Raw genomic sequence first — 57,671 nt, forward strand, 5'->3', positions numbered from 1 at the left:
ACGAACAGGCCGTGCATGGCATGCAGACCTGGGTGGCGCTGCCCAGGAGCCACGAGGAAACCGACCCGGCCTTCTTCCACTTCGCCGCCGACCAGCTCCCGCAGCAGCGCCGTGACGGCGCCCTGCTGCGTGTCATCGCCGGGCGCGCCTACGGCGAGGAATCGCCGGTGAAGGTGTTCACCGACACCTTGAACGTCGCCATCGACCTGCAGCCCGGCGCCGAGGTGGACCTGGACACCTCGCACGTGCAGCGCGCGCTCTATATCCTGGAAGGCGACGCCCAGTTGGACGGCACCGACATCCCCGCCCGGCACCTGGTCATCCCCGAGGCCAACGCGCGTGGCCGGCTGCGCGCCAAGACCCCGGTCAAGGCCATGCTGATGGGCGGCGAGCCGCTCGACGGCCCGCGCCACCTGTGGTGGAACTTCGTCTCCAGCTCCAAGGAACGCATCGAGCAGGCCAAGGACGACTGGAGCAATGGCCGCTTCGGCACCATCCCCGGCGACGACAAGGAGTTCATCCCGCTGCCGGCCCACTAGGCCGGATTAACGAATTCGATACGCAGCAACCAAATTACTTCCGTTATTTTCTGTACGCCCGTTACGGGTCTATCTTGGGAAACATCATGAGCATGGGTAAACGACTGGCAGCCGAATTCCTCGGCACCTTCTGGCTGGTCCTGGGCGGCTGCGGCAGCGCCGTGCTGGCCGCCAATTTCGGCGGTGACGGCAATCCGCTGGGGATCGGCTTCGTCGGCGTCGCACTGGCCTTCGGCCTCACCGTATTGACCGGCGCCTATGCGTTCGGCCATGTTTCCGGCGCGCACTTCAACCCGGCGGTGAGCATCGGCCTGTGGGCCGGCGGGCGCTTCTCCGGCAAGGACCTGCTGCCCTACATCGTGGCCCAGGTGCTCGGCGGCATCGTCGCGGCCTTCATCCTGCTGCAGATCGCCCAGGGCAACCCGAGCTTCGTGATCGATGGCAGCCAGGCCGGCGCGTTCGCCAGCAATGGCTACGGCGCGCTGTCGCCGGGCGGCTACACCGTCGCGGCCGCCTTCCTGTGCGAAGTGGTGCTGACCGCGGTGTTCCTGGTGGTGATCATGGGCGCCACCCATGGCCGTGCACCGGCGGGCTTCGCCCCGATCGCCATTGGCCTGGCCCTGACCCTGATCCACCTGATCAGCATCCCGGTCACCAACACCTCGGTGAACCCGGCCCGCTCCACCGCGGTGGCGGTGTTTGCCGGCTCCGGCGCGCTGAGCCAGCTGTGGCTGTTCTGGGTCGCCCCGATCCTGGGCGCCCTGATCGGCGGCCTGGCCTACAAGTGGATCGGCAGCGACAAGTAAGCCGCCCTTCCCGCACCACCCGACAAACGGCCCCTCATGGGGCCGTTTCTTTTGTAACCATCCATCCTTTGCAAGCGGTGGCACTTCTGTAATACCGTCGGTACCAGCCGCCGAACATGAAGGGAACATGAAGGGCGAAGGGGATCAACGCCCACGGCCGGCAACGCTTTCAACTCTGTCCAAACAACCATCGTCGGCGCCGTCCGGCCGATGTTTCATGGGGAATGTGAAGTGAAGACCGCCTGTTTCGTTTCCGCAGCACTGCTGCTCGCCGCCAGCGCCACCGCCGTCGCGCAAAGCACCGCGCAATGCCCTTCCCTGCCCTCGGACAGTGGCCTGCACTGGGAACAGCAGGCGCAGACCGACTTCATCGTCTGCAAGGCCACCACCGAAGACGGCCGTCCGGTGCTCAACATGATGCTGACCCCGCGTGATCCGGACATGCTGCTCAACCGCTCGTTGCGCGCGGAGAAGGGCAGCTTCGCCGGCGAGAGCCTGCATTGGTACAAGCTGGACATGGGCGGCCGCGACCTGCCGGGGCTGGAGTCGCGCCGCATCACCGTGGTCAAGCTGGACAAGAACCGCTACGCGCAGATCTGGATCGATGCGGCCGATACCGGCGAACTGGGCAACCTGCAGGCACTCACGCAGACGTTGAACCTCAACCCGTCGACACTGGCCGGCGGCGACCACTGAGGCCGCCTCCCGGCGATGACCGCGGGCACCGGCAAGGCCGGCGTCCGCGGCGCTGTCCGCTTCAGAACTTGCCGTCCTGGTAATCGGCGAAGGCCTGCATCAGCTCCTCGCGGGTGTTCATCACGAACGGGCCATACCGGGCCACCGGCTCGCGCAGTGGCTTGCCCGCCACCAGGATCAGGCGCGCGCCCTGGCTGCCACCTTCGACGCTGAGCTGGCGGCCGCCGCCCAGCACCGCCAGGGTCTGCGTGGCAACCGGCTGGCGCTGCGCGCCGTCGCCGAACAACGCCTGCCCTTCGAACACGTAGGCGAACACATTGTGTCCCTCCGGCAACGGGACGGACCAGCGCGCTCCGGCAGCCAGCTCGATGTCCAGGTACAGCGGCTCGGTGGCCGGCTGTCGGATCGGCCCGATCACCTCGCCCACCTGCCCGGCGATGACCTTCAGGGTGACGCCTTCGGCCGGCGTGGCCTGCGGAATGCGATCCGGGGCGAACTCCTGGTAGGCCGGGGCCACCATCTTCTCGCGCGCCGGAAGGTTCACCCACAACTGGAAGCCACGCATCCGCCCCGATTCCTGCTCGGGCATCTCCGAGTGCACGACACCGCGGCCGGCGGTCATCCACTGCACGCTGCCGGAGGTCAGCAGGCCTTCGTTGCCATGGTTGTCGCGGTGGCGCATGCGGCCATCCAGCATGTAGGTGACCGTCTCGAAGCCACGGTGCGGATGGGAGGGAAAGCCGGCCAGATAGTCTTCCGCGCGGTCCGTGCCGAACTCGTCGAGCATCAGGAACGGGTCCAGGTCCGGCAGGTCCTGCGTGCCGATCACCCGGGTCAGGCGCACGCCCGCACCGTCGGAGGTGGGCATGCCCCGCAGGGTGCGCAATACACGGGCATTGTCATCGCTCATGGGAAACCTCCTCGCAGAAGATCCGACAATGGCGGCCAGGCCCGCAGCCGCCAACAGCCAGCACTGCAACCGATTGTTCCAGATCGGCGGCGGCAGCAGGCAAGCGACCCGCGCAGTCAGTTTCGGGCCGGACATTTCCCTAAGACCAAAGTCGAATCCGCTTCACCTGCCGTACACATTGACCCCCGGCGTGCATGGGTAGACCCTTGGATCCATTACCCCTGCGAGGCGACTCGATGAAAGGTTTCTCCAAAGCCGGATGGGCAGTGCTGTCCCTGATCGGTGCTTTCTGTCTGGGCGTCGTGGCGCTACGCCGCGGCGAACACATCAATGCCCTGTGGATCGTGGTCGCGGCGGTCTCGCTGTATCTGGTCGCCTTTCGCTACTACGGCCTTTTCATCGCCAACAAGGTGCTGGGGGTTGATCCCACCCGCGCCACGCCCGCCATCCTCAACAACGATGGCCTGGACTACGTGCCCACCAACAAGCACGTGCTGTTCGGCCACCACTTCGCCGCCATCGCCGGCGCCGGCCCGCTGGTCGGCCCGGTGCTGGCCGCGCAGATGGGCTACCTGCCCGGCACGCTGTGGCTGATCGCCGGCGTGGTGCTGGCCGGCGCGGTGCAGGACTTCATGATCCTGTTCATCTCCAGCCGCCGGAACGGCCGCTCGCTGGGCGACCTGGTGCGCGAGGAAATGGGCCAGGTGCCCGGCACCATCGCGCTGTTCGGCGTCTTCATGATCATGATCATCATCCTGGCGGTGCTGGCGATGATCGTGGTGAAGGCATTGGAGGGCAGCCCATGGGGCATGTTCACCGTCATCGCGACGATGCCCATCGCCATCCTGATGGGCGTGTACATGCGCTACATCCGCCCCGGCAAGATCGGCGAGATCTCGGTGGTCGGCCTGGTGCTGCTGCTGGCCGCGATCTGGTACGGCGGCAAGGTCGCCGCCGACCCGGTGATGGGCCCGATGTTCACCTTCACCGGCGTGCAGATCACCTGGATGCTGATCGGCTACGGCTTCGTCGCCGCGGTGCTGCCGGTGTGGCTGCTGCTGGCCCCGCGCGACTACCTGTCCACCTTCCTCAAGATCGGCACCATCGTCGGCCTGGCGATCGGCATCCTGATCGTCATGCCGGAGCTGAAGATGCCGGCGCTGACCCAGTTCACCGACGGCACCGGTCCGGTGTGGAAGGGCAGCATGTTCCCGTTCCTGTTCATCACCATCGCCTGCGGTGCGGTGTCCGGCTTCCATGCGCTGATCAGCTCGGGCACCACGCCCAAGCTGCTGGCCAATGAAGGCCACGCCGCGTACATCGGTTACGGCGGCATGCTGATGGAATCGTTCGTGGCCATCATGGCCATGGTCGCCGCCTCGATCATCGAGCCGGGCATCTACTTCGCGATGAACAGCCCGGCCGCCATCATCGGCACCGACGTCGTGCACGCCGCGCAGGTGGTGTCCAACTGGGGCTTCACCATCACCCCGGAGCAGCTGACCAGCACCGCCGCGGAAATTGGCGAGCACTCCATCCTGTCGCGCGCCGGCGGCGCACCGACGCTGGCCGTGGGCATCGCGCAGATCCTGCACGCAGTCTTGCCGGGCGACGGCATGATGGCGTTCTGGTACCACTTCGCCATCCTGTTCGAAGCGCTGTTCATCCTGACCGCGGTCGATGCCGGTACCCGTTCGGGCCGCTTCATGCTGCAGGACCTGCTGGGCAACTTCGTGCCGGCCCTGCGCCGCACCGACTCGTGGGTGGCCAGCTTCATCGCCACCGGTGGCTGCGTGGCACTGTGGGGCTACTTCCTGTACCAGGGCGTGACCGATCCGCTGGGCGGCATCAACATGCTGTGGCCGCTGTTCGGCATCGCCAACCAGATGCTGGCCGGCGTGGCGCTGCTGCTGTGCACCGTGGTGCTGTTCAAGATGAAGAAGGGCAAGTACGCCTGGGTGCCGCTGCTGCCGGCCATCTGGCTGCTGATCTGCACCGTGGCTGCCGGCTTCATCAAGATCTTCTCCAACGAGCCGGCGGTGGGCTTCATGGCCCAGGCACACAAGTACCGTGATGCCATCGCCGCCGGCAACCTGCTGCCGCCGTCGAAGAATTTCGACCAGATGCAGCAGGTGATGGTGAACAACTACATCAATGCCGGCCTGACCGCGCTGTTCCTGTTCGTGGTGTTCGCGGTGCTGGTGTACTCGATCAAGACCATCCGCCAGGCCCGTCGTTCGCCGGTGCGCACCGACCACGAAACGCCGTACGTGGCACTGAAGCCGCACGAGGTGGACCTGTAATGGGCACCGAGCTGGTCCCCGTCGGCCAGTACCAGACGTTCCGCCGCACCTGGCGGCGTCTGGTACAGACTGCACGCCTATGCTGCGGGGTACCGGATTACGACAACTACGTCCGACACATGCAGGAGAAGCATCCCGACCGCGAGGTCATGGATTACAAGACTTTCTTCCGCGAGCGCCAGGAGGCCCGGTTCGGCGGCAAGCGGGGTTTCCGCTGCTGCTGACCGGATGGTGTTGGAGCAATAAAAAAAGGCGGAGCCCATGGGCTCCGCCTTTTTCGTGGGAGCGGCCTTGGCCGCGAAGCCGCTGGACGGTCAGATTGCCGCTGTTCCGGCCGCTGCGAGATTCCCTGCTTCGCGACCGAGGTCGTTCCTACCGCTCGACCTCTTGCCGGTGGCGCCGAATCCTGGCCCCGCTCCAGCGCCTGATCAGGCGCCGGCCATCCACTTGAGCATCAGGCCGGTCATATAGGCGATGACCGTGCCGGTCGCGTAGCCCACGGTGCCCAGCAGCACGCCCACCGGTGCCAGGGTCGGGTGGAAAGCCGCAGCGACCACCGGCGCCGATGCCGCCGCACCGATGTTGCCCTGCGAGCCAATGGCGAAGAAGAACAACGGCGTGCGCAGCAGGCGGCCGACCAGGTACAGCAGGCCGATGTGCACGCCCATCCAGATCACGCCCAGCAGGAACAACCACGGGCGGTCGACCAGCGACAACAGGTCCATCTGCATGCCGATGCAGGCGATCAGGAAGTACAGGAACAGGGTGCCGATCTTCGAGGCGCCCGCCGCTTCCAGGTTGCGGGCCCGGGTGAAACTCAGGCCCAGGCCGATCAAGGTCGACAGCATCACCACCCAGACGAAGGCCGAGTTCAACGAGGCCTTGCTGGCCCAGCTGACGTTCTCCCCGAACCACGTGGCCAGCGGCGTAGCCAGGGCATGCGCCAGACCGACCACGCCCAGGCCGACACCGACGATCACCATCAGGTCGGTCAGGCTCGGATTGCGCGCGCTCCTGGCTTCGTACTCGGCGATGCGCCGCTTCATGTCATCGATGGCCGAGGTATCGGCACCGGTACGCGCATCGATGGCCTGCGAGCGGCCGGCCAGCCACAACAGGATCGCCATCCACAGGCTGGCGCAGGCCACATCGACCACGGCGAACTGGCCGAAGGTGGTGGCATCGACGTTGAAGGTCTCGCGCATGGCGGCCATGTTGGCGCCACCGCCGATCCAGCTGCCGGCCAGTGCGGCCATGCCGGCCCAGGTGTCACCGGCCACGGTTTCCGGGTGGATCAGCTTCATGAGCTGGAACGACACCGCCGCACCGAGCACGATGCCCACGGTGCCGGTGACGAACATGACCAACAGCTTCGGACCGAGGCGGATGATGCCCTTCAGGTCGATGGACAGGGTCAGCAACACCAGCGCGGCCGGCAGCAGCACGTCACGGGCAATGGGGTTGTAGAGCTTGGTGCCATGGCCGTCGATCAGGCCAACGGTGTTGTAGATGGCCGGGATGAAGTAGCACAGCAGCAGTGCCGGCACCCAGGTGAATACCTTCCGCCAGAAGGCAGTGGGTCCGCTGGCCAACCAGAAGATCAATGCCAGCGTGGCGGCGATCAGGCCAAGGCCGACGATGTCATTGGTGATGATGGCGGTGGAGCTTTCGGTCGGCATATGTCCGGTTCCTGTCGATCGAATGAGAATAAAAACGCCACGTTGGGAACGTGGCGTGGGAGCGTGGAGCCTAGCATGGGGCAACGGCTGAATGCGCACTCCGCAGGAGTGCCCCACGCCGCGAAGCAGCCGTTATCCCGGCTATCGCATGAGTGATATCGGGGAGTCCATCTGCTTCGCGGGCGAGCCCGCTCCTATGAATTTGGTCAGCCTGCGCCGGCCATGGCGCGCAGGGCGATGCCCACCGCATAGGCGGCACCGGTGCCGACCGCATAGCCCAGCGTGCCGAGCAGCACGCCCACCGGCGCCAGCGCCGGGTGGAACGCCGAGGCCAGCACCGGCGCCGAGGCCGGGCCACCGATGTTGCTCTGCGAGGCGATCGCGAAATAGAAGAACGGCACGCGCAGCAGCTTGCCCACCCCCCACAGCAGCACGATGTGCACCCCGATCCAGATCACGCCCAGCGCGAACAGCCAGGGCTTCTCCAGCAGCGCCAGCAGGTCCATCTGCATGCCGATGCAGGCGATCAGGAAGTACAGGAACATCGACCCCCATTTGGACGCGCCCACGCCTTCCAGCTCGCGGGCACGGGTGAAGCTCAAGCCCAGGCCGATGAACGTGGCCAGCAGCACCACCCAGACGAACGGCTTGTCCAGGCTCACCGATGCCGACCATGCAAAGGTGGCACCGAACCAACCCGACAGCGGGCCGGCCAAGGCATGTGCGATGGCCACCGTGCCGAAGGCCACGCCCGCCATCACCATCAGGTCACCCAGGGCCGGGATGCGCGCGTGCTGGGCCTGGTAGTTGGCCACGCGGTCACGCAGGTCATCCAGGGCGGTCGTATCGGCCCCACTGTGCTTGTCCAGCGCCGGGGCCCGTGCGGCGAAGAAGATCAGCACCGCCATCCACACGTACCCCACGCCGACGTCCACCACCGCGAACTGGCCGAAGGTGGTCGCATCGACCTCGAAGATCTCCTTCATCGCCAGCATGTTGGCGCCACCACCGATCCAGCTGCCGGCCAACGCCGCCATGCCGCCCCAGGTGCCACCGGCAACGGTGTCCGGATGCACCCAGGACATCACCTGGAACGCCACCAGCGCGCCGAGCATGATGCTCAGCACCGCCGCCACGTACATGGCCAGCATCTTCCAGCCCAGGCCGAGGATGCCTTTCAGGTCGATGGACAGGGTCAGCAGCACCAGCGCCGCCGGCAGGAACACATCGCGGGCGATGGGGTTATAGAGCTTGGTGGTTTCGCCGTCGATCAGCCCGAAGGTGTTGTAGACCCCGGGAATGAAGTAGCACAGCAACAGCGCGGGCACGAAACTGTAGAACTTCCTGAGCAGGCGGTTGCTGCTGCCGGACGTCCAGAAAATCACCCCCAGCGTGGCGGCGATCAGGCCGAACACGATGATGTCGTTGCTGATGAGCGCACCGGTTGCGGCTGCCGTCATCGTCTATCCCCTTTGTCGCATGAGCGCGGGCAAGCCCCCTGCCCGAATGAGAAAACCTGCAGCGGGACCGCTCCGGTCAGGAAGACAGGGATTGCGCAGGACCAACCACCACGGCGACTCCCTCGCCCCTGCCCAACCCATCCGGGCGGGCAGGACACTACTTCCGCTTCACCGCCAGGCTGGCGGCATTCCCCCCACACGCTCCACCGCGCGGCTAGACGCCCTGCACGATGGTCGCACGCTGGCGCGCATGCTCGGCCTCGCTGATCAGGCCTTCGGCCTTGAGCGCGTCGAGTTGCCGCAGGCGCTCGGCCACCGATGGCAACGCTGCCGCAGGTGTTGCGGCGCCCCTTGCCGAGCGGGTCACCCACCAGATCAGCACGCCGAGCAGGCCGACGCCACCTCCCAGGAACACCAACAGGACCAACAGATGCCAGATGCTGAAAGAACCCACGTTTCGCCTTTCCCTGGGAACCCGATGACAAGCGACCGGAAGGCTAGCGCAATGCGGCACATGACATCAAAACGAAAGGGCGCGCCAACGGCGCGCCCTTTCCTGCAACGGATTACTGGCCGATGTGCTGCTTGAGCCAGTCATTGACGGTGTCGTGCCACTTGACGCTGTTGTGCGGCTTGAGCACCCAGTGGTTCTCGTCCGGGAAGTACAGGAACTTGGACTCGATTCCCTGACGCTGCAACGCGGTGAACGTGGCCAGGCCCTGCTCGACCGGGATGCGGTAGTCCAGCTGGCCCTGCACCACCAGCATCGGCTTTTTCCAGTTGGCGACGTGGTTGACCGGGTTGAACTTCTCGTAGTTCTGCGGGACGTCGTACGGCGTGCCGCCCTGCTCCCACTCGGTGAACCACAGTTCTTCGGTGGCATAGCCCATGGCACGCTGGTCGAACACGCCGTCGTGGTTGACCAGGCACTTCCACGGCTCGTTCCAGTTGCCGGCGATCCAGTTGACCATGAAGCCGCCGTAGCTGGCGCCCAGTGCGCAGGCCTTGTCGCCGTTGAGGAAGCTGTACTGCTGCTGCGCGGCGGCCCAGCCCTTCTGCAGATCTTCCAGCGGGCGGTCGCCCCAGTGCTGGCTGATCGCATCGGTGAAGGCCTGGCCGTAGCCGGTGGAGCCGTGGAAGTCGATCATCACCACCGCGTAGCCCTGGCCGGCGTAGGTCTGCGGGTTCCAGCGGTTGCTCCAGCCATTGCCGAAGCTGCCCTGCGGGCCACCGTGGATCAGGAACGCCACCGGGTACTTCTTGCCTTCCTGGTAGTCGTGCGGCTTGACCACGTAGCCGTGCACGGTTTCGTTGTTCCAGCCCTTGAACGAGAACTGCTCGAAGTCACCGAAGTTCACGTCCGGCAGCATCTCACCGGCGCTCTGGGTGATCGCACGCTGCGGCGCGCCGGCAGCGGTGGTGCTGGTGAACACCTGGTCGCCGCTCTTGAGCGAGTTGCGGCTGAAGGCCAGCGTGTCGCCGGCGATGTCGAAGGCCGAGATGCTGCCCTCGCCCACTACCTTGCTGACCGCGCCATCGGCCACCTTCACCGCGAACAGCGGGTGTTCGCCCATGTCCTGCGCGGTGGTGTAGACGGTGCTGCCATCGGCCGACAGGGTGATGCCATCAGCCGAACGGTCCCACTGCGGGGCAATCTCGCGGGCCTTGCCACTGGCCAGGTCCAGCGCCATCAGGCCGAAGCGGTCTGCTTCGAAGCCCGGGCGCTTCATGGCGCGGTAGAACAGGGTCTTGCCGTCGGCGCTGAACACCGGGCCGGCATCCCACGCCGGGTTGGCGGCGGTCAGGTTGACCGGGGCGGCCTTGCCGGTGGCATCGAGCTTGTACAGGTCGAAGTTGGTCGACCACGGCTCCTGGTTGCCCTGCACGCGGATGCTGGCCACCACCGAGGTGCCATCCGGCGACCAGACGAAATCGTCGTTGCCACCGAACGGCTTGGACGGCGCATCGCCGGCCAGGGTCGCGCTGATCGCCGAGGCGCCCTTCACCGCGGCAGCACCAGCGGCCGGCAGCGGCGCGACGAACAGCGTGTTGCGACGGCCATCGGCCCAGGTGTCCCAGTGGCGCACGAACATGCTGTCGTAGATCTGCGCGCTGCTCTTGTCAGCCTTGGCGGCATCAAGCCGCTTGCTGGTGCAGGCCAGGTCCGAACCGCAGTCCTGGAACACGCCGGCGCTGAACAGCACGCGGTCGTCCTGCGGCGAGATGCGGTAGCTGTCCACGTCCAGCGCGAAGTCGGTCAGCTGGCGCGGCGTGCCCCCGGCCAGCGGCATCACGTACAACTGCTGGCTGCCGTTCCTGGCACTCAGGAAGTACACGCTCTGGCCGTCGGCGGAGATGGATGCCGAGTTCACGTTCCAGCCTTCCGGCGACAGGCGCTTGGGCGGGGCCAGGTCACGGGTGCGCAGGTCGCGGATCCACAGGCTGCTGCTGCCCTTCAGGTCAGCGTCGACCACGCGCTTGGCGAACACCACCTGGGCCCCGTTGCCGGCAAGCAGCGGCGCCGATACGCGGTCCAGCTTGACCATGTCGCGGACTTCAAAACCGCGCGCACTGGCCAGCGAAGGCAGGGCGGCGAGCAGGCACAGGGGCAGCAAGGCGTGACGAAGCTTCATGGGCATCTCCCGGGAAACGGCAAAACACGGATGGTAGGCGGCGCACGGACCCCGATGCAAAGGCATGAAGTCATGCCCGTGAAACAGCCGCAAACGGCAAAGCCGCCCTTGGGCGGCTTTGCGTTGGCTTGGTCCCGCCAGGCGTCTGCTTGAGCCCCGCTACCGCGTGAGCCCTGGCCTCTGCGTGAGCCCCTCTCCTGCGAAGCGGGAGAGGGGTTGGGGTGAGGGCGCCTTGGCTTTGCGCCAGGAGCTACGGCCAGATCAACCCCCAAGCGCCCCCATCCGCCCTTCGGGCACCTCCCCCCGCAAGCGGGGGAAGGGACAAAGTCACAGCAGGGTTGGTCTGCCTCAGGCCTTCGCCGCCTGCTCACCCTTCTTGCCAACCCGGTACAGCAGCAGGCCGACCAGGAACAGCACCACCAGGCCCGCCCAGGCCGAAGCCGAGGCCCAGGTATCGGCGAAGCTGCCCAGGTTCACCGCCAGCACGTCGCCACGGCCGCTGACCACGATTGGGATGGCGATGGCGATGCCCATCAGCGCCTCACCGGTGATCAGGCCGGCGGCGAACAGCACGCCCGGGCGATGCACACGGTCACGGCCTTCCTCGTCGTCCGGCTTGATCTTGTGGAAGCGTTCGACCAGGTAGGCCAGCAGGCCGCCCAGGAAGATCGGCACCATCAGCTCCAGCGGCAGGTAGATGCCGATGGCGGCGGCCAGCACCGGCACGCGGAAGCGCTTGCCGGTCTTCTTCAGCCACTCGTCGATGGCGATGATCACCGCACCGACGCCGGCGCCCAGCGCGATCATCATCCACGGCAGCTCGCCGCCGAACAGGCCACGCGCCACCGAGGCCATCAGGTTGGCCTGCGGAGCAGCCAGCGAGTTTGGATGTTCGGCAGTCGGGGCGCCGATGCCATAGGCGTGGGCCAGCAGGTTCAGCACCGGGGCCATGATCAGGGCACAGGAGAACGCACCGATGCCCAGCATCAGCTGCTGCTTCCACGGGGTGGCGCCGACCAGGTAGCCGGCCTTGAGGTCCTGCAGGTTGTCACCGCCGACCGCGGCCGCGCAGCACACCACCGCGCCGATCATGATCGCCGCCACCGGGCCCAGCGCCGAGTCACGGCCCATCAGCAGCACCAGCACCGCCGAAGCGAACAGGATGGTGGAGATGGTGATGCCCGAGACCGGGTTGTTGGACGAACCGATCAGGCCGGCCAGGTAGGCCGACACCGACACGAACAGGAAGCCGGCCACGATCATGATCAGGGTCATCGGGATCGAGACATGCCACTGGCCGACGATGGCCTGGTACAGGCCCAGCAGCGGCAGGGTGAAGGCAACCAGCGCGATCAGCATCCACTTCATCGGCAGGTCGCGCTCGGTCTCGGCCACCTGCACCGCACCGGCACTCTTGCGGGCCGCGGCGAAACCGCTCTTGATGCCCTTGACCAGCGACTTGCGCAGCGAGAACAGGGTCCACACGCCGCCGATCAGCATCGCGCCGACGCCGAGGTAACGGATCTTGGCGCCCCAGATGGCGAACGCGGCATCGGCCGAGGAGGCCGTGGCGATCTGCCCCGCCAGGCCCGGGTCGGTGTTCATGAAGAACGCCTGGTACAGCGGGATGGCGATGTGCCAGGACAGGATCGAGCCGGACACCACCACGATGCCGACGTTCAGGCCGACGATGTAGCCCACGCCCAGCAGCGCCGGCGACAGGTTGGTGCCGATGAAGGCGGTGATCTTGGAGCTGCCGACGTAGGCCGACTGCGCCCAGGCGTCCGGGAAGATGCGCAGGCCCGAGGCGGCGGCCAGCTTGACCAGGCCACCGATGGCGGCCGACAGGCCCAGGATCTTCATGCCCGGGCCGGGGTTCTCACCGGCCTTGAGCACTTCGGCCGCGGCCTTGCCCTCCGGGAACGGCAGCGGGTCCTCGACGATCATCGAACGGCGCAGCGGCACCGAGAACAGCACGCCCAGCAGGCCGCCCAGGCCGGCGATACCCAGCACCCACCAGTACTTGAAGTCCGGCCAGTAGCCCATGATGACCAGCGCCGGGATGGTGAAGATCACGCCGGCGGCGATCGACGAGCCGGCCGAGGCGCCGGTCTGGACGATGTTGTTTTCAAGGATGGTGCCGCCACCGAGCAGCCGCAGCACGCCCATCGAGACGACGGCGGCGGGGATGGCGGTGGCGATGGTCAGGCCTGCGAACAGACCCAGGTAGGCATTGGCGGCGGACAGGATCACCGCCAGCACGACGGCGAGCAGCACCGCGCGGAAGGTGAGCTGCCGAGGCGCAGCGTTATTCATGGAAAGCCCTTGGATGGCAAAAAACCGCTGCCACGCTAACGCCCGCTTAACGTCAAGTCCAGACGCAACGCGCCATCCGGTGGCAATGGGCAAAGCCTGTCCCCGGATCCGGCCTGCCCGGCCGCCGCATCCGGCAAGGTCCCGGGACAGGCCGGCAACGGCCGCCAAAGCGCGCCTATACTCGCCGGCTTCCTCCTTCCAGCACCGCCAATGTCCACCCGCCCATCCCTGTCCCGGGCCGGCAGCGACGACTTCCTGGGCCACCCCAAGGGCGTCTATGTCTGCTTCTTCACCGAAATGTGGGAGCGCTTTTCCTTCTATGGCATGAAGGCGCTGCTGTTGCTGTACCTGACCAAGTACCACCTGTTCGGCGACAAGGCCGGCCTGGACCTGCTGGGCGCCTACGGCGGGCTGGTCTACTGCATCCCGGTGTTCGGCGGGCTGCTGGCCGACCGCTGGCTGGGCATGCGCAAGGCGGTGGTGTTCGGCGGCATCCTGCTGGTGCTGGGCCATGCCGGCATGGCCTTCGAGGGCCAGCAGGCCCACCACGTCGGCGGCCAGGTGGTGCGCGACGAGGCCGCGCTGGGGGTGACCTACCTGTCGCTGGCGCTGATCATCATGGGGGTGGGCTTCCTGAAGCCGAACATCTCCACCATCGTCGGCAAGCTGTACCCGGACAACGACCCACGCCGTGATTCGGGCTTCTCGCTGTTCTATGCCGGCATCAACCTGGGGGCACTGTTCGCCTCGCTGGTGTGCGGCTTCCTGGGCGAGGCCTACGGCTGGAAGTACGGTTTCGGTGCGGCCGGCATCGGCATGCTGGTGGGCCTGGCCATGTTCCTGTGGGGCCAGAAGTACCTGCACGGCCACGCCGAACCGCCGCAGCCGGCGACCCTGCGCGAGCGCGTGCTCGGCATCCGTCGCGAGTGGCTGATCTACGTGCTGGCGGTGCTGGCGGTGGTGCCGGTGGCGGCGCTGATGTGGGCCGCGGCCAACGGTGCGTTCGCGCTTGGTGGCGAAATCAGCCTGGCGCTGATGCTGATGATCGTGGTGCTCGGCGGCGTGCTGCTGTGGTTTGCCTGGTTCACCGGCACCCAATGCACGCCGGTGCAACGCCAGCAGATGATCGCGCTGATGGTGCTGATCTTCATGGCGCTGGTGTTCTTCACCCTGTATGAGCAGACCTACGGCTCATGGGTCACCTTCACCGACCGTCTGCTCACCAAGGACCTGGTGCCGGCACTGGTGATCCGCGAAGGCATGCCGCTGCCATGGTCGATCGTGTCGCTGCTGCTGGCGCCGCTGGGCTTCGTGGTGGCTGCACGACTGTCCGACCGCGACCCGGATTCCAATGCGCCACGCATGCTGTTCGCGCTGATCGTCGCCGCGATGCTGGTGATGCTGGTGCGCGACTGCCTGGTGCTGCCACAGACGGCCGGTTCACTAACCTACCTGGGCGCGTTGTTCCTGGTGCTGCTGGCGCCGCTGTTCGCGGCGTTGTGGGCATGGCTGGACAAGCACCGGCTGGACCCCTCCAAGCCGGTGAAGTCCTCGTTCGGGCTGGTGTTCGGCGCGTTGTCGTTCGTGCCGCTGGCGCTGGCCGCGCAGCAGGTGGGCGCAACCGGGCAGATGGCCAGCGTGTGGTGGCTGGTGCTGGCCTACTTCGTGCTGGAAGTTGGCGAGATGTGCCTGTCGCCGGTGGGCCTGTCGGCGGTCACCCAGTTGGCGATGCCACGGGTGATGAGCCTGATGATGGGGACCTGGTTCCTGGCCACGGCGTTCTCCGAGACGCTGGCGGCCTTGTTCGGCAAGCTGGCGGCCATCGACGTGCCCGAAGGCGAGGTGATGAACATCGCCGAGGCTGCCGCGCGCTACGAACATCTGTTCTGGCTGCTGATGTGGATTGGCCTGGGCTGTGCGGTCGTCGCCCTGCTGGCCTCGCCACTGCTCAAGCGGATGATGCACGGCGTACGCTGAGCTACGCAGGAGCGGATTCGACTACGAAGCCGCTGCCACTCCGGGCAAAGCCAACGGCCCCCCTCCCCAACCCTCCCCTTGCCTACGGCAAAGGGAGGGAGCGGTCCGTGGCACCTGACACGGCAGGCGTGGCCTCGGCCGCAAAGCCGATACCGCTTCGGGTAAAGCCACCTGCCTGCGAAGGAAGCACATGGCGCCTGCAACCGTCATCAGAACGACGTCTGCACCTTGATGCCCGCCACGAACGCGCCGTCCACTTCCGTCACACCACCGGGGTGGCGCACGTACTGCAGGTTCGGGCGAATCGTCAGCCACGGCGCGACATGCACGCCGTAATACACCTCGGCGTTGTATTCGGTGTCCTGCAGCGGCTGATACAGCGGATCCAGGTAATCCTCGGCACCGTTCACTGCGTTCAACAACATCTGCCGGCGACGCACCTCTGCATTGACATGGATCCGTGCCACGCCGATGCCCAGGTCATCCTGCGGACGGGCGTCGAAGGGGCCGGCATAGACCAGGCCGACCTGCTGGTAGTTGTCCACCACATTGGTCGCCTTGTCATGCGCGGTGTAGGTGGCGAACACCTTCAGCCCACGCGTGGCATCGCCGCCTCGGGCCGTGAGCTGCTGCTGCACCTCCACCCACGCGCCGTGCTTGCGGCCATGCGACTGGAACGGATTTCCCGTCACCGCCTGGGGCAACCCGTCCACGTCCTTGAAGACGTCTTCGGCCCGCGCGGTGCTGTAGTAGTAGCCCAGCCGGTACTCGCCCGGCAGCGCTGCGGTCCCCAGCCGGGGGTGCCAGACCAGCTCGATGGGGACCAGCGTTCCGGCGCGCCCCTCCGTGCTGAAGGTGAAACCGCGTCGGCGGTCGAGGACCGAGGGATTCTGTTCATAGGCGCCCACCTGCACGAGCCAATCCGGCGCGAAGCTGAAACGGACGCGTGCCGCCCATTGGCTGACCGGCCAGTTGTACCAGATGCTCCCCGCCCAGTTGCCGACCTGCGAGCCGCAGAAGGCCAGGTTCTGGAAGTCGCAGGGAAAGCTGTTGAAGTCCTCGCCCGGGCCAAAGCGCCCGAGCTTCACATCCAGGGCACCATCAACGTAGGCCTGCTGGTACCAGAGCTGGGTAAGCCGCCAGGTCTGCCCTCGCCCCCAGATCTCCTGCACCGAACTGAGCTGTCCGGCACGCGGGTCGGCGATGCGCGTACTGGACAGATTCTTGCCGCTCCGCTCGGTGACGGTCACCTGCAACTGCGCCGCCTTCCAGCCGAATACCTTTTCCAGATCCAGGTGCATGCCCAGCGCGAACTGGTCGCTGTAGCGCCCCACCTGGTCGTCGTTGTAGCCACCGTCAAGGTTGGTCGCCACCTCGCCGACATAGTCGAGGTTGAAGTCGATGCCGCGCGCCTGGAGCCCCGTGCGCTTGCCGCCCCAATCACCCAGCATCCACTTCGAATCAGACGCGAAGGCATCGGCCGCATGCGCCGAGCCGCACAAGGCCATCGAACACAACAAAAACGCGCAGCCCGCTGCAAGCGTTGGCGAACGGAGAGTGGGGACTTTGATCACGTGGCGACCTCCTCGGGTGGTTCTTGCCTCCGCGCATGGCGCGGCCCTCTCCAAGCCCCGCCCTACGGGCATAAGGATGCATGGAGACATGCATTGCTCTGTGAAATACGGCAAGGCAGCGACCCGCGCCGTACCGGCCGCGGCGTTACGCCCGGGGGCGAATCCGCGAAACCCGCGCACCAGGAACCCTTCCGTCCCGGCGGCACGGGTTGGCCGCGCAGCGATGTTAGGTTCGTGCCCATCGCGCACACGCGCGCCCTTCCAGGACGCATCGTTACGCTGGCCAATCCACCACTCGCGACATGCGGCACACACGCGCATGCGCCTCACTTTCCTGCAGAAACACCGTCGCCAAGCCTCGTTGAATCAATGGCATGCGAAACCAGATGCGGACATTCAGTGTCTGCCGGACAGTGGAAATGATCACCGCGCCCTGTTTAGGACATGCAGCGTTTCACCCTGTTCATTGCGCTGACATATCCGCGGCACACAGCACGCACCACCCACGACCTACAAGGCGGGAGGGCAGGAAGAACGATGCAACGCGCATGGAATCCGGGAACACCGACCTACCACCGCTTGGATGGCAGCGATCACCTGCCCGACCCTCGACTCGCCTTGTGCCCCAGAAGCTACGGACAGTGAGCGATGACAGATGTTGGAGCCGCAGGCGGCGATCGACACTGCATCATTCCGTCAATCGATCTGCGCCTACCTATGCCGCTTCAGGCAAGCGGACGAGCACCCTTCAAACCGAGCATGGAGAGAACATCAGCAAGCGGCGTTTGAACACGTGACGATCGATTGCACTTGATGCCCGTCAATCCCGCCGTTACTACCGGGAGGACCAGAACGACTGCCTGCAATGGCAACAGCATGGCAACTGATCAGCGAGAGTGATCAAACGATGTGCTTTTCAGGCATCCATTGCACAGCGGCGTCAGTGAACACATCGCAATGCATTGCGACAAGAACGAAGTCCGAAAGCATCAAGGCCCGCATCGTTGCGGATGCGGGCCTTGATGGAATCATGCTTGCGAGTTACCGCTAAAAATTAGAACGGAATATCGTCGTCGGCAAAATCGTCCATCGGCGGCGCCGACTGCTGGGCCGGTGCCGGGCGCTGCTGCTGGCGCTGGCCGCCGCCGTAACCGCCGCCACCCTGGTCCTGGTTGCCGTAGCCGCCACCGCCCTGCTGCTGGCGCGGGGCCGACTGGCGCTGCGGGCGATCGCCACCGAAGTTGCCACCGCCACCGCCGCCGCCTTCACCACGGCCGCCGAGCATCTGCATCTCGTTGGCGACGATGTCGGTGGAGTACTTCTCCACGCCATCCTGGCCGGTGTACTTGTCGTAGCGCAGCTCGCCTTCGACATAGACCTGCGAACCCTTGCGCAGGTATTCACCGGCGATCTCGCCGAGCTTGCCGAAGAACACCACGCGGTGCCATTCGGTGCGCTCCTGGTTGTTGCCATCGCGGTCCTTGCGGACGCTGGTGGTGGCAAGGCTCACGCGGGTGATGGCCATGCCGGCCTGGGTGTACTTGGTGTCCGGGTCGTTGCCGAGGTTGCCGACCAGGATGACTTTATTGATGCCGCGGGCCATAGGATTGTTTCTTCCGTTGGGAGCCAGGATCCGCGCCGACGGTGTTGCGGCCGGCGCAAAGGGGTCCTGACAAGGGGACTGGGGGATGCGTAACGCGGGATGTTAACACCGCGGCCCGCGTTCACCCGCGCTCGCGATCAATCCTCGGCCTCGGCCGACATGCTGCCGAGGTAATCGCGCAGGTCCTGCGGCCATGGAGCGATGGAGCGGGCAAAACCTGCCTCGTCGCCGGCGAACAGCAGGCGGCTGGCCTCCTCGAAGCCCGGCAGGTCACCGGCCAGGGTGGACATGGCCTTGTAACGGGCCTCCGATGAGGCCAGGAGACCCTGCTCCTGCTCGCGCCGGCGGGCTTCATCCACCAGCCGGCGCAACGCCTGCGAGGCCCCGCCGCGTTGGCTGGCCAGCCATTCCCAATGCCGCGGCAGCAGGGTCACCTCGCGGGCCACCACGCCCAGCCGGGGACGACCGCGTTCACGTGGAGCGGCAGCCTCCTGCGGCGCGGCCGGCGCAGGTGCCAAGCGGGCCTGCAGGCGCTCCAGCACCCGTGCCAACCCGCCACGCAGGCCCAGGTCAACTGTTTCCCCGGAGCCATCGTTGAGCAGCAGCAGCGGCCGACCATCGGCCCCCACGCCACCGCGCGCCACGGCCTCGGCCACCACCTGCTGCAGCGGCCCCCTGGCCAGCAGCTGGTGCCCCTCGAACAAGGCGTGCGGCGCGTTCAGCGGATCGTTCATAGCACCTCTATTTTAATCCGGGTAATATCTGTGACTGAATTACACCCGGGCAATATTGCCACATCTTCGAGAATCCCTCATGGACAAACAAACCCGCCGTCAGCAAAGCGCCGACTACAAGTGGCAGGAAGTACAAAGCGGCATCTACCAGATCCACTGCACCGCCACCGATGCGCGCTGGGCAGGCATCGCCCTGAACCTGTCCGCGATCCGCAACCGGCTGTGGTTCGGCCTACGCCAGGGCAGCCATCCGCACCGGCAACTGCAGCAGGCCTGGGCAGCGCACGGTGCCGACGCATTCCAGTGGGAGCCGATCCTTGCGTTGGAAGAAGACCCGGAGCGGCCGGATTTCGAGCGCGACCGATTGCTGCGCGATGCGCTCGAACAGCACTGCCTGCAGAGCGGCGCAACGCCATTGCGTTAAGCGCCCGCATGGCCGGTGGCGGCAACGCATTTGCATGGCATGATGCCCGGCGGCACCTCCCCTCGGCGCACGATGACCATCAAAGGCAAAGCCACCTCCCTGGATATCGCACACATGGCCGGCGTCTCGCAGCCGACCGTGTCGCGTGCCCTGCGTGGCAGCCCGATGGTGAACGCCGAGACGCGCAAGCGCATCCTGGAGATCGCGCGCCAGCTGAACTACAAGGTCGACAAGAACGCTTCCAGCCTGCGCTGCCAGCAATCCGGCACCCTGGCGCTGCTGTTCTTCGAGGACCCCACCCCGGACGATTCGCTGATCAACCCGTTCTTCCACTCGATGCTGGGTTCGATCACCCGTGCCTGCGCGCTGCATGGGCATGACCTGCTGGTGTCCTTCCAGCAGCTGTCCAGCGACTGGCATGCCGACTTCGAGGACAGCAACAAGGCCGACGGCATCATCCTGCTCGGCTACGGTGATTACCACGAGTCGGTGGAACGGCTGGAGCGGCTGGTCGAACAGGGCACGCACTTCGTCCGCTGGGGCGCGGCGCTGCCGGGCCAGCCCGGGGTATCGGTGGGCAGCGACAACTTCCAGGGCGGGTTCGACATCACCGCCCACCTGCTCGACCAGGGCTGCCGGCGCATTGCCTTCTTGGGCCATGCCGACAGCCATTACCCGGAGTTCGCCGAGCGTTACCGCGGCCATGCCGAAGCCCTGCGCGCGCGCGGGCTGACGCCGGAGGCCGCGCTGCAGCACGATGCCATCACCACCGAGGATTCCGGCCATAACGCCTGCCTGGCCCTGCTGGACCGCGGCGAGCGTTTCGACGCGGTCTGCGCCGCCAGCGACCTGATCGCCATCGGCGCGCTGCGTGCGCTGCGCGAGCGCGGCCTGCGCGTGCCGGACGACGTGGCGGTGACCGGGTTCGACGATATTCCGCTGGCCGGTTCGGTATCGCCGGCGTTGACCACGGTGCAACAGGACACCAAGCAGGCCGGCCAGTTGCTGGTGGAAAAACTGCTGGGGCTGATCGCGCGCGAGCCGGTGGAGGGCATCAACATCCCGGTGAAGCTGGTGGTGCGGGAATCGTCGCGCCGACAAGCCTTGTAGCAGCGGCTTCAGTGGCGATGCCGAGAGCGAAGAAGCCAGTACGCTGGCTGTAGTTGCAGTTTTCCCTTGGGGCTGACGACGTGGTCGGCTTCGCGGCCGAAGCCGCGCCTACCCAGGCACGTTGGTCAACTGAAGTCCTTGAGGATCTCCTGCAGGCCCGCCGGCGAGATCTCGAAACCCAGCGAAGTACCCGGATTGACCACCACGCCATAACCGCCCGGTACGCGGCGCAGTACTTCGAACATCAACATGCGGATGTTGTGCGGCGCCTGCTGGGTGTGGAAACCGACGCGCGACATGTCGGTGAATACCGCCACATGCAGGACGCCCTGCTTGTCGAACAGCAACGGGTCGAAGCCACTGCCGTCCGGCGTGACCAGGCTGCCGGTGAGCAGCACTACCTCCGAGGCGATAAACGCCTGCATGAAGGCCTTGATCGGCAGCTTGCCGTCCATCGCGGTCTGCAGCAGCGTTTCGATGGGGGTCTGCGGGGAAAGCTCGTTCATGGGTACTGCGTGGGGATGCGGGGATGTGGATTGTAGCGGGTGGCTGTTTGCAGCGGCCCTCTCCCCAACCCCTCTCCCGCTTGCGGGAGAGGGGCTTCGGTTATCCGGGGGCTTGGGGGCTGCGAGCGCCCGCTTTTGCCCCCGCCCTTTTCGTCGGCTGGGGAGGGGTTGGCTGTTTGCCGAATCGCTGAATGACGCCCTCCCCCCATCTCCCGCTTGCGGGAGAGGGGCTTTGGTTGGTCAGCGCTTCAGGTGTTGGTTGCGGGCCTGCTGGTCGGCCATTGCGGCATCCAGCTGTGCTTTCAACTCGGCCTGCTCTACCTCGCCCTCCAGCACGAACACCTTGATGCCATGGGCCGGCACGTCGGTCTTCAAGGTGCGCCGCACGGCCAACGTGCCGCCGTCCAACGCGTCGCGCCATTGTCCGGCCTGCAGGTAGCGGCTCACCTCGAACGCCTGCGCCGTGTTCCCCTTGTTGAGCAGCACCAGCGCGGTCTGCGCGGTGTCGCCCTGTTGCAGCACGCGGAAGAACACCGCCTGGTCACCCTGCAGGCGCTCGTTGACCTGCAGGCCGCGCTGCAGCGCTGGGGTGGCCTGGCGCAGCCGCGCGATGCGCTGCAGGGGGCCGAAGATCGGGCTCTGCGGCGCATGGGCAATGCGCTCCTGGCCGAAGTAGGCGCGGTTGCCGGCGTGCTCGGCGCGGCCACGCATGAAGCCGGTCTCCGAGCCGTAGTACAGCACCGGGATGCCGCGTGCGGTGAACAGCCAGTTGTGCGCGTCGATGAACCCGGCATCGGTCGCGTCCAGGCGCGCCATGTCGTGGTTGTCGTAGAAGCTCATCAGCTCGTACGGATTGGCGTACGGCCCACCGGTCAGGTGCAACGGTTCGGACAGGGCCTCGAAGCCCTTCTGCTCCTTGCCGAATACCGCCGACATCGCGCCGCGTAGCGGGAAATCCAGCACGCTGACATTGGCGTTGCCTGGCCAGGTGTGCTCGGCGATCTTGCTGGCGTCGTAGTCGAAGGCTTCGCCGAACATGAACATGCCCGGGTGTTGCGCGCGGATGCGCTGCACGAACGCATGCCACCACGGGTGCGGCAGCCAGCCGATGGTGTCGATGCGCAGCGCGTCCACGCCCTGCCCCGTCCATTGCAGGTAGGCGCCGACCAGGTAGTCCATCACCGCCGGGTTGTGCTCGTTGAAGTCGGACAGCTCGGCCAGGTTGCCATCGAAGATCGAGCCCTTGCTGCCATCGACCGGGCCGATGTTGTTGTAGAACGCATGCAGCCGGTTGTGCGTAGGGTCGAGCTTGTCCGGCGGCAGGTTCTGGTGGTCGGCGATCAACCGGCCATCCTTGTCGAAGATCTGGCCGAACTGCGGCTGGGCGGTCGGCATGGTCCAGGCCGGCGAGCCATGGTTGCCGACGATGTCCAGCACCACCTTCAGCCCGGCACCGTGCAGGCCCTGGGTCAGGCCGGCGAAGTCCAGGCCGGCGCTGGGCAGGTGCTCGTCCAGCTTGTAGAAATTCACGCCCCAGTAGCCGTGGTAACCGGTCTTGCCCCGGTCGGTCAGCGTGCTGGTGCAGCTGATCGGCTTGCTGCCGGTGAAGGCCTGGTCCGGGTTGTCGACGATCGGGGTGATCCACACCGCACCGAAGCCGAGCCCGCGGATGTAGTCGGCATTGTCGAGCAGGCCCTTGAAGTCACCACCGAGGTAGCCGATGTTGCCGTCGATCTTGTCCGGGCACGGCACCGGGATGTCGAAGGTGCGGTGTGCGCCGCCCTGGTCACGGTGGTCGTTGGCGGTGTCGCCGTTGACGAAGCGGTCGGTGACCACGAAGTACACCGCATCGCTGGCGAACGGCTCGGACGTACCCACGTAGTCCGGCCGCGCGGCCAGGACGGGAGCGGCGGCCAGCGCCAACGAGACTGCCACCGACAAACGCATGCGCATCACACCACCTCCGGTTGCGACGGAACCCGCAGCACGCACAGGCCGGCGACGAACAGGCTGCAGCCGCCCAGCACCAGCACATGCATCGGCACGCCGCCCAGCCAGCTGCGCAGGGCAAAGCCCAGCGCACTGGCCGCGACCAGCTGCGGGATCACGATGAAGAAATTGAAGATGCCCATGTACACGCCCATCTTGGTGGACGGCACGCTGTCGGACAGCAGGGCGTACGGCAGCGACAGGATCGAGGCCCATGCAAAGCCGACGCCGACCATCGACAGCAGCAGCCACGCCGGGTCGCTGATGAACATCAGCGAGACCAGGCCCAGCCCTCCCAGCCACAGGTTGACCAGGTGGCTCCAGCGCAGGCCCATCACCCGCACCATCAGCGGGATCACCAGCGCGGCCAGCGCGGCGAAGCCGTTGTAGGCACCGAACAGCACGCCCACCCAGTTGGCCCCTTCGTTGTAGGCCGCCGATTGCGGGTCGGTGGAGCCGAAATGGGTACCGGCGACCGCGGCGGTGGTGTAGATCCACATCGCGAACAGGGCGAACCACGAGAAGAACTGCACCCATGCCAGCCGACGCATGGTGGTGGGCATGGTGCGCAGGTCGCCGACGATGGTCGCCAGCATGTGCGTGCCCGGCAGCATCCGGGCCACGCCCAGCAGCAGGCCGTAGGCCGCGCACAGACCGGCCAGCACGTACAACATGCGGTCGCCCTGCCGCCAGGCGATCAATGCCGCCAGCAACACGCCCAGCCCCAGCCAGCCGAGGATGTGGCTCGCGCGTGGCGGGCCGATCACCGGCGCGGCCGCATGCAGCGGCGAGGGTTCGGCATCGTCGAAACCGGCCAGTTCGGCCGGCGAGTACTCACGGGTGCTGACCACCGTCCAGATGATCGCGGCCAGCAGCACGGCGGCACCGAAGTAGAACGCATAGCGCACGGTGTCCGGCACCTGCCCCGGCGCGGCGGTGTTGGCCACGCCGAAGTGGGCCAGCAGGTACGGCAGGAAGCTGGCGACGATGGCACCCACGCCGATGAAGAAACTCTGCATCGCGTAGCCGCTGGGACGCTGCCGCGGCGAAAGCTGGTCACCGACGAAGGCGCGGAACGGTTCCATCGACACGTTGATCGAGGCATCCAGCACCCACAGCGTGCCGGCCGCGATCCACAGCGTCGGTGAATTGGGCATCACCAGCAGGGCCAGCGTGGTCAGCACCGCGCCGATCATGAAGAACGGGCGGCGGCGTCCCCAGCGCGTCCAGGTGCGGTCAGACAGGTAGCCGATCACCGGCTGTACCAGCAAGCCGGTCAGCGGCGCGGCGATCCAGAGCCCCGGCACTGCCTCCATCGAGGCCCCCAGGGTCTCGAAGATGCGGCTGGCATTGGCGTTCTGCAGTGCAAAGCCGAACTGGATGCCCAGGAAGCCGAAGCACATGTTCCAGATCTGCCAGAACGACAATTGCGGTTTGCTTTTCATCAAGCGGTTCCCCCCTCCGGGAATCACGGATGCGATGTACGGGCGCCGTTGCGCCGGGCCATGGTAGAGGCGTGGTGGCGGATGCGCACCGCCGGTGCATACGTATTCAGTGCCCCTGCCGGCCATGACGCCCTGCACCAACTGGAATAGTGGTGGCACCTGCTTCCCGTTCCTGCACCCCGGAGTTGATACCCGACATGGCACCGCCACGCCCGTCCTCCCGCCTGTTCCGCCTGAAACTCGCCTTCACCCTGCTGCTGGCCGGCCTGCCCGCCGCACACGCGGCCGAACTGGCCCGCGTCAGCTCGCCCGGCGACGTACTGACCGTCACCCTCGAATCGCAGCATGAAGGGCGCCTGGCCTACCGGGTGGAGCGCAACGGCGAGGCGGTGATCGCGTCCTCGCGGCTGGGCTTCCTGCTCGACAGCGGCCGGCTGGAGCGCAACCTGGCACTGACCGGGCAAGCGCGCCGCAGCGTCGACGAAACCTGGGAGCAACCCTGGGGCGAACGCCGCCTCACCCGCAACCACTACAACGAACTGCGCGCCAGCTTCACCGAGAAGGCCCCCTCGGGCGTCGCGCACGGGCGCCGCTTCGACGTGGTGTTCCGCGTCTACGACGATGGTGTGGGCTTCCGCTACGAGTTCCCGCAGCAACCGGCGATGCAGCAGGCACGGATCAACGCCGAGCTGACCGAATTCGCCCCGGCGCGACCGGCCACGGCCTGGTGGATCCCCGCCTTCGAGTGGAACCGCGAGGAGTACCTGTACCACCGCACCCCGCTCAACCAGATCGGTACCGCGCAGACCCCGCTCACCCTGCGCAGCGACAACGGCCTGCACCTGTCCATCCACGAAGCGGCGCTGGTCGACTACGCCGGCATGAACCTGGCCCGTGGCGATGGCGACGTGCTGCGCGCTGCGCTGACCCCGTCCAGCAACGGCGCGCCGGTGGTCCGCGCACTGCCGTTCAACACCCCGTGGCGCACGCTCCAGGTCGGCGAGAAGGCTGGTGACCTGGTCGAATCCAGCCTGATCCTCAACCTCAACGAACCCAATGCCATCGGCGACGTGAGCTGGTTCACGCCGGCCAAGTACGTCGGTGTCTGGTGGTCGCTGCACCTGGAAACCGAAACCTGGGCGACCGGCCCGAAGCACGGCGCCACCACCGCCAACACCCGTCGTTACATCGATTTCGCCGCCGCCAATGGCTTCCGTGGCGTGCTGGTCGAAGGCTGGAACCCGGGCTGGGACGGGGACTGGTTCGCCAACGGTTGGGGCTTCGACTTCACCCGCCCCACCGCCGACTTCGACCTGCCGGGCCTGGCGCGCTACGGCGCGGACAAGGGCGTGCACCTGATCGGCCACCACGAAACCGCCTGCGCGGTCAGCCACTACGAGCGCCAACTGCCGGCCGCGCTGGACCTGTATGCGCGCAATGGCGTGGACGTGGTCAAGACCGGTTACGTCTGCGACGCCGGCGACATCCAGCGCCAGGACACGGCCGGTGGCCCGGTGGTGCGCGAGTGGCACGAAGGCCAGTGGATGAGCAACCACAACCTGCGCGTGCTCAAGCAGGCCGCCGACAGGCACATCGCGATCAACTCGCACGAGCCGATCAAGGACACCGGCCTGCGCCGTACCTGGCCCAACTGGGTCTCGCGCGAGGGCGCGCGCGGCATGGAATTCAATGCCTGGGGCAACCCGCCGAACCCGCCCGGCCACGAGGCCACGCTGGTGTTCACCCGCATGCTCGGCGGGCCGATGGACTACACCCCCGGCATCGTCAGCCTGAAGGGCCGCAACGGCCTGCCGCTGCGCAGCACCCTGGCCAAGCAGCTGGCGCTGTACGTGGTGCTGTACAGCCCGATCCAGATGGTGGCCGACCTGCCCGAGCATTACGCCCAACACCCGGACGCCTTCCAGTTCATCAAGGACGTGGCGGTCGACTGGGAACAGAGCCATGTGCTCAACGGCGAGGTGGGCCAGTACGTGACGCTGGCGCGCAAGGCACGCGGCTCGGAGGAGTGGTTCATCGGCAGCGTCGGTGACGAGCAGCCGCGTTCCCTGCAGGCCTCGCTGTCGTTCCTGGACCCCAAGCGCCGCTACCGCGCCGAGATCTACCGCGACGGCGACGGTGCCAACTGGGAGACCCGGCCATTTGCCTTCGTCCGCGAGACCCGCGAAGTGCGCAGCAGTGACAGCCTGGCCCTGCCGCTGGGTGCCGGCGGTGGCGCGGCGGTGCGGCTGGTGCCGCTGGACTGACCCGCGCGCCCTGCAGGAACGCCCCCGGCCGCGTGGCTGGCCAGACCGATCTGCAAGGACGGAGCACAACTTCAGATGCCCGGTGGCCGCGTTGGCAATGGCTTCGCGGCCGGGGCCGCGGCTGCGGGCATCGCTCGCCTGCCGGAAGCGTTTTCACCGCCATTCCACCACCGCAAAACCCATTGAATACGTATGCAGGGCGATTCCGCGACGTTGCCCGCTGATTACCATGCGAGACATGTCGCAGGCAGCCCCATCGCACCGCCGACACGTGCACGGAGACCACTCCGGCATGCAGAAAAAACAATCCGACGACATTACCTGGGAGGGGAGAATGTTGAACACCAAGCGCAACCTGTTGAGCGCGGCGCTCGCGTCCGCCATCGCACTGACCGCCACCGGCGTCCAGGCGCAAACCGCCGACGAAACCGCCAAGAAGGCCGACGCCACCGACCTGGACACGGTCACCGTCACCGGCATCCGCCGCGGCATCGAGAGCGCCATCTCGGTCAAGCGTGATTCCACCTCGATCGTGGAAGCCATCTCGGCCGAGGACATCGGCAAGCTGCCGGACGTGAGCATCGCCGAGTCGATCGCCCGCCTGCCCGGCCTGGCCGCCCAGCGCGTCGCCGGCCGCGCCCAGGTCATCAGCGTGCGTGGTCTGTCGCCCGACTTCGCCACCACGCTGCTCAACGGGCGCGAGATGGTCAGCACCGGCGACAACCGCAGCGTCGAGTTCGACCAGTACCCGTCGGAACTGATCAGCGGTGTCACCGTCTACAAGACCCCGGACTCGGGCCTGGTCGGCCAGGGCCTGTCCGGCACGCTGGACATGCAGACCGTGCGCCCGCTCAGCTACGGTGACCGCGTGATCGCCATCAGCGGCCGCTACCAGAAGAACTCGCTGGGCGAAGCCGCCGGCGAAGACCCGTATGGCAACCGCATCAATGCCAGCTTCGTCGACAAGTTCGCCGACGACACCATCGGCCTGGCGATCGGTTACTCCCACTCGGAGATGTCCAAGCAGGAGAACCAGGTCGGCCTGTACGAGCCGTGGCAGGCCCTGGGGGGCGATGACTGGCGCCCGGGCGTCACCGCCGGCACCTACTATTCCGACGGCATCAAGGCACTGCGCCGCACCGGCCACTCCAAGCGCGACGGCGTGATGGCCACCCTGCAGTTCCGTCCCAACAACACCTGGACGAGCACGCTGGACGCCTTCTACACCAAGGCCAAGGAGTACGACACCGCCAACCAGATGGAGATCCACCTGGGCGACTACAACGGCGGCTACGGCCGGCTGGATGTCACCGACGTGGTGGTCAACGACAACGGCAGCTTCGTCAGCGGCACCGCGCACAACGTCTACCCGCTGGTGCGCGGCATGTACAACCACCGCGAAGACAGCATCAAGGCACTGGGCTGGAACAACGAGTTCAACTTCGAGCGCGTGCGCGTGGTGGCCGACGTCAGCTGGTCCAAGGCCGAGCGCGACGAGATCAACCTGGAGAACAACCTGCAGCTGTTGCCGGCACCGCAGCTGGATTCGGTCAAGCTCAACTTCGGTGGCGGCAGCTTCCCGCAGTTCACCCCGGGCATGGACTACTCCGACTACAGCAAGCTGTACCTGACCAACACCATCTATGGCTCTGGCTACGGCAAGACCCCGCACGTGGACGACGAGCTGAAGGGCGTCAAGCTGATGGCGACCTTCCCGGTGCCGGACGGCTTCAACTGGTTCTCCGACTTCGACGTGGGCGTGAACTACGCCGACCGCAGCAAGAACAAGACCCAGGCCGAAGGCAACATCAACCTCGGCGCGCAGGGCATCACCAGCATCGACGGAGACCTGCAGTACAAGCCTGTCAACCTGGGCTTTGCCGGTGCCGGCTACATCCCGGCCTGGAACGTGCCCGCCGCCGTGGCCCGCTACATGGTATTCAACCCGACCACCACCGAGAGCTACCTGATCCCGAAGCAGTGGACGGTGGACGAGGAGATCACCACCACCTTCCTGCGTGCCAACATCAGCACCCAGATCGGCTCGATCCCGGTGCGCGGCAACGTCGGCATCCAGGCCCAGCACGTGCGCCAGTCCTCCAGCTCGAACTACTGGGATGGCGGGCAGCCGGTCGGCAGCCAGGTCATCCCGATCAACGAAGGCAAGAGCTACCTCGACTTCCTGCCGAGCCTGAACCTGGCCTTCGAACTGCCGGCCGAGAACACCGTGCGCTTCGCCCTGGCCCGCCAGGTCGCACGCCCGCGCGTGGATGAGCTGCGCGCGTCGATGGAATTCGGCGTGGATACCAACAACGGCAAGCCCGGCGCCAGCGGCGGCAACCCGAACCTGGACCCGTGGGTGGCCAACGCGGTCGACCTGTCCTGGGAGAAGTACTTCGGCAACAAGGCCTACGTGGCTGCCGCGGTGTTCTACAAGGACCTGAAGACCTACATCTACACCGAGAAGCGCGACGGCTATGACTTCACCCAGCAGGTCGATGCCTGGCTGGAAGCCAACGCCATTTCGCTGCCGCCGGGCGTGGTGGTCGACAAGACCGGCACCTACACCGCACCGTTCAACGGCAACGGTGGCAGCCTGCGCGGCGCCGAGCTGACCGCCTCGCTGCCGCTGGACCTGTTCTTCGAAGGCCTGCGCGGCTTCGGCGTGGTCGCCAGCGCCAGCTTCAACGACAGCAACATCACCATCCCGCCGGACCCGGGCACCACCTCCAGCGTCGGCTCCGAACCGATCATGCTGCCGGGCCTGTCCAAGCGCGTGTACAACTTCACCGCCTACTACGAGAACAGTGGCTTCGAAGTGCGCCTGAACCAGCGCAAGCGCTCGGACTTCATCGGTGAGATCGGCAACTTCAACGGCAACCGCACCCTGCGTTACGTCAAGGGCGAGGACGTGCTGGATGCGCAGGTGGGCTACAGCTTCGGCGACGGCACGATGTTCAAGGGCCTGAGCCTGTTCCTGCAGGCCAGCAACCTGACCAACTCCAAGTACGAGACCTACGCCGGCAGCAAGGACCGTCCGCTGGAAACCGTGGAATGGGGCCGCACCTACCAGGTTGGCGTGAACTACAAGTTCTAAGCCGTTCTGGCCGGAGACACAGTAAAGGCCCGCTGCGTGTGCAGCGGGCCTTCTGCGTTGGTGGCAACGATGTCGTGGCGGGTTACCGGGATGCCGTGATGGGGTACCGGGGAAGTGTTTTCAGCCCGGCGGGAGTGCCGTCCAGGAGCAACCTGCTGGCACTGCACTGGTGCTGGTGCTGATACAGCAGCGGCGAACTCTGCCTGGGAAGTTGTGTCCGGATCTCCCCACAGGTGGGAAGCGCTTTGGCTTTGGCTCTTGCTTTGGCTCTGCTCTGGCCTTGGCTTCGGCTTTCGATTCAGCATTGGCCTTTGTCATTCCCTTCTCCCGCTTGCGGGGGAAGGTGCCCGGAGGGCGGATGGGGGAGCTTTGGCTTGGCTTCAACTTTGGATTGCAGCCAAGAGCACCCTCACCCCAACCCCTCTCCCGTGAACGGGAGAGGGGCTTAAGCCACAACAAAAGCCACAGCCACAGCCACAGCCAAAGAAAAGGCGGAGATGCCATCTCCGCCTGCATGAAAGAGAGAAACGGGAACTCAGCTGCGACGTGCGCAGTACACCGCGTTTCCAGCCAGTACCAGTTCGCCAGCTTCCAGCGCACCGGCCACTGGACCCGGCAGCGCCAAGGCCTGCCACTCCCCGGCCGGCAGCGCATGCCGCACCGTATCCCCTGACAGATTGAACGCCAGCAGCAAGGTCTCATCGCCCGCCTGACGTTCGAACAACAACACCGGCTCAGTGCTGTCCAGGAAGCGGATCGTCCCCTCCACCAACGCCGGATGCGCCTTGCGCCAGCGCAGGAAGCTGCGGAAGGCATGCAGTGTCGAATCACCGTCCGCTTCCTGCGTTTGCACCGACAGCGCGCGATGCTCGGCCGGAATCGGCAGCCACGGCTTGCCCTGGGTGAAACCGGCCAGGGCCTGGTCCGTCCACGGCATCGGCGTGCGGCAGCCGTCGCGGCCCTTGAAGTTCGGCCAGAAGGTGATGCCGTACGGGTCCTGCAGTGCCTCGAACGGCACGTCCGCCTCGCCCAGCCCCAGCTCCTCGCCCTGGTAGATGCAGACCGAGCCACGCAGCGAGCACACCAGCGCGACCAGCATCCTGGCCAGCTGCGGATTGGCCGGGTGGCCGCCCCAACGCGTCACTGCGCGCTGCACGTCGTGGTTGGACACCGCCCAGCACGGCCAGCCGTCGCGCATGGTCGCTTCCAGCTTTTCCACGGTGCTGCGGATGTACTCCACGCTGTAGTCGTCCACCAGCAGCTCGAAGCTGTAGCCCATGTGCAGGCGGCCCGGCGCCGTGTACTCGGCGGTGGTGGCCAGCGAATCCTCCGAGGAGATCTCGCCCAGCGTCACCGCGCCCGGGTACTGGTCGAGCAACGCGCGCAGGCGCTCCAGGAAGCCGATGTTCTCCGGGCGGGTGTTGTTGTAGTAGTGGTACTGGAAGGCGTACGGGTTGTCCGGGCTGAAGCCGCGGCCCACGCGCTGGTCTTCCGGCTTGGGCGGGTTGTCGCGCAGCTGCGCGTCGTGGAAGCAGAAGTTGATGGAGTCCAGGCGGAACCCATCCACGCCCCGGTCCAGCCAGAACTTCACGTAGTCCAGCGTCGCCTGCTGCACCGCCGGGTTATGGAAATCCAGGTCCGGCTGCGAGGACAGGAAGTTGTGCAGGTAGTACTGGCGGCGGCGCGGTTCCCAGCGCCAGGCCACGCCGCCGAAGATCGACAGCCAGTTGTTCGGCGGCGTGCCGTCCTCGCGTGCGTCGGCCCACACGTACCAGTCGGCCTTGGGGTTGTCGCGGCTCTCGCGGCTTTCCTTGAACCAGGCGTGCTCCACCGAGGTGTGGCTGAACACCTGGTCGATCATCACCTTCAGGCCCAGCGCATGCGCCTTGGCCAGCAGGCGGTCGAAGTCGGCCAGGTTGCCGAACAACGGGTCGACGTCGCGCTGGTCGGCGATGTCGTAGCCGAAATCGGCCATCGGCGACTTGAAGAACGGCGAGACCCAGATCGCATCCACGCCCAGCGAGGCGATGTAGTCCAGGCGCTCGATGATGCCCGGCAGGTCGCCCACGCCATCCCCATCGGTATCCAGGTAGCTGCGCGGATAGATCTGGTAGATGACGGCGCCGCGCCACCATGGAGTCTTCGACATCGAGCGCCCCCCTCCGGGCTTCAGGAGCCCCGCTGGGGGCTGGAAACAGATGCCGGTCAGCTTAGCGTCGCCACTTTGCCGGTGGTGTCGCTTGCATACGTATTCACTGGGCCGGAAGCGTTTCCGGCCCCCCGGGGCGCACACCGCCTATAATCGCCGGGTACCCCCAGAAGCAACCGTATGAGCCTCGCCGAAGACCTCCGCCCCGCGCTGGGCCTGCCCGCCATCCAGACCCTTGCCGCGCCGGACATGGCCGCGGTCGATGCGCTGATCCGCCGCCGCCTGTCCTCGGACGTGGTGCTGATCAACCAGATCGCCGACCACATCATTTCCGCCGGCGGCAAGCGCCTGCGGCCGATGCTGGTGATGCTGGCCGGCCACGCGGTCGGCGGTGCCGGGCCGGAGCACCACCAGCTGGCGGCGATCATCGAGTTCATCCACACCTCGACCCTGCTGCACGATGACGTGGTCGACGAATCGGACCTGCGCCGGGGGCGCAGCACCGCCAACGCGCTGTGGGGCAACGCGCCGAGCGTGCTGGTCGGTGACTTCCTGTACTCGCGCAGCTTCCAGCTGATGGTCGAACTGGACCGCATGCCGGTGATGCAGATCCTGGCCGACACCACCAACCGTATCGCCGAGGGCGAGGTGCTGCAGCTGCTGCACGTGCACAACCCGGACACCGACGAGGCGGCCTACCTGCGCGTGATCGAGCGCAAGACCGCCGTGCTGTTCGCCGCCGGTACCCGCCTGGGTGCGCTGGCCACCGGTGCCGACGAGGCGGTGCAGCGGAAGCTGTTCGACTACGGCATGCACCTGGGCTATGCGTTCCAGATCGCCGACGACGTGCTGGACTACTCGGCCAACGCCGACGAGCTGGGCAAGAACCTGGGCGACGACCTGGCCGAGGGCAAGGCCACGTTGCCCCTGATCCACGCCATGGCGCATTCGGACGAAACCACCCGCCAGCGCCTGCGCGAGATCGTGCAGAACGGCGATGCCACTGCCATGCCGGAAGTGCTGGCCGCCATCCATGCCACCGGCGGCCTGGACTACAGCCGCAAGCGTGCGATGGAATATGCCGACGCGGCCGAACAGGCGCTGGAAGGCCTGCCGGAAAGCGACGCCGTCGCCGCCCTGCGCGGCCTGGCCCGCTACGCCATCGAGCGCAGCCACTAAGCCATGGCCGAAGGCTTCAGCGCCGAAGAGCGCACCGTGCTGCTGGCGGTAAAGGGCGTGGGTGCCACCGTGGTGGCACGGCTGGAGCAGCTGGGCTTCCACTCGCTGGCACAGCTGGCCGACGCCGAGACGATGGACATCGTGACCCAGGCCTCGGCCATGCTGGGCAGCAGCTGCTGGCGCAACAGTCCGCAGGCCCGCGCGGCGATCAGCGGCGCCATCGACGCCGCCCGCCAGGCCCGCTGATCGCACGCGCTTCAGCGGAGCCATGCCCCGCTGAAGCCTTGCCGGAAGCCCCCTGCCGAGCGTGGCCCGGCCCGACGGCTCAGTGCTCCAGGCGCTCTTCCAGGAAGTTGTCCATCATCTTCCATGCACGCTTGGCGGCGCGCGGGTCATACAGGCAGCCCGGCGGGCTGTTGGCATCCGATTCGGCGAAGCAATGCACCGCGCCGCTGAAATTGACGAACTGCCAGTCCGCGCCGGCGCCGTCCATTTCCGTGCCGAACGCAGCGATGTCCCCGGCACTGACGCCCTGGTCGGCCGCGCCATTGAGCACCAGCATCGGCACCTTGCCACTGCCCGCAGCGGCCGGGCTCGGCGTGGACAGGCCGCCGTGCAGGCTCACCACGCCGGCCAGCGGCATGCCCGCGCGCGCCATCTCCAGCACCGTGGTACCGCCGAAGCAGAACCCCACCGCACCGATATGGGCGACATCCAGCGGTGCCTTGCCGGCCTGTGCCTTCAGCGCCTCCAGCGCGGCCTGGGCACGCGCACGCAGTTCGGCGCGGTTCTCGCGCAGCGGCTTGGAGGCCGCGGCGGCTTCATCGTTGTCCTTCGGGCGCACTTGCTTGCCGTAGACGTCGGCGACCAGCACCACGTAGTCGTCGCCGGCGATCTGCTCGGCCTTGGCGACGGCCGAGGCATTCACGCCCCGCCAGTTCGGCACCATCACCACGCCCGGGCGGCGCGCATCCCCCTCGTCGTCATAGACCAGCACCCCGCTGTAGGTGGCGCCGCCGTGCTGCCATTCGACCGGGCGCTGCTGCATTTTCGCCAAGGCCGGCATCGCCGCCGAAAGACTCAAAGCCAACGCTGCCAACTGCCACTTTCGTGCTGCTTGCATGGGAGTGCTCCGGGTTGGGTTGTGTCGCGGAGTCTACGGGCAAACGCGGCCCTCACCCCAACCCCTCTCCCGTGAACGGGAGAGGGGCTCCGATTGCTGCGGCTCGTAGCGCACTGGCCCCTCTCCCGCCTGCGGGAGAGGGGTTGGGGTGAGGGGAAGCTTCTGGCCCAAGAAGCCAGCGCCCCGCTCAGCCCACGCCCAATCCCGGAATCGCGCTGATCAGGTCCGGATCAAACCCGGCCAATTCAGCGAAATGACGACCACGCGCCACGTAGTCCTTGTAGGCACCGAAACTCGGCGCACCCGGCGACAGCAACACCACCCCGCCCTGTGTACCCAGCGCATCACGCGCCAGTTCCACCGCATGCGGCAGGTCGCCGCCGGCATGCAGGCCAAACCGGCCCTCATCGGCCAAGGGCTGCAGCAGGGCGTGGATGCGCGGGCCATTGGCGCCCATGGTCACGATCTCCACCGGCGCGTCGTCGCGCATGTGCGCGGCGAAATCGTGCCAGTCCACGCCGCGGTCATGCCCGCCAACCAGCAGCGCGATGCGTTGCCCGGCGAAGCAGTCCAGCGCGGCCAGCGAGGCATGCGGCGTGGTGCTGATCGAATCATTGACCCAACGCAACCCGTCGCGCTCGCCCAGCGTCTGCAGGCGATTGGGCAGCGGACGGAAGCCCTGCACCGCCGGGGCCAAGGCCATCGCATCCAGGCCCATCGCTTCCAGCGCGGCCAGCACCGCGCACAGGTTGCCGCGGTTATGACGCCCCGGCAGTGGCGTGTTCGAGGTATCGAACACTGGCTGCGCACCGCGATGCACCACCTCGCCCACCATGTGCCAACCCTCGGGTTGGTTGAACCACACGATCTGGCTATGCGGCAGCTGCAGCGCGCGCAGGTGTTCGTCGGCGGCGTTGAGCACCGCGACACGCGGATGCCCGCCAGTCACCAGCGACAGCTTGTCGTCGATGTAGCGCTGCTCGCTGCCGTGCCAGTCCAAGTGCTCGGGAAAGAGGTTCAGCACGATCGCCACGTCCGGGCGCGCGCCGCTGCGCGCCACTTCGCCGGTCTGGTAACTGGACAGCTCCACCGCCCAGTAGTCCGGCGCCGGCTGCGGGTCCAGCACTTCCAGCAGCGGCAAGCCGATGTTGCCCACCAGGCCGGTGCGATGCCCCGCCGCGCGCAGCAAGTGCGCCAGCAGCGAGGTGGTGGTGCTTTTGCCCTTGGTGCCGGTCACGCACACCGTGTTGGGCAGGTTGCCGTCGGCATCGGCGTGTTCGCTGAACCACAGCGAGGTACCGCCGATGAACTGCGTGCCCTGCGCGCTGGCCTGCTGCGCCGCGGGTGTGTACGGGCTGATGCCCGGTGACTTGATCACCACCTCGAAGCGCGACAGTGCCGCGCCCGTGATGTCGGTTTCCACCTGCAGCGCGCCAGCGGTCTCGGCACGCGCCTGCTCGGCCTCGGCCAGCGGGCAGAACAGCGTCAGCGACAGCCGTGGCAGGCGTTGGCGCAGTACCGCGAACGCGGCACGGCCCTCACGCCCCCAGCCCCACAGCGCGACACGCTTGCCGTCAAGCTGCGAAATTCGCACGCAGACGCTCCCACAGTGCTGCCGGGATGCGGTGTTCGCCGTCGATGACCAGCAACGGCTCGATCTTCAATTCTTCCGCCGACAGCGTCGGCTGGATCAGGTTGGCGAAACGCTTCACCAACACGTCTTCCTTCCATTCCGGACGCGCGGCCAGGGTGGCCATCGCCGCGCGCGATTCCTTGCCCTCGCCCACGCATTCGAACGGCTTGTGGTCCTGGAACTCCAGCAGCGCGTCGTAGCCGCCGGCCTGCTCGCTGTCATCGAGCAGGTTGCGGCCGAAGATGCGCACCAGGCGCGTCTTGGGCATGAACGGGGCCAGCGCCAGGAACACGAAGTGGCACTTGGGGCACACGCCGCACCAGCGGTTCACCGGGCGCTCGCCGAGGATGTGGAAGTTGCGGTTGCAGCTGGAGAAATGCGCGTCGTAGAAATCGGTCCTGGCGAACTGGCGGGCTACCGCCAGTTCCGAGAGCGGTCGCAGCAATGAGTAGTACTGCAGGTCGGCGGCCACGTGCTGCTGCACGTACTCACCGAACGCCTTCTCGAAGGCCCAGCCCTTGGACCACTGGTGGTTGACCTCGCCGGTGCCGGCGATCTGGCTGCCGTAGCTGGCCGAACGCTCGTTGGAGAACACCACCTGGTCCACGCCCTGTACCAGCGCGGCCAGCACCATGATCGCCGAGTTCACCGCGGTGACCGGGATATGCCCGTTCCATGCACCCTGGCGATTGAGCTCGAACAGCTCCGGGGCGAGCGTGCGGCCGATGTTGAGCATCGGCAGGCCGGTGCGTTCGGCACAGGCGCGGATCAGCTGCGAGCCACCGATCCAGGTGACGGTTTCGGCCACGCCGGCATTGCGCAGGGCTTCGATGCTGACCAGCGAATCCTTGCCGCCGCCGATGGCGACCAGGGCATGGTGGGTGAGGTTGAGATCATTGGCTTTGCTGCCCTCTCCCCAACCCCTCTCCCGCAGGGAGAGGGACTCATTCACTGGCAGCTTGAACCTGCCGCGCAGGTTCAGGCCATTGCGGTAGGCGAACTCCCCCAGGCCGTTGAGATAGACGGTTTCCACCAGTGCGGCGGTGTCGGCATCGATGGCATAACTGTCGATGCTGACCTGCGCGGGTACGCCAGCCTTGTAGTAACTCACGCCGGCGATCAGGTGCAGCAGCTGCAAGGCACGCTGCACGGCTGCGGCGCGTTCGCCCTCCAGCTGGAACGGTGCACCCGGCACGGTGACGGTCTCGGTCATCTCCGGGCCGTCGTCGAAGGCGTAGACCAGCCGCGCCACGCCGGTGTCCGCGGCGAAATCGCAGCGGACGAAGCGGAAACGGGAAACCTGGTGTTTATCAAAAGCTGTCATGGCGTATCCGAATCAAACGAACCGTTTTCGCGCGGGCGCGCGGCGGGACGACAAAAAGAGGTGGGCGTCAGGCATTGACCACGCCTTCGCGCGGCAGGACGCGCTGGTTGTAGGTACTGGCCATGCTGAAACCATAGGCACCGGCATCGGCGATCAGCATCACGTCCCCCGGCGCGGTGGCGCCGGGCAGCTTCACGCGTTGCGCGAACACGTCGCTGGATTCGCAGATCGGGCCGACCACGCTGAAATCAACATCACGCGCATCGTCCAGCCGCGACAGGTTGGCGATGTCGTGCCAGGCGTCGTACAGCGCCGGGCGCAGCAGGGCGTTCATGCCGGCATCCAGGCCGACGCGGCGCACGCCGTCCTTCTCCACCACCTGCGAGGCATGGGTGAGCAACACGCCGGACTCGGCCACCATGAAGCGGCCGGGCTCGACCGCCAGCTGGAACGCCGGGTGCACCGCCTTGATCGCGGCCAGGCCGGTGGCCCAGGCGTCCAGGTCGAACGGCTCGTCGTCGTCGCTGTACGGCACCGGCAGGCCACCGCCGATGTCCAGGATCTCCACGCTGCCGATGCGGCGCGCGAAACCGGCCATTTCATCGACCATCTGCTGCCAGTGGCCGGCGTTCTCGATGCCGCTGCCCAGGTGCGCGTGCACGCCGGTGATGCGGATATCCAGCGCGCGCGCGGCGGCGATGAACTCGTCCACGCGCAGCGCCGACAGGCCGAACTTGGAATCCTTGCCGCCGGTGTTGACCTTCTTGTGGTGGCCGTCGCCATGGCCCAGGTCGATGCGCACCCACAGCTTGCGGCCGCGGAACACCTCCGGCCAGTGCTGCAGCAGCTCGACGTTGTCGATGGTGACATTGACACCGCGCGCCAGCACCGCGGCGTACTCACTGATCGGCGCGAAGCTCGGGGTGAACAGCACGCGCTCCGGCGCCAGGTCCGGCACCGCCGCGAACACCAGCTCCACTTCCCCTTGCGACACGCATTCCAGGCCGAACCCTTCGGCGGCCAGGGTGCGCAGGATGTCCGGGTGCGAGTTGGCCTTGATCGCGTAGAAACGGCGGTCGATGGCGCTGATGGCGTTCAACTGGCGGGCGCGCTCGCGCACCTTGTCCAGGTCGTAGATGTAGGCCGGCGTGCCCTGTGCGGCCAGCTCCAGCAGCTTCTGGCGCTGCTGCGGCGCCTGCCACCACGGCGTCTGCCGGGGGCGGATGGTGCCGATGATCTCGCGCCAGCGCGGACCGAACACCTGCTCTTCGTAGACCGGCATCGCGCCGCTGCCGATCAGCTCGTCGTGCAGGATCGGCAGCAACCCGTCGGCGTCGGCCTCGTCGATGACGAAGGTCAGGTTCAGGTCGTTGGACGACTGGGAGATCATGTGCACGCGCTCCTTGCCGAACGTGGCCCACACGTCGGAGAGCTTGTACAGCAGCGAGCGCATGCCACGGCCGACCAAGGTGATGGCCGCGCACGGCACGATCACCTTGACCTTGCAGATCTCCGACAGGTCGGCCGACAACGCGGCCAGCACGTCGGTGTTGACCAGGTTCTCGGACGGGTCCAGCGACACGGTCACGTTGGTCTCGGCCGAACCGATCAGGTCCACCGACAGGCCGTGCTTCTTGAACAGGTTGAACACGTCGGACAGGAAGCCGACCTGCTGCCACATGCCGATGCCTTCCATCGACACCAGCACGATGCCGTTGCGGCGGCTGATCGCCTTCACCCCCGGCACCGGCTCGGCGTTGCCGTCGATGCTGGTGCCCGGCATGTGCGGGCGCTCGGTGTCGAGGATGGCCATCGGCACGCCGGCGTCACGGCACGGCTTGATCGAGCGCGGGTGCAGCACCTTGGCACCGGTGGTGGCGATTTCCTGCGCCTCGTAGTAGTCCAGCCGGGTCAGCAGGCGAGCGTCGGGCACGTCCTTCGGGTTGGCGCTGAACATGCCCGGCACGTCGGTCCAGATTTCCACGCGGCTGGCACCGAGCAGCGCGCCGAAGTACGCGGCCGAGGTATCCGAGCCACCACGGCCCAGGATGGCGGTGCCACCATCGCCGTGGCGCGAGATGAAGCCCTGGGTGATCAGCATGCGCGTGGGCTGCGCGGAGAAACGCGGCTTGAAGTCGGCATCGCCCTGCCACTGGCAGTTCACCGACAGGCGCTGCGACCAGGCAGTCTGGTTCGGTGCCGGCGGCTGCGCATGCAGCCACTGGCGGGCGTCCATCCAGCCGAAATCCAGGCCGTTGCTGCGCAGGTAGGCGGCACCGATGCTCGAGGACAGCAGTTCGCCCTGCCCCAGCACCTCGGCCTGCCAGTCCAGCGGGCGGCTGGCGGCGCGCGGGTCGTCCAGCAGCGACTGCAGCGCGGCCAGCCGTTCGGCCAGTACCTCGCTGCCGAGCTCCAGCTCGGCGAGGAAGTCGTTGTGGCGCTGGACCAGCGCGGCCACCCGTTCACGGCTGTCTGCCGCGCCGTCGGCGATGGCGGTCAGTTCATTGGTGACGCCGGACAGCGCCGACACCACCACCAGAACACGCCCACCGGTCTCGTCCGCACGTTTTTTCGCCAGTTCCCCGATCGTGTTCCAACGATGCCGACGGGACACCGAGGTGCCACCGAACTTGAGGACGATCCAGCGATCAGCGATTGGGGAAGCGGACATTGGCTTTGGAGGTTCACAGTGGGAGAAAGACCCGGCAATGCGGGCGGAACCCCCGATTCTATGCCAAGGCCCATGGGGCCGGACCGCTGATTTCGGGAGATACCATTCCAGCCCGCCCCCTCCCGGGGCGAAGAAAGTAGCACTTGCAACGATCCGGGTCATCCACCTGAACAGCCAACCCGTAGAAGCGCCCTCGGGCGCGAAGCCGATGGATCCCCCGGTTGCGCGATTCGGGACACCGATGCCTCGCCAGCTTCGCGGCCGAGGACGCTCCCACCCGTGGTGCGACATTTACGTGCGGCTTGCCTAAGCTGGCCTGCCCTGTTCCCCACACCGCAATGACCGTTCGCCGCTATCTGCAGTTGGATGTGTTCTCCGCCCGGCCCGGCGCCGGCAACCCGTTGGGCGTCGTTCTCGACAGCGATGGGCTGGACAGCCAGGACATGCAGGCCATCGCGGCCTGGCTGAACCTGTCCGAGACGGTCTTCCTGCTGCCCTCGGATGACGAGGCCAGTTACCGCGTCCGCATCTTCACCCCATGCTGCGAGCTGCCGTTCGCAGGCCACCCCAGCGTGGGGGCGGCATGGGCAGCGCTGACCTGCGGGCGGGTGCGCCCGCGCAACGGCCTGCTGGTCCAGCAATGCGCGGCCGGTCGGCTGCCGGTACGGGTGTCCGGCCCGCCGCAGGCACCGCTGATCGAGTTGGCCAGCCCGCCACCGCGACGGCTGCCGGATCCCCCCGGGGCGGTCCCCGCGCAACTGCGTGCACTGGCCGCCGCCGGCCAGTCGCCGGAGCTGTGGGACAACGGCCCGCGCTGGTGGCTGCTGCCGGCGCGCGACGCCGCCAGCCTGCGTGCGCTGGTCGCGGACATGGCCGCGCTGCGCGACTGGAGCATCGCCACCGCTGCCACCGGCGTGGCCCTGTTCGCCCCCGAGCCCTGCCCGACGCATGCGCTGGTGGTGCGCGCGTTCTGCCCTGCCGATGCGCCTGACGTCCCCGAGGATCCGGTCACCGGAAGCGCCAACGCACTGATCGCGGCGTGGTTGCGGGAGCGCGCCCAACTGCCGGGCACCGATGGCTGCTATGTCGCCAGCCAGGGCCGCGAAGTCGGCCGCGACGGTCAGGTGCAGCTCCGCGTGGAGGCGCAGGGTGACATCTGGATCGGCGGCCAGGTCCAGCGGGTGATCCAGGCAAACCTGCACTGGTAAGCTGCCCGGCCCCCTTCCTGGAGTGTCCCCCGCGATGGCCGTACGCCGTTATCTGCAGCTGGATGTGTTTTCCGCCCGTCCCGGCGCCGGCAACGCGTTGGGCGTGATCGTCGACAGCGACGGCCTGGACAGCCAGGGCATGCAGGCCATCGCCGCCTGGCTGAACCTCTCCGAGACCATCTTCTTCCTGCCGCCGGACGAGGGCGCCAGTTACCACATCCGCATCTTCACCCCGAAGGGCGAGTTGCCCTTCGCCGGCCACCCCAGCGTGGGCGCGGCGTGGGCGGCGGTCGAACTGGGCCTGGCCACGCCGGACGAGGACGGCCGGCTGGTGCAGCAGTGCGCCGCCGGGATGCTGCCGGTCCACGTGCAGGGCGGGCGCTGGTTCCGCCAGATCAAGGTCCGCAGCCCGCAGGCCGAGCGCCGCGAGCAGCCCGTCCCGGTCCTGCCCGATGGCCTGGCCACCCTGGCCTATCCTGGCCAGAGCCCGGTGCTGTGGAACAACGGACCGGACTGGTGGCTGCTGCAAGCCTCCAGCGAGGCCGCGTTGCGCCGCTACATCCCGGAGCTGGCGGCCATCGCCGCCCTGCCCGGGCGCGGCAAGCTGGCCGTGTTTGCCCCGGCCGACCGCCCGGACGTGGGCTACCAGTACGTCGTGCGCGCCTTCGCGCCCGGCGTGGGCGTCAACGAGGACCCGGTGACCGGCAGCGCCAACGCGCTGGTCGCCGCGCACCTGCTCGCGCAGGGCCGGATCAAGCCCGGCGACCAGTACCTGGCCAGCCAGGGACGCGAACTGGGCCGTAACGGCGAAGTGCGGGTGCAGGTGGATATCGATTCCCAGATCTGGATCGGCGGTGAGGTGCAGCCGGTGATCTCCGGCCAGATCGAGTGGTGATGTCGCACCCTCTCCCCCACCCCGCTCCCGCCACGCGGGAGAGGGGCTGTCTACCGTATTGCTACTCCACGGATTGCCCATGACCACCCGTCGCTTCCTGCAACTTGATGTCTTCGCACCGCGCCCCGGCACCGGCAACCCGCTGGCGGTCGTGCTCGACGCCGACGGCCTGGACGATGCCGCCATGCAGGCCATCGCCCGCTGGACCCGCTTGCCCGAGACCACCTTCATCAGTGCGCCGACCGTTCCCGGCGCCAGTTACCGCATCCGCATGTTCGCGCCGCAGAAGGAAGTGCCGTTCGCCGGCCACCCCAGCGTCGGCAGCGCACATGCGGTACTCGAAGCCGGCGTCGCCGCGGCGGTCGATGGCCAGTTGATCCAGGACGGCATCGCCGGCCAGCTGCCGCTGCGCATCCACACGCAGGACGGCGTGCGCACCATCGCCATCCGCACTCCGCGTGCCTCGGTGGCCGAAGTGGCCACCGCCGATGACGCGCGCCTGCAACCGGCAATCCATGGCTGGCCGCTGGGCGAACTGCCGCCGGCGCTGATGGAGGGCGGCCGCCGCTGGTGGGTGGTGGAGGTGGCTGACGAAGCCAGCCTGCGCGGCCTCGCACCGGACTGGGAGGCGATCGCCACACTGGCCGAGGCCACCGGCGCGATGGGCGTGTTCGCCTACGCCCGCAGCAGCGGCGAGGGCTACCAGCTGGTCGTGCGCGCCTTCGTCGGCAACGGTCGACGTTTCGAGGACGCCGCCTCCGGCGCGGCCAACGCCGTGCTTGCGGCATGGCTGGACGAACGTGGCGCCCTGCCCGGCAGCGGCAAGCGCTACACCGCCAGCCAGGGGCGCGAGGTCGGCCACGACGCCTTGCTGGAGCTGAGCATCGACGACCACGGCGAGGTCTGGTCCGGCGGCCAGGTGCAGACCGTCATCCAGGGAACCATCGACTGGTAAGCCGGGTCACAGCGGCCTGGTCTCCTGAAGGGAAGCATGCAATGCGCAGATGGATCCTGTTGGCCGCGCTCTGGTTGTCCGCCGTCACCCCGGCCTGCGCCGTGCAGCCCGCGCCGCCCCAGCGCATCCTGTTCGTGGGCAACAGCCTCACCTACTACGGCAACCTGCCGGCGACCTTCGCCGCGCTGGCCCAGGCCAACGGCCATGCGGTCGAGGCCGAGATGATCCTTGAGGGCGGCGCCACGCTCAGCGAGCGGCTGGCCGATGGCAGCGTGCAGACAGCGCTGGCCGGACGACGACCGCAGGTGCTGGTGCTGCAGGAACGCGGCGGCGACCTGCTCTGCCTGGGCGGGCGGCAACGGTGCGAGCAGTCGCAGCATGCGCTGCAGGTACTGGCCGAGGCCGCCCGCGCCGTGCAGGCGCGCGTGCTGGTGCTGGGCACCTACCAGGCCAATGCGCAGGCCTCGGCCGCGCTGGTGGAAAAGGAAGCCGCGGCCGCGCGCCAGGCCGGTGCGGAATACGTCGAGATCTCGCAGACCCTGGCCGACCTCTCGCGGCACCTGCCGGACCTGCCCTGGTATGCGGAAGACGGCATGCACCCCGGACCGGCGTTGACCCTGCTCGATGCAATCATGCTCCATCGCGCCCTGTACGGCATGCCGGAGGCACGCACGCTGGAGATCGACGCACCCCGCTATGGGGCCAACAGCGGGCTGCAGGCAGTGCTGCGCCGCGCCGATGCCGCCGCGCCCAACGCCGGCACGCCGCCGCATATCCACTACGAACATGCCCAGGTCGAGCGTCTTGTCCGTGCACTGGATCGCGCGACGCGCGCCACCGGCCCTGCACCGGCAACGCCGTCATCGGCGCATTGATCCGGCCGCCGCAGGCGATACTGCAGGCCTTCCTTCCACGCCGCCCCGTCCAGGTCCTGAATGCCACATCTCACCCTTGAATACAGCGACAACCTCGGCACCGCGATCAGCCCGGCCGTGCTGCGCGGCTTGAACCACGCCCTGGTCGCCACCGGCCATTTCGACGAGGCCGACATCAAGACCCGTGCGCTGGCGTTCGACTGCGTGGCCATTGGCACCGACAACGCGCCCCGCGCCTTCCTGGCGGCGACGCTGTCCCTGCTCTCCGGGCGCTCGCTGCAGGTTCGTCAGGAGATCGCCCGGGCCTTGCTGGCAGCGCTGGAAGCGGCCGTGCCGGCCAATGGCAATGCCCTGCAGACCAGCGTGCAACTGGTCGAGATCGAACGCGACAGCTATGCCAAGTCCCACCGCGCCTGAGCCACCGGCGCCCTATCCACACCGCCAAGGACAGCCATGACCACCCTCCAGGCGCTGCACCATGCCATCGACGCGCACAACGGTACGTTCCTATGTGAAGCACTGGACGATGCCAACATCACCCGCACCATCGACTTCCGCCATCGGCTGGCCCCGGCGCAAGGCATCGAAGGCGTCCCTGACCTGGCGGGCCTGCGTGACTTCTACCGGCAGTTCGGCGGTGTGTTGTTCTACGGCGACGAGGACAGCGGTGAAGCCGCCGTGCGGCTCGCCGCGCCGTCGGAGTGGGCGCTGCTGCGTTCCGGGTTCGATGGCTGGACCGAGGACATGGCCGAAGACGAACGCGAGGAGTACCTGCCGGAATGGGCCGATGATGCGCTGGTGGTCGGCGAGGAACCCCGCACCGGCAACTACCTGCTGATACCCACCCACGGCGCCGATGCCGGGAAGGTCTTCCTGTTCGACCATGACGGGTTCGAGTTCACCGAACAGGCCCCGGACCTGCTGGGCTACGCCTGGAAGCAGCTCGACCCGGATGACAGCGCCCTGCTGGCGATGGCCACCCACCTGCGTTTCATCAGCGATGCCACGCCGCACCAGTGGTGGATACGCGAGCTGCGCGACAACCGCGGCAACCTCGCGCGCACCCACGCGTGAGCCGTGTAGTGGAGGCGCGGCTTCGGCCGCGCCTGATCGACTAGACCGGTCGTCGTCCCAAGCGATAGCCCAGCCATGCGAATGGCAGGTAGGCCAGCACCACGTCCAGCGCCTCGAACCAGCGTGGCGCCGGCAGCATGAAGCAACTGGCGATGCCACCGGCCAGGAACAGCACGCCGATCACGGCCGCCGGCACCCGGCTCACGCGGCCGACGATCCAGGTGGCCAGCAGCGCGCCGGCGAACGTGCCCAGTGCGTGGGCCAGGAAGGGAAAGACGAAATGGGCCGGCCCCAGCAGCGGCATCGCCGCCGCCAGGCCTTCGCTGGTGGTGGTATCCACGCCCGCCGGCGCTGGTACCACCCGTGCGCCCAGCAGGATCAGCCCCATGTTCACCGCGCTGCCGACGACCAAGCCCACCACCACGGCCAGCAGCCCTTTCAGGAATGCGCGCATCGACCCTCTCCCATGACGCCCGATGATGCGCCAGTATGATCCGCCCCGCGCGGCCAGGCACGTCGGCGCGCAGCATGACCCAAACGGAGCCCCGCATGCCCCACCGCCCCCTGCAGACCTACCGCGGCAGCTGCCACTGCGGCGCGGTCAGCTTCCGCATCCAGACCGACTTCCCCGAGCTGACCACCTGCGACTGCTCCATCTGCCGGCGCCGGAACGCGCTGATGGTCAAGGTGCACGAATCCGCGTTCGAACTGCTGTCCGGGCAGGAGCAACTGGTCGAGTACCAGTTCCATACCCGCACCGCGCACCATTACTTCTGCGCCACCTGCGGCATCTACCCGTTCCACCGCAAGCGGGTGACGCCGGACTTCTATGGCATCAACGTGTTCTGCCTGGAGGACTTCGACCCGACCGGCATCCCGGTGCGCGCCACGGTCGGAGCCGGCATGGCGTAAACCAACCGGCGTTCGCAGGGCTTGGTTTGCTTTTGGCTTTGGCGGTTCCCTTCTCCCGCTGGCGGGAGAAGGTGCCTGCAAGGCGGATGAGGAGGCTGCACGCAGCGTGCTTCCCGCACCGTCCAGATGCGATACCTCCGCGAAGTGCCCTCACCCCAACCCCTCTCCCGCACGCGGGAGAGGGGCTCACGCAGACAACGGCGCCTGCAAGGCCGATGCGGAGGCTGCGCGCAGCGTGCTTCCAGCACCGTCCAGGGGCGATACCTCCGCGGAGTGCCGTCACCCCAACCCCTCTCCCGCACGCGGGAGAGGGGCTCACGCAGACAACGGCGCCTGCAAGGCCGATGCGGAGGCTGCGCGCAGCGTGCTTCCAGCACCGTCCAGGGGCGATACCTCCGCACAGCGCCCTCACCCCAACCCCTCTCCCGCTCGCGGGAGAGGGGCTCAAGCAGACAATGGCGCCCGCAAGGCGGATGAGGGAGCTGCGCTCAGCGTGCTCCCAGCACCGTCCAGGGGCGATACCTCCGCACAGGGCCCTCACCCCAACCCCTCTCCCGCACGCGGGAGAGGGGCTAAAAAACGCGAGTCGCCATCAGGCCCCGTTGAACACTTATCGCCAGTTGTAGTTGAACGAGACGCCGATGATGCGCGGTTCGTTGTACACCGCGGCCATGTAGTTCTCGATCACGCCCTTGAGGTTCTTCTCGTTGGTGATGTTGCGCGCGAACGCCGCCACTTCCCAGGCACCGTAGCCGCCGGTGTAACCCACGCGCAGGCCGCCTTCGAAGTTGCCCTTGGAATGGAACTCGTCGCTGCTGTACAGCACGAACTGGGTCTGCCCCTGCTTGTTCCAGTCGGTGGCGAAGAACAATGCACCGTCGTCCCCCATTGGGACGTCGTAGCGGGCGGCCAGATTGAGGTTGTACCTGGGGGCGTTCGGCAGCGGGTTGCCGTCGATCTGCGCGTAGACATTGCTGCCGATCTTGATGGTCGGGTCGTTGACCGTGCACACCACCACGCCGTTGAGCGCACAGACCTGCGCATACACGCGCTTGTCCTGGATCTTGCTGTGCAGCAGGCTCAGGCCGGCGGTCAGCGACAGGTTCGGGATCGGGCGCCAGTCCAGGTCGGCCTCCAGGCCGTAGGCCCGGGCCTTGTCGGCGTTGAACAACACGCCGTTGCCGTTGGAGTCGTTGCCGTTGAGCTGGATGTCATCCACCGCATACGTGAAGCCACTGACGTTCAGGCGCAGGCGGTTGTCGAACAGGCTGCTCTTGATGCCGGCTTCCCAGGACAGGATGGTTTCCGAATCGGCGGTGGTGAAATCGGCGTTGAACACCGCCGAGCGGCCCTGGATGGTCGGGCCACGGAAGCCACGTGCCACGCGGGCGTACACGCTCAGTTCGGGGCTGACCTCGTACATCGCGCTCAGGTCCCAGCTGGGCTGGGTATCGGACATCGCCACATCGCGACGCCCCTTGTAGGTCACGGCCCCGGCGGCGGTGTCGGCGGTCTTGAGCAGGTGCGTGCGCTTCTCGTCCTTGGTGGCGCGGATGCCGGCGGTCAGGGTCAGCGCGTCGGTCGCCTTCCAGCTCACCTGGCCAAAACCAGCCCAGGAGGTGTTGGTGTTGCGCAGGCGCACCCAGTTGTTCGGATTGTGCGCGGCCGTCTGCAGGAACCAGGCGCGCTGGTAGAAATCGGTGGTGTCGCGGCCATTGAAGTAGAACCCGCCCACCTGCCATGACCACGGGTCGGTGCGGTTGGAAGCCAGGCGCACTTCCTGGGTGAACTGGTCCAGGTCGCGCACCTGTCCCATCGACTGGCCGTACCCGTTGGGCACGCCACCGACCGGGTAGTCCGCCGCGGCGCCGCCGTCGGTATCACCGCGGCTGTAGCCGGAGGTGGTTTCGTAGGCGCTGATCGACGTCAGCGTGGTGGTACCGAAGTCATAGGTCGCCTTGATCGATCCGCCGTGGGTCTTGTAGGCCTGCGGGTTGTTGCCGGCTTCGTCGTAGGCCACCTTGTCACGCGCCACGTCCACGCGGTTGCTGCCCTTGGTCAGCGCATTGCGCAGGAACAGGGTCGAGGTGCCTTCATAGTCGCGGGTGTGCGCCGAGGCCAGCAGCGAGAACTGCTCGTTGGGCTGCAACAGCAGCTGCAGGCGCAGGTTGCGGTCGTCGTAGCCGCCCATCGCGTCCTTCTTCGGCGTCACAGTGCCGTCGGCACTGGGGCCGCTGTAGGTGTTGTCCACCCAATCGTCGCGGTGCTGGTACAGGGTGGAGATGCGGTAGGACAGCACGTCGTTGATCGCACCGCCCATGCCGCCGTCGATGGACACGGTGTTGTAGCTGCCGTAGCTGACGTTGACCCGGCCGCTGCCCTCCTGGCTCGGCTTGACCGTGTCGAACTTGACGATGCCGGCAGTGGTATTGCGCCCGAACAGCGACCCCTGCGGGCCGCGCAGCACTTCCACCTGGTCCACGTCATAGACGGGGTTGGACTTGAGCACCACGTGCTCCAGCACCACGTCGTCCTGGATGATCGACACCGGCTGCGAGGCGCCCAGGTAGAAGTCGATGTTGCCCAGGCCGCGGATGTAGAAACGCGGGAAGATGCGCCCGGTGGTGGTCTCGGCATAGAAGCTCGGCACCCGGCCGGACAGCGCCAGCAGCGTGTCGTCGGCGCCTTCGGTATAGCTGCGCAGTGCTTCGCCCTGGACCACGCCAACCGAGACCGGGACGTCCTGCAGGTTCTGCTCGCGGCGCTCTGCGGTGACGGTGATGGTGTCCAGCGCGGTGGCCGCGCTGCGCTCGGCGCCTGGCGCGGCGTCCTGCGCCAGCGCGGACTGTGTGGCCAGCGGCAGGACCAGCAGAGCGCAAGCCTGCGCCAGCAGCGAGCGGCGCGGCAGCGTGCGGATGGAACGATTGAAAACACGTGAAACAGGGTGAAGCTGCATGGAGTTGCCCTTGGTTGGCAGGTGATGAGTCCGTTCGGCCCGGGCCGCACCGATGGCGCGGCATGAAAGCGCGCAGATCATCACTGCACAACATTGCAGTTGCGTAACACGGTCGCCCGCGTACGCGCCGGCCGGCCGACGGCCCGCCGTCCTCCATGCACCGCCGCCATCCCGGACCTGCATCAGGTCCGGGATGGCGGCAGGCAGATCACCAGGCGCCAGCGCTCAGCGCTGGTAGCCCTTCAGGAACAGCCAGGTGATCAGGGTTGCGTCCGGGCCCTTCGGGTCGGTGAACGGCAGCCCGGAGGTACTGCCACTCCAGGCATGCCCCATTCCGTGGATGACGTAGTGCTGGGCCAGCAGTTGTCCGCCATAGGTGTAGTTGTAGACGGTGTAGGCACGCCCGCCCGGCACTTGTCCGGCAATCGTGCTGGTGGGTACGTACTTGACCGAGTCGTTGTCGATGCCGTCATCGGCCAGGTCATTGGTCTGCAGGAACTGGCGCACCGCCTGCTGGCCGTTCACCGGGTTGACCGTGACATCGGCGCTGCCATGGAACACCAGCAGCGGGATCGGCCGTGGCGACGGCGAGCCCGAACACTCCCAGGCGCTGCGCCCGTTGCCGTCCGGGGAGTAGATGCTGCCGGCCAGCAGCGCGTAGGCGCTACCGGAAACGGTGGTCGCGCCCTTGTACATGCCACCGGAGTGCACCGCGCCGGCGGCGAACACGTCCGAGTAGCAGGCCAGCATGATCGAGGTCATCGCACCGCCGGCGGAGATGCCGGTGACGTAGACCCGCCGCGCATCCACGTTGTAGTCGCCCTTCACCGCATCCACGATCCCAGCCAGGATCGACGCTTCGCCGCTGCCGCGCGCCTGGTTGACCGGCAGTTGCCAGTTCCAGCAGCGTGCCGGGTTGGCGGTGACGTTCTGACGCGGGTACACCGTGATGTAGCCCTCCACGTCGGCCACGTCGTTGAAGCCGGAAGCCTCGCCCATCAGGTTCGGCCCGTTGACGCAGCCGTGCAGCACCAGCAGCAACGGCCGGGGTTGCGCCGGGTCGTAGCCGGCCGGTACCCACACCTGGTATTCACGGGCACCGTAAAGATTGCCGTATACCCCGAAATCCCAATGCCCCACCGCCTGCGCGTGCGCGGGGCCCGCCACTGCAAACCATGCACACAGGGCCAGCAGGCCCGCCTTGATCATCTCGATGCCGGATTTCATAGCCAGATCCTCATGCGTGAGTCGTGGATGAAGTCGTGCCGAAGTCACCACGGGGAGAAGCACACCCGCGGGTGTTGCCCTGCCGCCGTCACACCCAACCGGTGGCGTAATGGATGCCGATCACCACGAACACCGCGACCGTCTTGATGATCGTCACCGCGAAGATGTCCTTGTAGGCCTGCCGATGGGTCAGCCCGGTCACCATCAGCAGGGTGATCACCGCACCGTTGTGCGGCAGGCTGTCCATGCCGCCGGAGGCCATCGAGGCGACCCGGTGCAGCACTTCCATGGGGATGCCCGCCGCCTGCGCGTTGGCGACGAAGGTCTCCGACATCGCCGCCAGCGCGATGCTCATGCCGCCGGAGGCCGATCCGGTCACGCCGGCCAGCCCGGTGACGGTGACCGCTTCGTGCAGCAGTGGGTCCTTGATCGCCCCCAACGCGTTGGCCACCACCATGAAGCCGGGCAGCGCCGCGATCACCGCGCCGAAGCCGTACTCCGAGGCGGTGTTCATCGCCGCCAGCAACGCACCGCCGATGGCGGCCTTGGTGCCTTCGGCGAACTGGGTGACCACCGGCCGCCAGGCCAGCACCAGCACCGTGGCGATGCCGACCAGCAATGCGCCTTCCACCGCCCAGATCGCGGCGATCTTCGGCACCTCCTGCACCACCGGTGCGGCCTTGCCGAGCACCGCGGGCACGAAGCTGTGCTCGGCCCCGTACCAGTGCGGGATTCCCAGCGTCAGCAGCTTGTTGGACACGAACACCAATACCAGCGGCAGCACCGCCACCCCGGCGTTGGCCAGCGTGGTGCCGGCGAACGGCGCCGGCTCGTTGACCAGCGTCGCCGGGTCGCCATACCCCTCGCCATGACGCGCGGCCACGCGGCGGCGCCATTCCAGGTAGGCCATGCCGACGCCGAGCACGAAGAGGCTGCCGAGGATGCCCAGCACCGGCGCAGCCCAGGTATCGGTGCCGAAGAACGTGGTCGGGATGATGTTCTGGATCTGCGGCGTACCCGGCAACGCATCCATCGTGAAGCTGAAGCCGCCCACCGCCAACGTGGCCGGGATCAACCGCTTGGGGATGTCGCTCTGCCGGAACATCTCCGCGGCGAACGGGTACACCGCGAACACCACCACGAACAGGGACACGCCACCGTAGGTCAGCAGCCCGGACACCAGCACGATCGAGAGCATCGCCCGGTGCGGCCCGAACAGGCCAATCGCCGCCTGCACGATCGACTTGGAGAACCCGGACAGCTCGATCAGCTTGCCGAACACCGCCCCGAGCAGGAACACCGGGAAGTACAGCTTCAGGAAGCCCACCATCTTGTCCATGAACAAGCCGGTGAACATCGGCGCCACCAGCGACGGGTCGGTCAGCAGCACCGCGCCCAGCGCGGCGATGGGCGCGAACAGGATGACGCTGTAGCCGCGGTAGGCCACCAGCATCAGGAAGCCCAGCGCGGCAAGCACGATCAGCAACGACATACGGCGCTCCCGGAAGAGGAGGCGCCAAGTATCCGGATCTGGCCGCCGCTGCCGACTGGACCTAGGTCCACTCGCTGGGCCGGGGGTACGCCGCTAGCCTAGGCTCCACGGGTGGCAATGGGCCATCCGCAACGCACCTGCCTGGGGAGGACCGAATGAAGCGGAACTGTTTGAGCCTGATGATCGGCGCGCTGCTGGCCTCCGGGCCGGCACTGGCACAGGAGGCGCCGCAGGCCGCGCCGGCGGCGGACAGGGGCGCTTCGGCCACCAACCTGGACACCATCATGGTGACCGCGCGCAAGCGCGAGGAAACCCTGCAGGAAGTGCCGGTGGCGGTGACTGCGTTCACCTCCGAGGCGCTGGACAAGTTGAACGTGCAGGACATCGGCGACCTCGACGCCCAGGTGCCCAACCTGACCATCTACGCCGCGCGCGGCGCCAGCAGCACGGTCACCGCCTACATCCGCGGCGTCGGCCAGTCCGACCCCACCTGGGGCGCCGACCCGGGCGTGGGCATCTATCTGGATGACGTCTACATCGCCCGCCCGCAGGGCGCGCTGCTGGACGTGTTCGACGTTTCGCGCATCGAGGTGCTGCGTGGCCCGCAGGGCACGCTGTACGGCAAGAACACCATCGGCGGTGCGATCAAGTACGTTTCGCGTGGCCTGCCGACCACCACCGAAGGCTTTGCCCAGGTCACCGTGGGCAACTACAACCAGCGCGATGCCAAGGCCGCCATCGGTGGCCCGCTGGGCGGGCCGGACAGCGGCCTGCGTGGCCGCATCGCGGTGGCCAGCATGAACCGTGACGGCTTCGGCGAGAACACCTACAACGGCCAACCGGTCAGCGACAAGCAGGTCAACGCCGCGCGCCTGAACCTGGGTGCCTACGCCGGCGACGATTTCGACGTGCAGTTCGCGCTGGACTGGATCGACGACCAGTCCGGCATGCGCGGCTCGAAGATGCTCGCGCGCAACCCGTTCACCCCGGCCTACCCGCCGATGGACGACCGCTATGACATCCGTTCGGGCATGCCCAACGTCAACAGCGTGGAAACCAAGGGCGCCTCGGCGACGGTGAACTGGCGGCCCAACGAAGACTGGGCGCTCAAGTACGTGGTCGCCAAGCGCGAGTCCGACTCGCACTCCAACATCGACTTCGACACCACCCCGGTCAAGCTGGCCGATGTCGGCGGCTTCTACGAGGACAACCAGGTCAGCAACGAACTGCAGGCCAACTACGACGGCGGCGGGCGCGTGCGCGGCGTGGTCGGCCTGTACCAGTTCAGCGGCGAGGCCGGTGGCCAGATCCGCAACAACTTCTTCAACCTGCAGTTCGGCGACACCCGCGGCAAGGTACTCACCGACAGCGTCGCGCTGTACGCGGACTGGACGTTCGACCTGACCAGCAGGCTCAAGCTCGACGTCGGCGCGCGTTACACCGACGAGGACAAGCGCGCGATCGTGCTCAACCGCTTCTACGCCGATGCGACCTTCACCCGGCCGATCGCGGTGGCCGCCGACTTCGACAAGACCACCAACTTCAAGAACGTCTCGCCGAAGGTGTCGCTGGACTACCAGATCACCCCGGACATCATGGTCTACGGCCTGGCCACGCGTGGCTTCAAGTCCGGCGGCTACAACATCCGCGCCAATGCCGTGGCGGTGCCGCGCTCGGCCGAACCGTTCGACGACGAGACCGTGGACAGCTACGAGATCGGCAGCAAGATGGCCTTCCTCGACCAGCGCCTGTTCCTGAACCTGTCGGCCTTCCACAACAAGTACAAGGACATCCAGCTGTCGGTGTTCACCGGCATCGACACCAACGGCGATGGCGTGAACGATGCCTTCTTCGGCGACTTCACCAACGCCGGCAAGGGCACGGTCAACGGCCTGGAGGTCGAGTATCAGTACCTGCCGACCCGGAACTGGCTGATCACCGGCAACCTGGCCTGGCTGGACACCAAGTACGACGAGTACATGGACCGTGGCGTCAACGTCGCCGACCAGATGAAGTTCACCAATGCACCCGAGTTCTCCGGCGCGGTGAACGTGGAGTACCGCACCGACCTGGCCAACGGCGGCAACCTGTCCGCGCGGGTGGGCTACAGCTACCAGAGCGAGGTCTGGCCGACCACCGACCTGAGCCCGGTGATCCGCCAGGACGGTTATGGCCTGGTCAATGCCGGCGTGATCTGGAAGCTCAACGACGCCTGGACGTTCTCCCTGCAAGGCACCAATCTTGCCGACAAGGAGTACCGCACCACCGGTTACAACATCCCGGCGGTGGGCACGCTGATCGGCTTCTACGGTCCGCCACGCCAATACAGCCTCAGCGTCCGCTACGACTTCTAGGAACCCCTGCATGACCCGGTCTTACGATGACCTGTACTGGAACAGCAGCGACGGCCTGCGCCTGCATGCACGTGACCACCGGCCGGCCGCGGGGACACCCCCCCGCGGCACGGTGGTCTGCATCCCCGGGCTGACCCGCAACGGTGCCGACTTCGACGCGTTGGCCACGACGCTGTCCGCGCGCGGCTGGCGCGTGCTGGCGGTCGACCTGCGCGGTCGCGCCGGCTCGGCGCGCGCACCCGACCCGTCCAGCTACAACCCCCGCACCTACGCCGATGACCTGATCGCGCTGCTGTGCGCGCAGGGCATCGACAGGAGCGTGTTCATCGGCACTTCGCTGGGCGTGCTGGTCACCATCACCCTGGCCACGCGCGCGCCCGGGCTGATCGCCGCCGCCGTGCTCAACGATGCCGGGCCGAAGGTGCCACGCCAGGCGCTGGCGCGGATCGGCAAGTACGCCGGCAAGCACCTGCCGCCGATGGACCTGGCGCAGGCCGCCGCCTACGCCGAGTCGATCGGCAAGGCATCGTTCCCGCGCTTCGGCGCCGACGACTGGCGGGACATGGCCACGCGCATGTTCCGCCAGCGCGACGACGGGCTGCTGGAACTCGACTACGACCCGGCCGTCATCCGCACCACCCGGCCCTGGGTGTTGTGGCTGCTGCGACCGCTGCTGTGGCGCGCGGTCCGCACGCTCACCGGCCAGGCACCGACCCTGATCGTGCGTGGCGCGCTTTCGGACATTCTCCCGCCCGACGTGGCACGGCAGATGGCCGCCACCTCGGCGAACGCCCGCCTGGTCGAAGTGCCCGAGGTCGGTCACGCCCCGACCCTGTCCGAGCCGGAAGCGCGCCAGGCCATCCTGGCCTTGCTGGAGCGCGTGGCATGAGCACCATCGACGACCACCTGCCGCCGGCAGTGGCGGCACTGCAGCGTTGGGCCGAAGCCGAGCGGTTGGGGACGGGCGTGCAGGTGGGGCAATCCCGCATCGATGCGTTCGCCGATGCCACCGGCGACCACAACTGGATCCATGTCGATCCGGTACGGGCGCAGGCCGAGCTGCCCGGCGGGCAGACCATCGCCCATGGTTTCCTGCTGCTCTCGCTCACCGTCCAGGACGACGTGGCCGCGCTGGCCGCCATCCCCGGCATCACCCGGGTGCTCAACTACGGCTTGAACAAGGTGCGCTTCCTGGCCCCGGTGCCCAGCGGCGCGGACGTGCGCGTGCGTTCGCGGCTGCTGTCGCTGCAATGCCGCCAGCCCGGGCAATGGCTGCTGACCCAGCACAAGACGGTGGAACTGCAGCCGACCGGCGACGTGGCGCTGGTGGCCGAACAGCTCGCCCTGGTCCTCATCGACCCCTAGCCCGCCACGCCCTCGCCGCGACCGCGCCACCGTGCCGACCGGCACCTGCCGGGCGGCTGGCCGGGTCCCTACACTGGAGCGATGTTGACGCCCTCCATCGTCCTGTTGGCCTGCCTTGCCTGGACCGTGCTGCTGTTCGGCGTCGCGCTGTGGGGCGAACGCCAGGGCCATCGCCTGGCACGTGCCTGGCCGGTGATCTATGCGCTGTCGCTGGCGGTGCACTGCACCGCCTGGACCTACTACGGCGCCGCCTCGCAGGGCGCGCAATGGGGCTTCGCGATCCCGCCGACGCTGATCGGCATGGCGTTGATCTTCGCCTTCGGCATGCCGTTCCTGGCGCGGCTGGGCCGGCTGGCAAAGCAGCACAACAGCGCCACCATCGCCGACCTGGTGGTGGCACGGCTGCGCACCGACCAGGGATTGGGCATGACCATCACCCTGGTCGCGCTGATCGGCATCATTCCCTACATCGCCTTGCAGCTGAAGGCGATCAGCCAGGGCCTGGGCGCACTGCTCGGCGACCAACTGGCCGGCGGCGGCGCACCGCCGGACGTGTCGTTCTGGTTCGCGCTGACGATGGCGGCGTTCACCCTGCTGTTCGGCGCGCGCAAGGCTTCGGCCACCGAGCACAACCGCGGCATCGTGGTGGCGCTGGGGCTGGAGTCGCTGCTCAAGCTGGCCGCGCTGCTGGCCATCGGCCTGTATGCGGCCCTGTCGGTACAGGCCGACAGCCCCTTGCTCGCACGCATGACGCAGCTGCCGCCACCCGCAGTGGTCCCGGACTTCCTCACCATGGTCGCGCTCGGCGCGATGGCGGCCTTCACCCTGCCCCATCAGTTCCACGTCGGCGTGGTCGAGCTGCGCCAGACCTCCGACCTGAAGACCGCGCGTTGGCTGTTCCCGCTCTACCTGCTGCTGATCGGGCTGCCGTCGGTGCCGATGGCGCTATCCGGCGCGGCCCAGCTCGGGCAATCGGTATCGCCGGACGTCTACGTGCTGATGCTGCCGCAGGCCGCCGGCCACCACCTCCTGGCCCTGCTCGCCTACCTGGGCAGCCTGAGCGCGGCCACCGGCATGATGATCCTGTCCGGCCTGACCCTGTCGATCATGCTCGGCAACCACGGCTTCGGCTCGCGCCTGCTCGGCGGCATGCATGGCGACACCGGCGCCGACCTGCGCCCGCGTGTGATCGCGTTCCGGCGCGCCGGCATCCTGGTCGTGTTCCTGATGTCCTGGCTGTACAGCCGGGCGATGAGCGACACCGAAGCACTCAGCGATTTCGGCCTGATGTCCTTCACCGCGCTGGCGCAGCTGGCACCGGCGGTGCTGCTGGCGGTGTACCGCCCGCGCACGCCCTCGCCGGCCATCATCGCCGGCATCGTGACCGGCTCGCTGGTATGGCTGTGGCTGGTGCTGCTGCCGATGATCGTCTCGCCGCCGGCCGCCTCGGAAGGACTGCACTGGGTCGTGTTCTTCCCGCTGCGCGTGCAGCCGGGCCACATCGCGATCAGCATGGGCGTCAGCCTGCTGGTCAACCTGATCACCGTCGCGGTGATGGCGCGCGCGGTGCGCCCGTCGTTGCCGCAGCAACGCGAAGGCGTGGCCGCCGCCTCCATGCGCAAGACCGCCGGGCGCTTCCTCGGCCAGGAACGCACGCGGCAGCTGATGGCCGGGCATGCCGGGCAGATGCTGGACGACCAACGCGTCACCGCCATCGAGCGCGAGCTCACCGCAGTGGTCGGTGCCGGGATGGCGCGGTTGCTGGTCGAGGCCGCACGCGATGGCGGCGCCGCACCACTGGAGGCGGTCACCCGCGCGGTCGGTGAAGCCACCCAGGTACTGCGCTTCAACCAGCGCCTGCTCGAAGCCGCGCTGGAGAACATGAGCCAGGGCATCAGCGTGGTCGACGCGCAGCTGCAGCTGGTGGCCTGGAACAGCCGCTATGCCGCGTTGTTCAAGTTCCCGCCCGAGCTGCTGCAGGTGGGCCAGCCGGTCGCCCATCTCACCGAATGGGCAATGGGACAGCTGAAGATCGGCCAGGGCGGCGCCGATACCCCGACCAAGGCGCTGAACCGGCGCGTGGCGCATATGCGGCGCGGCACACCGCACCTGTCCGAGCGCATTTTCCCCGATGACACCATCGTCGAGATCCGCGGCAACCCGATGCCCGGCGGCGGCTACGTCGCCACCTTCACCGACGTCACCGCGTTCCGC

The 57,671-nt window shown here is 67.3% G+C and carries 44 protein-coding genes (2 of these 44 only partly in view); 23 read left to right on the forward strand and 21 right to left on the reverse strand.

All coding sequences use genetic code 11. The annotated features are described in order from the left end of the window. From IB227_RS04190 to IB227_RS04200, 3 genes are all read left to right on the forward strand, one after another. A protein-coding gene (locus IB227_RS04190; RefSeq protein WP_132864652.1) for a pirin family protein crosses the window boundary here: on the forward strand, positions 1-539 show its 3' portion. It extends 325 nt beyond the left edge of the window; the window shows 539 of its 864 coding nt (coding positions 326-864); its start codon lies beyond the left edge, outside the window; the stop codon is at positions 537-539. Between the two features lie 86 nt (positions 540-625). Beyond that, positions 626-1,345: an aquaporin Z gene (aqpZ, locus tag IB227_RS04195; protein WP_132864653.1), complete on the forward strand. Its 720-nt coding sequence runs from the start codon at positions 626-628 to the stop codon at positions 1,343-1,345. A 231-nt stretch (positions 1,346-1,576) separates the two neighbouring features. Further along, entirely contained in the window at positions 1,577-2,041 is a 465-nt protein-coding gene (locus tag IB227_RS04200; protein WP_192286421.1) for a hypothetical protein, read from the forward strand. A gap of 61 nt (positions 2,042-2,102) precedes the next feature. On the opposite strand, the gene IB227_RS04205 is transcribed toward IB227_RS04200, so the two are convergent. Beyond that, positions 2,103-2,951, reverse strand: a complete 849-nt coding sequence (locus IB227_RS04205) for a pirin family protein (protein ID WP_192286422.1) — start codon at positions 2,949-2,951, stop codon at positions 2,103-2,105. 236 nt (positions 2,952-3,187) lie between these two features. Between IB227_RS04205 and IB227_RS04210 the strand changes: the two genes are divergently transcribed. Together IB227_RS04210 and IB227_RS04215 are read left to right on the forward strand one after the other, a co-directional pair. Continuing rightward, positions 3,188-5,254, forward strand: a complete 2,067-nt coding sequence (locus tag IB227_RS04210) for a carbon starvation CstA family protein (protein ID WP_132864656.1) — start codon at positions 3,188-3,190, stop codon at positions 5,252-5,254. Then, a complete protein-coding gene (locus IB227_RS04215; protein WP_132864657.1) occupies positions 5,254-5,478 on the forward strand; it encodes a CstA-like transporter-associated (seleno)protein in 225 nt (74 codons plus the stop codon). The genes IB227_RS04210 and IB227_RS04215 overlap by 1 nt, the downstream gene beginning before the upstream one ends. A gap of 204 nt (positions 5,479-5,682) precedes the next feature. Here the strand turns inward: IB227_RS04215 and IB227_RS04220 are convergent, their stop codons facing one another. From IB227_RS04220 to IB227_RS04240, 5 genes are all read right to left on the reverse strand, one after another. After that, complete coding sequence (locus tag IB227_RS04220) at positions 5,683-6,933, reverse strand: DUF819 family protein (RefSeq protein ID WP_192286423.1); 1,251 nt, start codon at positions 6,931-6,933, stop codon at positions 5,683-5,685. Between the two features lie 206 nt (positions 6,934-7,139). After that, positions 7,140-8,393, reverse strand: a complete 1,254-nt coding sequence (locus IB227_RS04225; RefSeq protein ID WP_132864659.1) for a DUF819 family protein — start codon at positions 8,391-8,393, stop codon at positions 7,140-7,142. Positions 8,394-8,607: 214 nt separating this feature from the next. Further along, complete coding sequence (locus IB227_RS04230; RefSeq protein WP_192286424.1) at positions 8,608-8,847, reverse strand: SHOCT domain-containing protein; 240 nt, start codon at positions 8,845-8,847, stop codon at positions 8,608-8,610. 112 nt (positions 8,848-8,959) lie between these two features. Then, on the reverse strand, positions 8,960-11,026 hold the full coding sequence (locus tag IB227_RS04235; RefSeq protein ID WP_192286425.1) for a S9 family peptidase: 2,067 nt from the start codon (positions 11,024-11,026) through the stop codon (positions 8,960-8,962). A gap of 348 nt (positions 11,027-11,374) precedes the next feature. Then, positions 11,375-13,342, reverse strand: a complete 1,968-nt coding sequence (locus IB227_RS04240; RefSeq protein WP_192286426.1) for an oligopeptide transporter, OPT family — start codon at positions 13,340-13,342, stop codon at positions 11,375-11,377. A gap of 210 nt (positions 13,343-13,552) precedes the next feature. On the opposite strand from IB227_RS04240, the gene IB227_RS04245 reads away from it, so the two are divergent. Then, entirely contained in the window at positions 13,553-15,319 is a 1,767-nt protein-coding gene (locus IB227_RS04245) for an oligopeptide:H+ symporter (protein WP_192286427.1), read from the forward strand. A 209-nt stretch (positions 15,320-15,528) separates the two neighbouring features. On the opposite strand, the gene IB227_RS04250 is transcribed toward IB227_RS04245, so the two are convergent. From IB227_RS04250 to IB227_RS04260, 3 genes are all read right to left on the reverse strand, one after another. Further along, a complete protein-coding gene (locus IB227_RS04250; protein WP_225591584.1) occupies positions 15,529-16,827 on the reverse strand; it encodes a carbohydrate porin in 1,299 nt (432 codons plus the stop codon). A 1,120-nt stretch (positions 16,828-17,947) separates the two neighbouring features. Then, a complete protein-coding gene (locus IB227_RS04255; RefSeq protein ID WP_192286428.1) occupies positions 17,948-18,496 on the reverse strand; it encodes a single-stranded DNA-binding protein in 549 nt (182 codons plus the stop codon). Positions 18,497-18,633: 137 nt separating this feature from the next. Next, positions 18,634-19,230: a DUF2239 family protein gene (locus IB227_RS04260; RefSeq protein ID WP_192286429.1), complete on the reverse strand. Its 597-nt coding sequence runs from the start codon at positions 19,228-19,230 to the stop codon at positions 18,634-18,636. Between the two features lie 79 nt (positions 19,231-19,309). On the opposite strand from IB227_RS04260, the gene IB227_RS04265 reads away from it, so the two are divergent. After that, complete coding sequence (locus IB227_RS04265) at positions 19,310-19,654, forward strand: GIY-YIG nuclease family protein (RefSeq protein WP_192286430.1); 345 nt, start codon at positions 19,310-19,312, stop codon at positions 19,652-19,654. Positions 19,655-19,726: 72 nt separating this feature from the next. Continuing rightward, positions 19,727-20,764, forward strand: coding sequence for a LacI family DNA-binding transcriptional regulator (locus IB227_RS04270; protein ID WP_192286431.1), 1,038 nt, complete (start codon positions 19,727-19,729; stop codon positions 20,762-20,764). A 125-nt stretch (positions 20,765-20,889) separates the two neighbouring features. On the opposite strand, the gene IB227_RS04275 is transcribed toward IB227_RS04270, so the two are convergent. The 3 genes from IB227_RS04275 to IB227_RS04285 all read right to left on the reverse strand — a co-directional run bounded on the left by IB227_RS04275 (position 20,890) and on the right by IB227_RS04285 (position 24,704). Next, positions 20,890-21,270, reverse strand: a complete 381-nt coding sequence (locus IB227_RS04275; protein WP_192286432.1) for an SseB family protein — start codon at positions 21,268-21,270, stop codon at positions 20,890-20,892. A 240-nt stretch (positions 21,271-21,510) separates the two neighbouring features. Continuing rightward, a complete protein-coding gene (locus tag IB227_RS04280; protein WP_192286433.1) occupies positions 21,511-23,223 on the reverse strand; it encodes an alpha-amylase family glycosyl hydrolase in 1,713 nt (570 codons plus the stop codon). Further along, positions 23,223-24,704 (reverse strand): MFS transporter, encoded by a 1,482-nt coding sequence (locus IB227_RS04285; protein ID WP_192286434.1) that lies wholly within the window; start codon positions 24,702-24,704, stop codon positions 23,223-23,225. Before IB227_RS04285 ends, IB227_RS04280 begins: the two co-directional genes overlap by 1 nt. 197 nt (positions 24,705-24,901) lie before the next feature. On the opposite strand from IB227_RS04285, the gene IB227_RS04290 reads away from it, so the two are divergent. Next, positions 24,902-26,968, forward strand: coding sequence for a glycoside hydrolase family 97 protein (locus IB227_RS04290; RefSeq protein WP_192286435.1), 2,067 nt, complete (start codon positions 24,902-24,904; stop codon positions 26,966-26,968). 334 nt (positions 26,969-27,302) lie between these two features. Next, the gene (locus tag IB227_RS04295; protein WP_192286436.1) at positions 27,303-30,065 is read left to right on the forward strand and encodes a TonB-dependent receptor; all 2,763 of its coding nucleotides are present in this window, start codon (positions 27,303-27,305) and stop codon (positions 30,063-30,065) included. 535 nt (positions 30,066-30,600) lie between these two features. On the opposite strand, the gene IB227_RS04300 is transcribed toward IB227_RS04295, so the two are convergent. Then, entirely contained in the window at positions 30,601-32,214 is a 1,614-nt protein-coding gene (locus IB227_RS04300) for an alpha-glucosidase (protein ID WP_192286437.1), read from the reverse strand. A 180-nt stretch (positions 32,215-32,394) separates the two neighbouring features. Here IB227_RS04300 and IB227_RS04305 point away from each other — a divergent pair, with 180 nt between their 5' ends. Together IB227_RS04305 and IB227_RS04310 are read left to right on the forward strand one after the other, a co-directional pair. After that, the gene (locus IB227_RS04305) at positions 32,395-33,393 is read left to right on the forward strand and encodes a polyprenyl synthetase family protein (protein ID WP_192286438.1); all 999 of its coding nucleotides are present in this window, start codon (positions 32,395-32,397) and stop codon (positions 33,391-33,393) included. Positions 33,394-33,396: 3 nt separating this feature from the next. Next, entirely contained in the window at positions 33,397-33,639 is a 243-nt protein-coding gene (locus IB227_RS04310) for a helix-hairpin-helix domain-containing protein (protein ID WP_192286439.1), read from the forward strand. 79 nt (positions 33,640-33,718) lie between these two features. Here the strand turns inward: IB227_RS04310 and IB227_RS04315 are convergent, their stop codons facing one another. From IB227_RS04315 to IB227_RS04330, 4 genes are all read right to left on the reverse strand, one after another. Further along, positions 33,719-34,516, reverse strand: coding sequence for a dienelactone hydrolase family protein (locus IB227_RS04315; RefSeq protein WP_192286440.1), 798 nt, complete (start codon positions 34,514-34,516; stop codon positions 33,719-33,721). 187 nt (positions 34,517-34,703) lie between these two features. Then, the gene (gene murD / locus IB227_RS04320; RefSeq protein WP_192286441.1) at positions 34,704-36,110 is read right to left on the reverse strand and encodes a UDP-N-acetylmuramoyl-L-alanine--D-glutamate ligase; all 1,407 of its coding nucleotides are present in this window, start codon (positions 36,108-36,110) and stop codon (positions 34,704-34,706) included. Further along, on the reverse strand, positions 36,091-37,473 hold the full coding sequence (murL, locus tag IB227_RS04325; RefSeq protein WP_192286442.1) for a UDP-N-acetyl-alpha-D-muramoyl-L-alanyl-L-glutamate epimerase: 1,383 nt from the start codon (positions 37,471-37,473) through the stop codon (positions 36,091-36,093). The genes murD and murL overlap by 20 nt, the downstream gene beginning before the upstream one ends. Before the next feature lie 67 nt (positions 37,474-37,540). Further along, positions 37,541-40,144: a bifunctional aspartate kinase/diaminopimelate decarboxylase gene (locus IB227_RS04330; protein WP_192286443.1), complete on the reverse strand. Its 2,604-nt coding sequence runs from the start codon at positions 40,142-40,144 to the stop codon at positions 37,541-37,543. A 338-nt stretch (positions 40,145-40,482) separates the two neighbouring features. Between IB227_RS04330 and IB227_RS04335 the strand changes: the two genes are divergently transcribed. The 6 genes from IB227_RS04335 (at position 40,483) to IB227_RS04360 (ending at position 45,151) form a co-directional block, all read left to right on the forward strand. Further along, entirely contained in the window at positions 40,483-41,352 is an 870-nt protein-coding gene (locus IB227_RS04335) for a PhzF family phenazine biosynthesis protein (protein ID WP_192286444.1), read from the forward strand. A 34-nt stretch (positions 41,353-41,386) separates the two neighbouring features. Further along, a complete protein-coding gene (locus tag IB227_RS04340) occupies positions 41,387-42,247 on the forward strand; it encodes a PhzF family phenazine biosynthesis protein (protein WP_192286445.1) in 861 nt (286 codons plus the stop codon). 79 nt (positions 42,248-42,326) lie between these two features. Beyond that, positions 42,327-43,202 (forward strand): PhzF family phenazine biosynthesis protein, encoded by an 876-nt coding sequence (locus tag IB227_RS04345; RefSeq protein WP_192286446.1) that lies wholly within the window; start codon positions 42,327-42,329, stop codon positions 43,200-43,202. Between the two features lie 41 nt (positions 43,203-43,243). Beyond that, positions 43,244-44,077, forward strand: coding sequence for an SGNH/GDSL hydrolase family protein (locus IB227_RS04350; RefSeq protein ID WP_192286447.1), 834 nt, complete (start codon positions 43,244-43,246; stop codon positions 44,075-44,077). 60 nt (positions 44,078-44,137) lie between these two features. Beyond that, positions 44,138-44,494: a 5-carboxymethyl-2-hydroxymuconate Delta-isomerase gene (locus tag IB227_RS04355; RefSeq protein WP_192286448.1), complete on the forward strand. Its 357-nt coding sequence runs from the start codon at positions 44,138-44,140 to the stop codon at positions 44,492-44,494. A 36-nt stretch (positions 44,495-44,530) separates the two neighbouring features. Continuing rightward, on the forward strand, positions 44,531-45,151 hold the full coding sequence (locus IB227_RS04360; RefSeq protein ID WP_192286449.1) for an SMI1/KNR4 family protein: 621 nt from the start codon (positions 44,531-44,533) through the stop codon (positions 45,149-45,151). Positions 45,152-45,191: 40 nt separating this feature from the next. Here IB227_RS04360 and IB227_RS04365 read toward each other — a convergent pair whose 3' ends face one another. Then, the gene (locus IB227_RS04365) at positions 45,192-45,605 is read right to left on the reverse strand and encodes a hypothetical protein (protein WP_192286450.1); all 414 of its coding nucleotides are present in this window, start codon (positions 45,603-45,605) and stop codon (positions 45,192-45,194) included. A gap of 95 nt (positions 45,606-45,700) precedes the next feature. On the opposite strand from IB227_RS04365, the gene IB227_RS04370 reads away from it, so the two are divergent. Next, the gene (locus IB227_RS04370) at positions 45,701-46,063 is read left to right on the forward strand and encodes a GFA family protein (RefSeq protein WP_192286451.1); all 363 of its coding nucleotides are present in this window, start codon (positions 45,701-45,703) and stop codon (positions 46,061-46,063) included. 610 nt (positions 46,064-46,673) lie between these two features. Here the strand turns inward: IB227_RS04370 and IB227_RS04375 are convergent. The 3 genes from IB227_RS04375 to IB227_RS04385 form a co-directional block, all read right to left on the reverse strand. Next, the gene (locus IB227_RS04375) at positions 46,674-49,019 is read right to left on the reverse strand and encodes a TonB-dependent receptor (RefSeq protein WP_192286452.1); all 2,346 of its coding nucleotides are present in this window, start codon (positions 49,017-49,019) and stop codon (positions 46,674-46,676) included. 225 nt (positions 49,020-49,244) lie between these two features. Next, positions 49,245-50,246 carry a PHB depolymerase family esterase gene (locus IB227_RS04380; protein ID WP_192286453.1) on the reverse strand — a complete coding sequence of 334 codons (1,002 nt, stop codon included), beginning with the start codon at positions 50,244-50,246 and terminating at the stop codon, positions 49,245-49,247. 88 nt (positions 50,247-50,334) lie between these two features. Further along, on the reverse strand, positions 50,335-51,738 hold the full coding sequence (locus tag IB227_RS04385; protein WP_192286454.1) for a GntP family permease: 1,404 nt from the start codon (positions 51,736-51,738) through the stop codon (positions 50,335-50,337). Between the two features lie 155 nt (positions 51,739-51,893). On the opposite strand from IB227_RS04385, the gene IB227_RS04390 reads away from it, so the two are divergent. The 4 genes from IB227_RS04390 to IB227_RS04405 all read left to right on the forward strand — a co-directional run. Then, complete coding sequence (locus IB227_RS04390) at positions 51,894-54,092, forward strand: TonB-dependent receptor (protein ID WP_225591585.1); 2,199 nt, start codon at positions 51,894-51,896, stop codon at positions 54,090-54,092. A gap of 10 nt (positions 54,093-54,102) precedes the next feature. Continuing rightward, complete coding sequence (locus tag IB227_RS04395) at positions 54,103-54,981, forward strand: alpha/beta hydrolase (RefSeq protein WP_192286455.1); 879 nt, start codon at positions 54,103-54,105, stop codon at positions 54,979-54,981. Then, on the forward strand, positions 54,978-55,457 hold the full coding sequence (locus tag IB227_RS04400) for a MaoC family dehydratase (protein ID WP_192286456.1): 480 nt from the start codon (positions 54,978-54,980) through the stop codon (positions 55,455-55,457). Before IB227_RS04395 ends, IB227_RS04400 begins: the two co-directional genes overlap by 4 nt. 81 nt (positions 55,458-55,538) lie before the next feature. Then, a protein-coding gene (locus tag IB227_RS04405; protein ID WP_192286457.1) for a PAS-domain containing protein crosses the window boundary here: on the forward strand, positions 55,539-57,671 show its 5' portion. The gene runs 1,209 nt beyond the window's last position; the window shows 2,133 of its 3,342 coding nt (coding positions 1-2,133); it begins with the start codon at positions 55,539-55,541; its stop codon lies off the right edge, out of view.

Source organism: Stenotrophomonas sp. STM01 (genome assembly GCF_014852135.1).
Lineage (GTDB): Bacteria > Pseudomonadota > Gammaproteobacteria > Xanthomonadales > Xanthomonadaceae > Stenotrophomonas > Stenotrophomonas capsici.

What these genes read in the sequence shown, in the direction of transcription:
- IB227_RS04390 (WP_225591585.1), top strand. Translation starts at nt 51,894, where the DNA reads ATGAAGCGGAACTGTTTGAGCCTGATGATCGGCGCGCTGCTGGCCTCC.
- IB227_RS04270 (WP_192286431.1), top strand. Translation starts at nt 19,727, where the DNA reads ATGACCATCAAAGGCAAAGCCACCTCCCTGGATATCGCACACATGGCC.
- IB227_RS04375 (WP_192286452.1), bottom strand. Translation starts at nt 49,019, where the DNA reads ATGCAGCTTCACCCTGTTTCACGTGTTTTCAATCGTTCCATCCGCACG.
- IB227_RS04285 (WP_192286434.1), bottom strand. Translation starts at nt 24,704, where the DNA reads ATGAAAAGCAAACCGCAATTGTCGTTCTGGCAGATCTGGAACATGTGC.
- IB227_RS04315 (WP_192286440.1), bottom strand. Translation starts at nt 34,516, where the DNA reads ATGCAAGCAGCACGAAAGTGGCAGTTGGCAGCGTTGGCTTTGAGTCTT.
- IB227_RS04335 (WP_192286444.1), top strand. Translation starts at nt 40,483, where the DNA reads ATGACCGTTCGCCGCTATCTGCAGTTGGATGTGTTCTCCGCCCGGCCC.
- IB227_RS04385 (WP_192286454.1), bottom strand. Translation starts at nt 51,738, where the DNA reads ATGTCGTTGCTGATCGTGCTTGCCGCGCTGGGCTTCCTGATGCTGGTG.
- IB227_RS04280 (WP_192286433.1), bottom strand. Translation starts at nt 23,223, where the DNA reads ATGCGCATGCGTTTGTCGGTGGCAGTCTCGTTGGCGCTGGCCGCCGCT.
- IB227_RS04235 (WP_192286425.1), bottom strand. Translation starts at nt 11,026, where the DNA reads ATGAAGCTTCGTCACGCCTTGCTGCCCCTGTGCCTGCTCGCCGCCCTG.
- IB227_RS04350 (WP_192286447.1), top strand. Translation starts at nt 43,244, where the DNA reads ATGCGCAGATGGATCCTGTTGGCCGCGCTCTGGTTGTCCGCCGTCACC.
- IB227_RS04370 (WP_192286451.1), top strand. Translation starts at nt 45,701, where the DNA reads ATGCCCCACCGCCCCCTGCAGACCTACCGCGGCAGCTGCCACTGCGGC.
- aqpZ (WP_132864653.1), top strand. Translation starts at nt 626, where the DNA reads ATGAGCATGGGTAAACGACTGGCAGCCGAATTCCTCGGCACCTTCTGG.
- IB227_RS04210 (WP_132864656.1), top strand. Translation starts at nt 3,188, where the DNA reads ATGAAAGGTTTCTCCAAAGCCGGATGGGCAGTGCTGTCCCTGATCGGT.
- IB227_RS04250 (WP_225591584.1), bottom strand. Translation starts at nt 16,827, where the DNA reads ATGGCCTTGTGCGGCTCGGCGCATGCGGCCGATGCCTTCGCGTCTGAT.
- IB227_RS04265 (WP_192286430.1), top strand. Translation starts at nt 19,310, where the DNA reads ATGGACAAACAAACCCGCCGTCAGCAAAGCGCCGACTACAAGTGGCAG.
- murL (WP_192286442.1), bottom strand. Translation starts at nt 37,473, where the DNA reads ATGACAGCTTTTGATAAACACCAGGTTTCCCGTTTCCGCTTCGTCCGC.
- IB227_RS04240 (WP_192286426.1), bottom strand. Translation starts at nt 13,342, where the DNA reads ATGAATAACGCTGCGCCTCGGCAGCTCACCTTCCGCGCGGTGCTGCTC.
- IB227_RS04220 (WP_192286423.1), bottom strand. Translation starts at nt 6,933, where the DNA reads ATGCCGACCGAAAGCTCCACCGCCATCATCACCAATGACATCGTCGGC.
- IB227_RS04310 (WP_192286439.1), top strand. Translation starts at nt 33,397, where the DNA reads ATGGCCGAAGGCTTCAGCGCCGAAGAGCGCACCGTGCTGCTGGCGGTA.
- IB227_RS04225 (WP_132864659.1), bottom strand. Translation starts at nt 8,393, where the DNA reads ATGACGGCAGCCGCAACCGGTGCGCTCATCAGCAACGACATCATCGTG.
- IB227_RS04355 (WP_192286448.1), top strand. Translation starts at nt 44,138, where the DNA reads ATGCCACATCTCACCCTTGAATACAGCGACAACCTCGGCACCGCGATC.
- IB227_RS04255 (WP_192286428.1), bottom strand. Translation starts at nt 18,496, where the DNA reads ATGGCCCGCGGCATCAATAAAGTCATCCTGGTCGGCAACCTCGGCAAC.
- IB227_RS04215 (WP_132864657.1), top strand. Translation starts at nt 5,254, where the DNA reads ATGGGCACCGAGCTGGTCCCCGTCGGCCAGTACCAGACGTTCCGCCGC.
- IB227_RS04245 (WP_192286427.1), top strand. Translation starts at nt 13,553, where the DNA reads ATGTCCACCCGCCCATCCCTGTCCCGGGCCGGCAGCGACGACTTCCTG.
- IB227_RS04205 (WP_192286422.1), bottom strand. Translation starts at nt 2,951, where the DNA reads ATGAGCGATGACAATGCCCGTGTATTGCGCACCCTGCGGGGCATGCCC.
- IB227_RS04360 (WP_192286449.1), top strand. Translation starts at nt 44,531, where the DNA reads ATGACCACCCTCCAGGCGCTGCACCATGCCATCGACGCGCACAACGGT.
- IB227_RS04340 (WP_192286445.1), top strand. Translation starts at nt 41,387, where the DNA reads ATGGCCGTACGCCGTTATCTGCAGCTGGATGTGTTTTCCGCCCGTCCC.
- IB227_RS04380 (WP_192286453.1), bottom strand. Translation starts at nt 50,246, where the DNA reads ATGAAATCCGGCATCGAGATGATCAAGGCGGGCCTGCTGGCCCTGTGT.
- IB227_RS04330 (WP_192286443.1), bottom strand. Translation starts at nt 40,144, where the DNA reads ATGTCCGCTTCCCCAATCGCTGATCGCTGGATCGTCCTCAAGTTCGGT.
- IB227_RS04365 (WP_192286450.1), bottom strand. Translation starts at nt 45,605, where the DNA reads ATGCGCGCATTCCTGAAAGGGCTGCTGGCCGTGGTGGTGGGCTTGGTC.
- IB227_RS04305 (WP_192286438.1), top strand. Translation starts at nt 32,395, where the DNA reads ATGAGCCTCGCCGAAGACCTCCGCCCCGCGCTGGGCCTGCCCGCCATC.
- IB227_RS04345 (WP_192286446.1), top strand. Translation starts at nt 42,327, where the DNA reads ATGACCACCCGTCGCTTCCTGCAACTTGATGTCTTCGCACCGCGCCCC.
- IB227_RS04400 (WP_192286456.1), top strand. Translation starts at nt 54,978, where the DNA reads ATGAGCACCATCGACGACCACCTGCCGCCGGCAGTGGCGGCACTGCAG.
- IB227_RS04395 (WP_192286455.1), top strand. Translation starts at nt 54,103, where the DNA reads ATGACCCGGTCTTACGATGACCTGTACTGGAACAGCAGCGACGGCCTG.
- IB227_RS04290 (WP_192286435.1), top strand. Translation starts at nt 24,902, where the DNA reads ATGGCACCGCCACGCCCGTCCTCCCGCCTGTTCCGCCTGAAACTCGCC.
- IB227_RS04300 (WP_192286437.1), bottom strand. Translation starts at nt 32,214, where the DNA reads ATGTCGAAGACTCCATGGTGGCGCGGCGCCGTCATCTACCAGATCTAT.
- IB227_RS04275 (WP_192286432.1), bottom strand. Translation starts at nt 21,270, where the DNA reads ATGAACGAGCTTTCCCCGCAGACCCCCATCGAAACGCTGCTGCAGACC.
- IB227_RS04260 (WP_192286429.1), bottom strand. Translation starts at nt 19,230, where the DNA reads ATGAACGATCCGCTGAACGCGCCGCACGCCTTGTTCGAGGGGCACCAG.
- IB227_RS04295 (WP_192286436.1), top strand. Translation starts at nt 27,303, where the DNA reads ATGTTGAACACCAAGCGCAACCTGTTGAGCGCGGCGCTCGCGTCCGCC.